A 57,671-nucleotide genomic window follows, 5' to 3' on the forward strand; every position below is an offset into this window, starting at 1 on the left:
ACGATTCCCGCCGCTGCACACCCGGTATGAAACCAGTCTCCAACTTCCAAGCCATGATGATATGCCCCATACCAGTTCTGCTCGGTAACGGCCGCCGCCTTTTGCCAACTCATCGCAAAATAACCAAATACAAACTGCGCTTCGGCTTTTTGCAAAGTATTACCGTAACGCTCCAATAGAGCCATCGACAGCTGGCCATATTCATAACCGATATTATGCTTTCCTAAGACCCCACCCTGAAAAATAATGCCAAACACAACATAGCCAATCACCGCCTCTCGACTGTTTCCGTGCTTGAGGCACAAAGCGACGACTTTAAGGGAAATGGCAACGCACAACTCAGGTTTAATCTGGTAGGCGGCTTTTAAAATCGAAGACAGCAAGCGTATCGCCATCCTGATATGTTCATCCTCCACTTCCGGCAAATCAAGAAGCGCGGTGATATCTAACCTTCTTAACTTTACCTGCAAAGCTAAAAAGTCCTTGGCAAACCAAGCGGGGTTAAAGCTGGCGGGCAAACTGACGTCCAATAGCCGCATGGCGCTGCGTCCCACCTCATAGGCCTGATTGAACTCCGAGATATCGGTATAGAATTTGATGATTAATTCATAGATACGGGTCTTTTCCAGAACATCATCGCTAAGCGCCAACGCCTGATTATAAAAAGTGATGGCTTGATCGGCCCGATTGCAAAGATGTTCACATTCCGCGCGGTTCCTGAATATTAACGCCGCTTGGGGATGCCCGGACAGATCCGGCATCCACTCCATCGTGTTTTGAATGTAACGCAACGCCAACTCAAAATCACCGCTTGCCTTTGCCTCCTGTGAAGCCTGATGATTGAGTTCTGCGAGCGTCTGCCTCTCATGGGGTTTGGTCAACTGGGCGCACGCCTCATTCAAATGATAAACGCACTCAAACAAAGCCTCTTTTTCGGGATTCGTATGGGCATCAAGCAGATAACGTCCGATCAATTCATGTACTTTTTGACGTTCAGAAGAGGAGAATAACGACCATACAGCCTGCTGGATTCTGTCGTGCGTGAACAGGTAGTGAGAAGGGGGTTCTTGCGGTCCGCTCATCTCGGGTTTTATCCAGCCTTCAGTCAATGCAATTTGCAACGAGTCCTCAAAGTTTTCCCGATTCGCCACGTCCGTATAGATTTCTCTGACGGTTCGACAATCAAAACGATTGCCAATGCACGATGCAATTTTCAGCAACGACCTGACGTTTTCCGGGAACCTCACAATTCGCTGCGATAGAAACTCCACCACATTGTCACTGACAGGCAGGCGACTCATGTGTTGCAAATCACACTCCCAACGGGATTCGTCGGCATTGTAAACAAGCACGCCATCTTTATGCAGCTGCTTCAAATATTCGGTAACAAAAAAAGCGTTTCCACGGGTCTTCTCAAAAATAATCTCGCAAACCCGGTCAACTTCAGGAATAGGCAAATAATCCAAAACCAGCTGGCGCACCGCATCTTGTGAAATTTCCGCCAGCTCTATGTTCTCAACCCCGATGCCTAAAGCGCTTATTTTTTGCAACAACTGAGAAAGCGCATGTGATGAATCGACCTCATTATCACGATAGATTCCAATGACCAGCAAATGCGAAATGTCCTGCAAAGCAATTTCAAGCCATTCTAAAGTCGAATCATCGGCCCATTGCAAATCGTCCAATACCAAAACAAATGGACGCTCGGGAGTGGCAAAAGCCTGCACAAGGCGGCACAGAAGAGCATTAAAACGGGCTTTTTCATCACTGGGAGGCAAAGCTTCAATATTAGGCTGCCCACCCAAAACCCACTGCAATTCGGGAAGCGCCTCAACCACAATGCCGGCCTGATCACCCAAAGCGTCCTGGAGCCTCTTTTTCCAGAATTGCAACGCCTCTTCTTCATCGGCCACCACCTGGCGGATTAAGTCACGCAAGGCCGCATACAACATTTCAAAAGGCGTGTTCTGCCGATACTGGTCAAATTTCGCGATTATTCGATAACCACCATCATCACCAAACTCATCCAAGGCACTCGTCACCAAACTGGACTTACCCACTCCGGAAGCACCACTTACGGCCACCATAGACGCATGGCCACGGTGCAACTGCTCATGCAGAGCCTTCACCAGCCTCTCCAATTCATACTCGCGGCCATAAAGCTGATCACTAAAACCTCGAGGAGAGAAGCCTCCCATGCCATCGGGACTGAAATCAGCTATGTGACCTTCCTTTTTGAAAGCTTTGAAACAGCGTGTCAGATCCGCCTTGAGCGACGAGGCGCTTGAGTAACGGTCGCCCGGCATCTTCTCAAGCAACTTGCTGACAATGTGCGAGACGGCAGGTGGAATATTCGCTACAAACTCGACAAGTTCCGGGGCGGTCTTGGCAATGTGGCTATGTAAAAGACTCGCGGCATCTTTAGACACGAAAGGAAGCCGACCACTCAGCATCTGAAAGAAAATCACCCCTAACGAATAAAGATCGGCTGAAAGTCCTATCCGCTGATTCAGTCTGTCGCTCTGCTCCGGCGCACGATAAGGCTGAACAGCCTGTGGAACCGACCAAGACTCTTCTGCCTCAAGATGAAAACGCCTTGAAGCGGCACCAAAGCCAGTCAACATGATTTGTGTACCGGAAGGTTTAACAAGAATGCAGGAGGATGACAGGTTCCCGTGCAACACGCCCTGCTGGTGCATCGAGTCCACGGCATCGGTCAATTGAATGGCCAATACAAAAAACTTTTCAAGCGGACACGGATTTTGTTGCAGAAAATGCTCCAAGGGAATGCCTTCAAAATACTCCCGCACCAAAATATTCTGACCTTGGATAGATTCCAAACCATGGGCTTTTATAATCGCCGGATGGTCAAAACGTTGCAGCAGCTGATATTCTTGATTCAGGTTCTCGGAACTAAGATTGCTCGAATAAGCCGCTTTAGTTTTTTTACACACCAAACTCCCAGCATAGCTGGAATGAGTCGCTAAAAAAAGTTCCGAATTCTGGGTTTTGGCAAGGTTTTTATCTATCTTGTAGCCGATTGTTTCCAACGTTGAAACCTTTAGACAATGTGATGCGTAATTAGGAAATGAATCTTAAGATTCTACCTAAATGTATCTAATACGTAAACGTAAATCCCCTATTAACATCCTGTAAAATCAAGAGCTTCGAATATCTTAAGTGTCCATTAAATAACTTTGGTACGCCGCCATCTCCATAAAAATTTTGAGCTTTCTCAAAGTTTAAGACTGGCCATTACCGCCTGCAGTTCTTTCGCACTGATGGACATAGCGCCACTCAACTGGGCTGACTGATCGGCCAAAGCCGCATTTTCCTGGGTGAACTGGTCAAGCTGGGACACCGCTTGGTTCACCTGTTCTGTGGCGCTCATTTCCTGATCGGCCGCCGAACTTATCTGCTTAACAATCACAACCAGACTATCGATATTCTCATTGATTTGCTGCAAGGCACGAGCGGAATCACTGGAAAGGCTCTGTCCATGATCGACCATCGACAGGTTTTGCTCCACCAGATCCTTGATTTCATTGGATGCCTGCGAAGCACGCAGCGCCAAATTGCGCACTTCTCCGGCCACCACTGCAAATCCGCGACCATGCTCACCTGCTCGCGCCGCTTCCACCGCGGCATTCAGTGCCAATAAATTGGTCTGGAAAGAGATGCCGTCGATCATTTTCACGATATCCGCAATCTTTTGACTGGCCTGATGGATCTGCCCCATTGATTCCTGAGTCTGGTTGACCACCATGGCCCCCTGCTGTACGTGCTTTCTGACCTCACCGACCAGTTCAGAGGCATTGCCGGATTCTTGGGCGGTATTGCGAATGGTTTGAGTCAGTTCTTCCATGCTGGCGGCCGTCTCTTCCAACGAAGCGGCTTGCTGTTGCGTACGCGCATTGAGGTTTTGATTGTCTTTTTCCAGAGAGCGGGTGTTTGCCACCACCGTTTCGGCGGTAGCGGCCGTTTGAGCAAGAATGGAATGCAGGTTTTCAATGGCGCTGTTAATGCCTGACTTCAACCGTTTCAGATTGCCCTGGTAGTCCCCCTCAATCTGTTTACTCAGGTCGCCCTTGGAAAAGTCCAGCATCACGCCATTGATTTCCAGCATCGCCGATTCCAAGGCCGAAACCGAATCATTCACCGCTTGCTTAAGTCCCTGCAAATCGCCTGGCAAGGGTTTATCGATTCGCTGAGTGAACTCACCGTTCGCCATAAAAAACATGACACGGGTCACTTCGGCAATGGCACTTTTCAAATTCAGCATCGCCTCCACACTGCTTTGCACCGTCAACCGGTTTCTGGGAAGCAGATTTTCCGATAAGGCATTCAAATGACGTGATAGCGAAATATCGATTCCGGCCACTCCCAGCACCTTGCCGTTATCAATGATTGGCATCACCACACTGGTAATTAGGAACTCCTCATCCCCCACCGGATACATATAAGGATCCACCACCTGCGGCTGTTTGGTGTGCAACGGCTTTAAATAAAAATCCCCCAATCCCGGCACGTCATAATCCACTAAAGGCTCCAAGCCAAGCTGGTTACCGGAACGCCCCCAAAAAGGCATAAATCGCCCGGTTTGGTCATACCAATCAAGGTCACGACACTGATCATCCTGGGAATCATAAGCATTGGGTTCCCAGCCACTCCAACAAGCCAAAAAGTTTGGGTGTCCTTCAAGGTGTGCTTTAATCACCCCCAATGCCTTCTCTCTTGAAGCCCCATTACGTTGCAGCTCTAACAACTCCTGCGCCATGGCCTTAACCGTTTGCTGTGCCAAGGAGATGTCTTCTTGAGCCTTGCCAAGTGTCAACTGCCCGCCAAAATCGGCATTTTTTATCGATTCAATCACCTCACCCAATACTTCACCCGCTTGCTGATGTTGACTTAAAAAGGCGGTGAGACGCTCCAAGATTTCATCCGAAAATTTCGACTCCAAAGCTTTAACCGAATTCAGATCCCCACTTTCCACAATAGACATCAACTCATCGAGTGGTTCAGCGGGCTTCTCGGTTTGCTGCGGCACCGCAGCCGAAGTAACTTGAGCCGTTAAGCGTTTATACAACAGGCCTGCTGAAATCAATCCGCCAAACACCATAAATGGCAAGGCTAGCCACTTGGCATGCGGCCATTCCAAAGGCTCCATAATCGCGATAAACAGTCCACCCAACGCCAAATTCAACAGAATAATCAGTGACCAAGTCAACGGCATGTCTTACTTCCTTTAAGTTAATTTATTTTATTAAAAAGAAACAAAGCAAACCATGTTCTTTTCAGGAAAAAATCTTAGAAATTAATTAGATAGTACCGTATCGACACAAGAGATTAACGTCGAAAAAGGCGACTGCACCACAATGAAACGAATCGTGTGACTCATCTGGAAAAATGCAGGAACAAACGAATCTTAAAAATGAGCAGGCCTGCTCATTTTTGGGTAATCAAATATCCGCCCAATAAGATTGGTGCCATGCCCAGAAGCTGATAAAGGCTGGGCACATCATTAAGAATCCAATAAGACCATCCCATGGTCATCATCGGAGCCAAAGCAAACAGCGCGTTGACCTTGGCGATGGGCAAGAGGTGAATCGCTTCCACCCACAGCATCTTGGCGACAAAAAACACCAAAAATCCGGTCAATCCCAACCACAGCCACTGCTGCTGAATGGCTTGCCAACTCGGTGTGGCTTCAAATGTCCAAGCCAAAAGGTAAATGAAAGGCAAGGCAATCACGCTTCTGACCAGAAGAATGGTTTCACTGGAAACCTGAGAACGGGCTCTTTTCTGATAAAGGTTGGCAATCGGAGCGATCATCGCCGCCATCAGAACCAGCGCATCGCCCAAATTGAGGTTGAATTCACCGGGAAACAATACCAGCAAAGCTCCCACCGTCATCAACAGCGCACCCAATGTATGACGCGCACTGAGCTTCTCTTCATGACGTCGCCCCAAAAACAGATAGGTGAACAGAATTTGCAAAAACAGAATAATCGCCACATTGGTGGCCGAAGTGTACTGCAAACCCAGAAACGTCAGTCCGAAAAGCGCGGTGATAAAAAAGCTGGTGAGCCCCAAATCCTTGTAAGCCGACGTTTTCAGAATTTCAGCAGGCCTGTTACGCAGCCACCACCAGCCGCTCAAAAACACCACGGACACCAACAGACTGAAAAAATAAGCGTGCAATCCGCCCAAAGCGGCGACACTGAAAAAGGCAAAAATCGGAAACCAGGATTCGATGAGCGTAAGAGAAACCGCAAACAGTTCGCCCTTACGGACTTCAGGTGTGTTTAATTTTTCTGGCATAAAGAGTGATAAATCTTTTTGTGAACTTCTATGAACTGATTGAACGAATCCACAATATTATACTGCTCTATATGCTGTCGGCTATTGTTTTTGAAATCTTGTCGGCTCTGCGGATTCGACAGAACCTGAAACAGCGCCTCAACCCATTCAGAAGGTTTCTCTTCCGGCAGAACCTGACCTGTTTGATTATCCACAATCAAACTTTGCGGCCCGCCTACATTCGACACCAGACAGCCCAATCCGCTGGCTTGCGCCTCCATGACCACCTGCCCCAAGGTATCGGTGGTGGATGGAAACACAAACAAATCGGCCGAAGCGTAAACTTCAGACAATCTTTCGCCTTCCAAGGGCCCAAGAAAATAAGCATGGTAAGGACGGACTTTATCGGCCCATTTTCGGTAACGCCCCTCTCCGACCATGACTAAATCGGCCTCGATTTCAGGGTGAGATTCGCGGAACGCTTTCCATATCTCAATCAGAAACGGAATGTTTTTCTCGACATTAATGCGTCCGACATAAAGCACTTTCAAACGCTCTTTTGACAAACCGTATTGTGACCAGGCCTGCTCATTCTTGTGTTTTGGATGAAACTTGCTCAAATCTGTGCCCGGAAACAGCACGGAAGCGCGTTGGTAATCAATGCCGATATCACTGGCCATGACCTCCAAATAGACCTGAGAGCGTGAAAATACATGCTCAAACGGTCGATAAAATCGACGCATCACCCTATCGGTTTCACGCTTGACCCATTGCGAACCGGTCAAATCATGAAGATAGGCCGGAAAGTCGGTGTGGTAAGTGCCCACCAACGGATAACCCATTTTTTCAGCAATGCGCTTGGCCCGCCAGCCAAACGGCCCTGGCGTGGAGATGTGGACGATGTCAGGTTTAAGTGCATTCAGTATGGAACGAATCTCTTTGGAACTCGGCCAGACCAGATCCATTTCCTGATAGAACGGCATCGGCATCTTGAATAGGCAAGATAGATTATGCACATAAGCATGCTGGGGCAATGGTTTGCCGGTGGAGGTAATGATCTGCAAATCAATCTGTTGATGCTGCGCCTGCTCGCCCATGTCCTGAATAAAGCGCGAAACTCCGTTCAAATCACCAAGCGTATCCGTAAAAAGACAAATTCTCATAACCAAGTCCATAATGGATTGCGAAACCGCTATCTTATACACCGGCTCATCATGCTTGATGACAACTGAATGAAGAATAGATGGCCTCTTAATGACAGTTTGGTCGTTTGGTCGTTTATTGAACAAGCCAACGCGCCGCAGTAATGTAGAGCGTTTAAGTAAGGTTCTTACTGCTCTCAAATAACCATTAATAATTTTTTTTGTAAATAAACATACATTGATGGCAGACTCTCTTTACTTTGCTATACTGACTTTATACACACTATTAACAGGGATAAGCATGGCGCAGTCGATCGGCTCTCTTTTTTCCACCGACACCTTAATTCAAGGCTTGACCAATGCCGGTTATGCCGTGAGCATCGCCGATGCCCAGCAGCCTGATCTTCCTCTGATTTTCGTGAATCAAGTTTTCTCAAACCTGACCGGCTATACCCCTGAAGAAGTCATTGGAAAAAACTGCCGATTCTTACAGGACGAAACCACCAGCCAAACCGCTCTGAAAACCATTCGCGAGGCAATCCAAAGCCATTCCACTTGTCAGGTTCAATTAACCAACACCACCAAATCCGGACGTCGTTATCTCAGTCAGCTGACCCTGTTTCCGGTATTTGATGACAACCATAAATTAACCTATTATTTGGGCTTTCAGCGCGACCTTTCGGCACAGGACAACCTATCCAGATCATTGGAGACCCTGCATGAAAACCTGCAGGCCATCTTTTCGAGCATGTCCGAAGGCGTGGTCATCCAAAACCACGCTGGCGAAATTATTGAAGCCAATGCCGCCGCACAAAGTATTCTCGGGCTCGATTTAGAGCAATTAATGGGTAAAACCTCCATCGACCCTTCATGGCGTACCGTTCATGAAGACGGTAGCCCTTACCCCGGTGAATTCCACCCTTCAATGCGGGTGCTTAAAACCGGTAAACCGATTTTAAAAGAGATTATGGGGGTCTATAAACCCGACGGCTCCATACGCTGGATTCAAATCAATTCACAACCGATTATCCACCACTCAGATTCCGACAATTCCAATGCGGTGGTGACCACCTTTTCCGACATCACCCACCTCCGAGAAATTGAATCCTCTTTACGACATGTCAACTTTGAACTGCTGCAAAAAATTGAATCGCTCAATGTTTTGTCCAAAAGCTTTGAACAAGCTCAGCAAATCGCCAGTCTGGGTCACTGGATTCTGGAATCCGCCAGTAACAGACTGGTCTGGTCAGATGAAGTCTATCGAATATTTGGCGTTGAACCACAAAGTTTTGAAGCCACTTTTGAAGGCTTCATGAAATATGTCCATCCAGAAGATAGAGACGCGCTGAATCATGAGTACCTCGAATCGATTGAACAAAAACGCACCTACAATCTGACCCACCGCATCATACGTGAAGATGGCCGTGTTGGTTTTGTGCAAGAACGCGGGTTCCATGATTTTGATGCAAAGGGTGAGATTGTGCGTTCGGTCGGCACCGTGACTGACATCACCGAACAACACCGTAAAGATTTTGAAATCGATAACTTCGTTAACCTGGTCAACAATCAGGTCATCATGTCCAGAACCGACTTGACCGGCAAGATTATCGAAGTCAGTGATTTCTTCTGCCAGGTATCCGGATACAGTCGGGAAGAACTGATCGGCCAAAACCAGAATATTGTGCGCCATCCCGACTCACCCAAAAGACTGTTTAAAGAGCTTTGGAACACCATCCAAAGTGGAAAAACCTGGCAAGGTGAAATTAAAAACCTACGCAAGGACGGAAGTTTTTACTGGGTTGAAAGTCGCGTTTCGCCGGATTATGACCACCTTGGAAACCATACTGGCTACATCTCATTGAGACTTGATATCACCGCGCAAAAGGCGCTTGAGGAAGTGGCGATTAAGGACGAAATGACCGGCCTATATAACCGACGCCACTATAATCACATGCTGCATAAAGAGATTCAACGAGCTAAACGTCAGGGCTTATGGCTCTGCTTTATCATGATTGATGCCGACAACTTCAAAAAATACAACGACACCTACGGCCACCAAGCCGGTGACGAGGTTCTAAAACAAATTGCCCACACCATGCAACGCACCTTCAAGCGAGCTGGTGATTTGTCTTTTAGGTTGGGCGGGGAAGAATTTGCCGTTTTGTTTGAAGTGGAACATAAAGAAGACGGGCTGAACATGTCTGAAAAGATTCGCCAAGCCATGTTTGACCTGAACATTGAACATTCAGGCAACTTACCTTGGCTGCGCGTTACCCTGTCAATTGGGGCGTTACTGATGAATCCAAAACAAACCTACGTGGAAGAAGAGATCTACAAGTATGCGGATGAGGCGCTTTACAAAGCCAAAGCCAATGGTCGCAATCGGGTCGAACTGGTGAACGAGCACGATGTGGAGCTGTTTTAGAACAGCCTCACCTCAAACATCCATCGCTAAAACCTTGCTTCAAAAAATCATTGGCTTTTCGCCATGAACAGGGCGCTTTCCAAACTTTTGCATACCGACATAAATCCGGATTTATGACAAAAGACCGCATCGGTCAATCCCGAAACGGCATTGAGATCTTCGCCGTTCAAGCCACGAAATCTCTGCGGAAGATGGTTTTGAGCACCATTACAAAACACCCCATAGCCTTCCGAGCCTTTAGGATAAACCACACGGGTGATTTCAGGGTGCGAACGAATGAAGTCTTTAAAAGGCAGGTTTTCTGCCAACACCAACACGCCCTCATCCACATTCTTGGCGCACTCCTCAAGCTGCACCACCACTTCAGCCTCTTTAATGGCTGTCTTGATGAAGTTGTTCAAAATACCGCTGGTGAATTCGATCGCTTGATTAAAGGCCGCTTGTTGCTGCTCCACGTCATCGGTTGACGACGCGTTCATCATGCCAATCAACATCGACACCGATGGCCTGGGATCTTCCGAGTAGACCCCGTTATCCACCGCATCGATATCCTTGATGATTTTCTGATCCACCCAATTCAAAGCAAACTGACGTTCATAGTCCCCTTCAAGCCCTTTGGCCGCCAGAACCTCAATGCCGTAATGCTCCCACACCAAACCTGCGGTGGCATAAGGTGTGCCATCGCTACGTTCACGGGTAAAGCTATTCTGATGATGGTCAAAGCGCAAACTCTGTGGATCATACTCACCGCCCACATCCAGAACAATTTCGGCCTGCTCGATTACCTGCTGATCTCTGGAACGGACAACTTCCTTCTCTCCAAGCATCAAAATCATCGCAATGGCAAAAACTTCATCGGCGTGAAAACGACCTGAGTGGGTGACTATCATTCAATTTCCTTAATTTAAAACTTTATAACATTCAAGTTGAGGAGGATATGTTAGTGCATTTTGTCTATGAATTGAGACGAATGACTAAAAAATAGAAATCTTGAAAATTGGGCAAAAAACGTTACTGAACCAAAGACCTTATCGTTACCAAGCCACAAATCTCGTGTGTTTATGACTCTTTTTCAGATTTAACATCTGACCATAAGTTGAAAAAATAAAATACCAAACCAACAGCCAACACCCACCAACCGGTTGAAACCAATGTATTTGAAAAATTTACAGCCATTTCTTTTTCAACAAAGTCATCAGCCCAATAGGGTGAATAGGCCATTACAATACCGATTAAGATCAATATGCGTGCTATACGCTTTCTTATCACTGGATTAATTTGCATCATAGATTCAATTAAACGTTTCCCTAAATGATCACTCACTCATTTCACCTCATACAAATTCTTCTTTAATGAAAAAGTATAAAAGACATTGACTCAATTGGTTGTTTTATTGCAAGTTATTAATGCCCTGTTTTTTCATACTGAATTTTTGACAGTAAATTTGGACAATAAAAAAGCCAGGCTTCAAAACACTGTAAGTGTATGAAATACCTGGCTTTCGAATGTGGTAGCGGGGGCTGGATTTGAACCAACGACCTTCGGGTTATGAGCCCGACGAGCTACCAAGCTGCTCCACCCCGCGACAATTTTTAAACCGTAACGTTTCCGTTTCGATGGGGCGTATTATAGGGGGTTACAGGAATATTACAACCCCCTTTTATAAATAAGTTTAAACAACCATTAATTTTTTTTGGTTTGTAAAAACTTTTTGAGGTTGTAACGGTATATAAAGCCGGGGAAAGCGAAGATTACGAACATAAAGAAGGTAATCGCATAAAACTCCCAGTCTTGCTCTTGTACATGCCCCATGCTCTTCTGTTCTAGCAGATAAGCGAGTATGCCGGTTAGGATGAAGTACAGTAGCCATTCAAGCAGATTGATCACAAAGGACTTATTAGGCACTTTGATGAACATAAACAATCGATTGGATAAAACCCAAGGAATATTGGCTAAGATGATAGCGGTTATTAACAATAACCATACGGATTGGTCTAAGGTCATAAATTATTCTCTTATTGACAAAAAAAGCCCGCTTAACGGGCTTTTATAATATTCCTGGTGAAGCCTATTGCATACCGATGCTTTGGTAACACAGCTCAATCAAGGATGAAGGCATTAGCCCTAACACTAATAAAGCAATTGAAACAAAACTTACTGCCCAATTCAACTGAGAACTAATAGGGTTAAGTGGAGATTCATCATTCGGTTTATCAAAGTAAATGGCTTTCAATACACGCAAGTAATAGAAGGCACTGATTACCGCAGTAATGACCGCAATCACGGCAATCCAGGTAAATCCGGCCTTGACAACCTCTTCAATGACCAGAATCTTGGCGAAGAACCCGATGAACGGAGGAATACCCGCCATTGAGAACATGATAATCAACATCATCAGAGCCAACCATGGATTACGCGCATTCAGCCCTTTGAAATCGGCGATTTTATCGAACTCATGCCCGGTTCTGGACAGTGCAATAATCATCCCAAACCCGGCAACCCCCGTCAGTGCATAAACAATGACATAGAACATCGCACTGGCGTATCCGTCCGGGTTAGCGGCCAAAATACCTAAGAGTAGGAAACCGACATGCCCGATACCAGAATAAGCCAGCATGCGCTTGAGGTTTTCTTGCACGATGGCAACAATCGCCCCAACAATCATCGACAGAATAGACATAATGATGATCAATGTTTGCCAGTCGGCAACCAAGCCTGGCATACCTTCTACCAGAAGACGGTATAGGATCGCAAATGCGGCGATCTTAGGAGCCGTACCCAAATATAAGGTCACAGCAGTCGGTGCACCGTGGTAGACATCAGGAGCCCACATATGGAAAGGCACTGCACCAAGTTTAAAGGCCAGACCGATAACCACAAACACTACACCAAAAGAAAGCACGACTGCATCGGCTTTACCGCTTTCTATAATCTGCGCCACTTCTGGAAGCGTAATCGAACCGGTGGCACCGTATAGCATTGAGAAACCATACAACAACATACCCGTGGCCAAAGCACCCAACACGAAGTACTTCATACTGGATTCAACCGCATCGGATGAGTCACGACGTAAGGCGATCATGGCATACATGGCCAAAGACATAATTTCCAGCCCTAGATATAGGGTAATGAAATTATGCGCCGAAACCATGACAAACATCCCCAAGACCCCAAACAAACCGAGGACGAAGTATTCTCCGCTGTAGAATTTATGCTGTAGCAGGTATTCTTTTGAAAACAGGAAAATACCCAGTGAAACTAAGATGATAAACAACTTGAGGATATCGGCGAAACTATCACGCACAAAGCTGCCATCAAAGGTGATGACTTGAGTGGTAGCAAAGCTTGTCATAATGAAATAAGCCGCAACAATCAAAGCAATTTGTGTCGCGTAGTAAGTCGCAAACTGATAACGCTTAGACCAGAAGGTATCCGCGACCAAAATGAACGACGCCATTGCCAATAGAACCATTTCTGGGATGGCGGGTGCAAAAGCAGGTATTACAAAATTCATACTGTTAATTCACCTATATCCAATTAAAGTTTTGAAGTTGTTGCTTGAACAAGCAAGTTTTCCACAGAAGTGTGCATCACTTCCATCAGTGGACCTGGATAAACCCCAAGAACAACAACTGCAACGGCCAAGGTTGCCATAATGGCAAACTCGCGCTTGTTAAGATCCGTTAGATTTTCTACGTTTTCATTGGTAATCGGACCAAAGAACACACGCTTAACCATCCATAAGGTATAAGCCGCACCAATTATGAGGGTCAGAGCGGCAATCGTACCAAACCATAAATTGGCTTTGAAGGCGCTCAAGATAACCATGAATTCACCTACGAACCCTGAGGTACCCGGAAGACCGACATTCGCCATGGAAAACAATACGGCAAACATGACAAACCAAGGCATTTTGTTGACCACACCACTGTAGGCGGAAATTTCACGGGTATGCATGCGATCATAAAGCACACCGATGGCCAGGAACATGGCTCCAGAAATGAACCCGTGAGAGATCATTTGCACCATCGCACCTTCCATACCTAACTGAGCACCTTGCAGTGAACCGGTATTTTGGACGATGTCGTACAAGACAAACATACCTAAAGTCACAAAGCCCATATGTGAAATGGAGGAGTAAGCCACCAGTTTTTTCATATCACTTTGCACCAGAGCGACAATCCCGATATAGACAATCGCAATCAGTGACAGACCAATGACCAACCAATCCAATGCCATGGACGCATCCGGCGTGATTGGCAAACTGAAACGCACAAAACCATAGCCCCCCATCTTAAGCATGATGGCGGCTAGCACGACAGAACCTGCCGTAGGCGCTTCAACGTGAGCATCCGGCAACCAGGTATGTACCGGGAACATTGGAATCTTGACAGCAAAGGCGATCAGGAAGGCCAGGAAAATCAAAGTTTGAGCCGTCATTCCCAACTGCATGGTGTGCATATCCAGAATTGAGAAACTGCCTGACAGATAGAACATGTACAGGAAGCTGACCAGCATGAAGACCGAACCAAAGAAAGTATAAAGGAAGAACTTCAAGGTCGCATAAACTCGACGTGGACCACCCCATTTACCGATGACGATAAACATTGGGATCAACAAGGCTTCCCAGAATACATAAAACAGAATCGAATCCAATGCAACGAAAACACCGGTCATCAAACCGCCCATGATCAGGAAAGCCCCCATATACTGCTCGACTCGATCCTTAATCACATCCCAAGCGGAAGCAATCACTAACACTTGGGTAAAGGTGGTCAAGAGTACAAGAGGCATGGAAAGACCATCAACACCCAGATGATAATAGATATTGAAAGCTGGGATCCATTCAACCTTTTCTACAAACTGCATAGAAGCCGTGGTCGTGTCAAAACCGGCCCACAACGGCAAAGACAAAATAAAGGTTGCCATAGCCGTTGCTAAAGACAGCCATTTAGCAGCAGCATCGTTGTTACGGCCCGCAAAAAGAACTAACAAGCCACCGATAATCGGCAGCCAAATTAGAGTACTTAATATAGGATAGCTTGATAACATGTAGTCTATTCCCTTCTCTTCTTATTCTTCTAAATTACCAAAGTACCCAAACCAGCATCGCTAGCAGGCCAAAAATCATTACAAACGCATAGTGATACAAGTACCCCGTTTGCGTTTCACGCAGGCTGGTTGCCGAATGCAAAATGGTTTTGCAGGTGTTCATAACCATGCCGGTATCAATCAGCTTGTTATCGACAGACTTGCTGAAGAACTGACCTAACTTGCGAGTACCGTCAACGAATACAATTTCATTTAAGCGATCGAAACCATAAGCGTTATCCAACACATAGAAACCGCGAGGGCAAAGTGCCTTGAGTTTTCCAGGGATATTAGGCTGCTTGATGTACATAAACCAAGCAAGCAGAACACCCGACAAGGCAAGGATAACCGGCAAGGTCACAAACGAATGCAGAATCATATCCAGCACACCGTTATAGTAATTATTGTAAACCGCCAGCATGGTATCGTTCTGGGCCGAGATAAATACAGAGCTACCGAAGTAGGTACCGTCCAGCATGGATTCGATCATCGGCAGACCCATCAACACGGCTGGGATTGACAACAAAATCAAGGGAAGCGTCACCACCCAAGGCGACTCTTTCATCTCATGCGTGCGGACATATTCACTCTCTTCTCCATGGAAGACCAAGAAGAACATACGGAAGCTGTAGAAAGCGGTAACAAACACACCCGCCATCAGAAGCACATAGGCAAAGGTCGCACCATAACGCTCACTTTCGTTTAGAGAAAGCAGGATACTGTCTTTGGAGAAGAATCCTGAGAATCCTGGGAAACCAATCAAGGCAAGTGATCCGACCAACATGGCCACATAGGTAATCGGCATGTACTTCTTAAGCCCACCCATATCACGGATGTCTTGTTTGTGATGCATGGCGATAATGACTGAACCTGCCGCCAAGAACAACAAGGCTTTGAAAAAAGCGTGCGTCAATACGTGGAACATACCGGCAGCATAGGCTGATGCCCCCAAAGCAGCCGTCATGTAACCCAATTGGGAAAGCGTGGAATAGGCTACCACTCGTTTAATATCGTTTTGGATCAAGCCCAACAGCCCCATCATGAAGGCGGTCAAAGCCCCGACAATCAAGACAAAGCTTAATGCCGCTTCAGACAACTCGAACGCAGGAGATAGACGCGCCACCATAAAGATACCCGCTGTAACCATGGTAGCCGCGTGAATCAAAGCGGAAATCGGAGTTGGACCTTCCATGGATTCCGGTAACCAAACATGCAATGGCATCTGTGCCGATTTACCCATAGCCCCGATAAACAACAAGATCAGCATCAAGGTGATCATTGACCATTCCACACCCGGAATGATTTCAATCATCACATCACGTTGAGTGGTTAACTGTGCAAAAAACTCTTTGTAATCCATAGTATTGAAATAAACGAATACCATGGCGATACCGAGGATAAAACCGAAATCACCAACACGGTTAACCAAGAAGGCTTTCAAGTTAGCCTGAATTGCCGATTCACGTTTCATATAGAAACCGATCAACAGGTACGAGACCAGACCCACTGCTTCCCAACCGAAGAAAAGCTGCAGGAAGTTGTTGGCCATAACCAGTGACAACATAGAAAAAGTGAATAACGAAATATAGCTGAAGAATCGCTGATAGTAAGGATTATGGTGGTCGTAATCTTCATCGTGATCCATATAGCCAATGGTATAGATATGCACCATCAACGAAACAAAGGTTACCACCAACATCATCGTTGCAGACAGTTCATCGATCATAAAGCCGATTTCAAAACGAATGCCGTCACTCACCATCCAAGTATACAAACTGGCGTTATACGCTTCGTGCCCGTTCAATACGAACAAGCTAAATACATAGGCTGACAGGACAGTTGAAATGGCTACGCCGATAATGGTTACAGTATGCGCACCTTTGCGCCCTACTTGTCGCCCGAATAAACCAGCAATCATTGAGCCCAAAAGAGGCGACAATAAAATTACGGTAAGAATAAAGTGTAACATCAACAACTACCCCTTAAGTGATCCAAGATCATCGACATTGATGCTCTTACGGTTACGGAACACAAGTACAATAATGGCCAAACCTATGGCTGCTTCAGCGGCGGCCACCGTTAAAATAAAGAAAACGAAAATCTGTCCGGTCACATCGTTTAAATAATGTGAAAAGGCAACCAGATTCGTGTTGACCGCTAAAAGTAGTAATTCAATCGACATCAATAAGACAATGATATTTTTCCGGTTGAGGAAAATACCCGCCATACTGATCGTAAACAGAACAGCACCAAAAATAAGATAATCCGATAAAGCAATCACTTGCTGTCCTCCTCGTTAACCGGCAGCGATTTCTCGACCACCGAATCCATTTTCACCATTCTCAAACGATCCGCAGCTTGGGTCTTCACCTGCTTATCAATATTCTGATAGAGCACTTCTTTCGGTGCACGTCGGCGCAAAGTCAATGCAATGGCTGCCACGATTCCCACTAAAAGCAGTACCGCAGCTAAAACAAAGGCATAGGCATGAGTGGTGTAGAGAGGAACACCGATAGACTTGGTGTTGCTATAGTCGGCATCATGCACCACTGGCGCTCCAGTAACTTCTAACCCGAAATGGTCCGGTCCAAGCACCATGTACATCATGCCAAACGTGGCGGCGGCTGCAATCGCTCCCAAAGGCAGATAACGTGTAAAGCCCTCTTTAAGCTGAGCCAGGTTGATATCCAGCATCATGACCACAAACAGGAACAACACCATGACGGCTCCCACATATACCAATATGAGCACCAGTCCTAAAAATTCAGCTTGGGCAATGATCCAAATCGCTGCGGTCGTAATAAAGGTTAAAACCAACCACAAAGCCGCCTTAACCGGGTTTTTTACTGTAATCACCATCAAACCAGAGACGACGGCCATTGCAGCAAGTAGATAAAAAATAAATTGCTCGAATGTCATGTTGAAATCTCTTTAATTAACGATATTTAGCATCTGCGGCGCGGTCTGCAGCAATTTGCTCTTCATGTTTATCCCCAAAAGCCAATAATTTGTCTTTGGTCATAATATGAGGGCCACGCTCATGGAATTCATATTCAAATACTCGGGTTTCAACAATCGCATCAACCGGACAGGCCTCTTCACAAAAACCACAGTAGATGCACTTGAACATATCAATGTCATACTGCGTGGTTCTTCTCGAGCCATCATCACGTTCTTCAGATTCGATGGTAATCGCATTAGCCGGACAAACCGCTTCACACAACTTACAAGCGATGCAACGCTCTTCTCCATTCTCATAACGACGTAAGGCGTGATGCCCCCTGAAACGAGGTGATAATGGTGTTTTTTCCTCTGGATAACGAACGGTGATCTTCTTTTTAAAAAGGTACTTACCGGTTAATGCAAGCCCCTTAAAGAGTTCGAGTAAACCAAAGGTCTTAACTTGATGTTTAATAAATTTAACCATGTCTACCTCTAATTAATTAAACCAAGGACCAAATTGGAAATATTGCATGGCACCCACAACAAATACCCAAACAATGGTCACAGGAATTAACACTTTCCAACCTAAACGCATCAGCTGGTCATAACGGTATCTTGGGAAAGTCGCACGAAGCCAAAGGAATACAAACAGTAAGAAACTGACTTTAAATGCCAACCAGCCAAATGCTGGCACCCATGCAAATAGAGTTTCCAAAACTGGCACGCCTTCAAATGGCGATAACCAGCCACCCAAGAACATGATAGCCGTCATGAAAGAGATCAAAATCATCATCGCGTACTCGGCCAGCATAAAGACACCAAACGTCATACCAGAGTACTCAACATGGAAACCAGCGACGATTTCAGCTTCACCCTCAATGATATCGAACGGGGTTCGGTTGGTTTCGGCCAAACCGGAAAGCAAGTAGACCACAAACATGGGCAATAACGGCAACAAATACCAGTTAAGAATGCCACCTTGCTGACCTTCAACAATTTCCTGCAGGTTCATACTACCGGCAATCATCAAGACCGTCACCAAAGCGAATCCCATGGCGATCTCATAAGAAATCTTTTGGGCGGAGCCACGCAAGGCTCCTAAAAACGCATACTTGGAGTTAGAAGCCCAACCGGCAATGATGGTTCCGTACACCAAAATCGAAGATACGGCCAAGACATACAAAATACCGGCGTTGATATCCGACACCACCACTTCCGGTGAAAATGGAATCACGGCCCAGACAGCAACCGCAGGAGCAATGGCCAGTACCGGCGCAATGATGAATAAGAACTTATTGGACTGCTGAGGGAAAATAACCTCTTTGGTCATCAACTTCAAAGCATCGGCAATCGGCTGCAACCAACCACCCGGCCCTACTCGGTTTGGTCCCATTCGAACCTGCATATAACCGATCACTTTACGTTCAGCATAGGTCAACCAGGCAACAGTCAGCATAATAGGCAATATCACCATAACCGCCTGAATGACTAAAGTAATGACTATTGCCAGCCAATCATATAAAAAGCTAGATAAAAAGGCTTGGATCGCATCAAACATCTAAATTATCCTCTTAATGTCAGCTGAGCGTTGGCATCTGGGGTAGCCTGTAGAGACGGAGAACGTCTGACTATTCCATCAATCGCATAAGGTGAAATCATGTGATAAGACTCATCGGCATTATCAAGTTCGACTTGCACGGCGTTAAAGTCGATTTGAGGCTGATCATTATCCAACACCTCTGCTAGAACCTCATTGGAGTGAGTCTGTTCGAATCCTTGTAAATCGAACAGATTTCCAAGCACACGCAACACCTTCCATCCGGCTTTAGCCTCACCCTTAGGTTCAACCGCCATCTTAAAAGATTGCTTGAGCCCATTGGCATTCACATAAGTTCCAGCTGTTTCTGCAAAACTAGCAATCGGGAGCAAGACATCGGCATACTCACGTTGACTTGCACTATCGAAAAGCGCAAAGTTGACCACAAAGTCGGCTTGTTTCATAGCATTCAGTGCGGCCTGTGATTCAACGCAATCAAATTCAGGTTCAATGCCATAATTGATGAAAACGGAGAGTTTGTCATTCAACATTTGTGACACGTTTTTACCTTTTTGAGGCAAACAATTCACCACATGAGCACCTAAATCATTGGCGGCCATAGGTAGGATATTCAAAGTAGCACCGGTTTCTTGGGCGATGACCGAAGCGATTTTTTGCAATCTGGCAAAACTCGCGTGGCTTTGGGCAATTTGTCCGAGCATAATTTCAGCTTTATCTGCCGCTTTCAAAGATTGTACGATTTGACGGTGTACATCACTGACTTCGATATCGTCTAACCAGGCCTGCTCATTTTCACTGGTAATTTCAACCGCCGCTTTTGCAACCGCCGCCAGCTGTGAAACCAGGTTGTCTTGATCGGCAATGATCTCATTAGCCAACTTATAGTTGAAATCAAACGACATCGGGTTAACAACATGAACCTGAGCGTTATCTAATGCTGCTTTACGGATACGGTGGTTCAAAATGGGTAATTCTTTGCGTAGATAAGAGCCAATCAATAAAACTGAATCGGATTTTTCGATGGCGTCAATTGAAGTTTGCAGGCTCGGAGTTTGATACCCGTTTACATCCATCGAAAAATCGGTTTGACGAAGTCGATGATCGATATTTTCAACACCCAAACCACGCGCGAGTTTTTGCAACAGATGTAACTCTTCCAACGTAGCGCTCGGTGAAGCCAGAACGCCCACTTTTTCGGAATTAGTGAGCTTGGCTTTAAGGCCATCCACAACGAATTGCAATGCAGTTTCCCAGTCAACCGTGATCCAGTGTCCATTCTGCTTGATTTGCGGGGCAGTCAAACGCTCCGAAGAGTTAATGCCTTCGTAGGCAAAACGATCACGATCGGACAGCCATACTTCGTTGATTGATTCATTTTCTCGAGGAACAACTCGTTTTACTTCATCGTCCTTAGAATGAACGATAATATTGGAACCCATGCTGTCGTGTGGGGCGATGCCATTATGAGACTTCAATTCCCAGGCACGCGCGGAATAGCGGAAAGGTTTTGATGTCAAAGCACCCACCGGGCACAAATCGATCATGTTCCCTGACATTTCGGAGGTGATGGATTTTTCAATATAGGTACCGATCTCCATCCACTCACTGCGACCGGTCGCGCCCAACTCCATCATTCCGGCCACTTCTTGGCCAAAACGCACACAACGTGTACAGTGGATGCAGCGTGTCATATCCGTTTGGATCAAGGAGCCGGCATCACGATCGCCGACGATGCGTTTGGCTTCTGTGTATCGCGATACGTCGTCACCATAATCCATGGCCACGTCTTGCAATTCACACTCACCACCTTGGTCACAAATTGGGCAGTCCAACGGGTGGTTGATCAGCAAGAACTCCATCACCGACTTTTGCGCTGCAATGGCTTTAGCTGATTTAGTATGGACTTTCATGCCATCGGTAACTGGGGTGGCACAAGCAGGCAGTGGTTTCCACGCACCTTCCACTTCAACCAAACACATACGGCAGTTGGCAGCAATTGAAAGCTTCTTGTGGTAACAAAAACGGGGAATTGAAATCTGCGCTTCATCAGCGACATCTATCAACATGTCCCCCTCACGCGCTTCGACAATTTGTCCGTTAATTTCTACTTTTACCATAATTCTTTAACCTAATTAAACTTAGCTGAGATCTATAGATTCTCTAAGAGATTCGATTATTGACGGTCGTAAATGCTGCAACCGTGCTCAATGTAATGTCTGAATTCATGTTCATAATGCTCAAGAGCACTGGTCATCGCGATAGTAGCGGCATCCCCAAGACCACAGATAACATTCCCCATGATCTTGCCAGACACATTTTTCAAGCTTTCAATATCTTCTGGACGGCCCTTGCCTTCACGAATACGTTTGACAACTCGGTACAGCCAGCCTGTTCCTTCACGACAAGGAGTGCACTGACCGCAAGATTCATCCCAGTAGAAATGGCTCAGGTTTTCAATCACCTTAACGATATCGGTTTGATCATCCATAATGATGACCGAGCCTGCCCCAAGAAAAGAACCCGCCTTAGCAATGGAATCGTAATCCATATTCATCGCCATGGCTTTTTCAGCCGGCAAGATAGCCGTAGATGCACCACCAGGGATCACGCACTTCAATTCACGACCTTTCCAGATACCGCCTGCGGCATCCAAAAGGTCTTTAAACGGCGTCCCCATGCGAACCTCAAAGTTGCCAGGTTTTTCAACATGGCCAGAAACGGCATAACACTTTGTTCCGCCGGCATTTTCAACACCCAAGTCGGCAAACCATTTACCGCCTTTAGCCAAAATCATAGGAATGGAAGCCAGGGTTTCCGTGTTGTTGATGGTAGTGGGCTTACCATAAAGACCGTAACTGGCAGGAAACGGCGGCTTGAAACGTGGCTGACCTTTTTTACCTTCAATCGACTCGACTAAAGCGGTTTCTTCACCACAAATATAAGCCCCTGCACCTAAATGCGTATATAAATCAAAGTCAAAGCCAGATCCTAGAATGTTCTTTCCTAACAGGCCTGCTTCACGTGCTTGATTGATGGCGTTGTCAAAACGCTTGTATGGTTCCCAGAACTCACCGCGAATGTAGTTGTACCCTGCGGTTGCACCAATCACGTAACCGGCGATCATCATACCCTCAACCAACTGATGCGGGTTATAGCGCATGATATCGCGATCTTTAAAGGTACCGGGTTCGCCTTCATCAGAATTACAGAGTATGTACTTATCGCCTGGAGCCAAACGATTCATAAAACTCCACTTAAGACCAGTCGGGAATCCGGCACCACCACGGCCACGGATACCTGACGTTTTCACTTCTTCGATGATCTCTTGCGGGTCCAGTTCTCCGGCAAGGACTTTTTTCCAAATTTCATAACCACCGTTGGCCATGTAGACATCAATGTCCCATGAACGGTCCAAGTGGTTTAAACGGTAACAGCATTCATTTTGCGGCATCATAACGTTTACTCCAACTCAGTAATCAGTTTATCTAGATATTCTTCAGTCAGGTTTTCGTGGTAATCCTTACCTAACTGCATCATTGGAGCTCCGCCACACGCGCCCAAACACTCGACTTTCTTGATGGAGAATTTACCATCCGGCGTGACTTCACCTACTTTGACGCCCAAGCGCTTTTCAAGATAGGCGATGATGTCGTCCTTACCGCGTAACATGCAAGAGATGCTGTTACAAACACAGAACTTAAACTCGCCGACAGGCTGATGTTCATAGTTACCGTAAAAGGTCGCCACTTCATAAACCGCAATCGGAGGCATTTCAAGATAATCTGCTATCTCGTCCATCAACTCCGTTGTCAAGTAACCGCCACTGACTTCCTGCACAATGCGTAAAGCCGGCATAACGGCAGACTGTCTTTGATCGGCAGGATAATTGGAAATCCAACGGTCAATACGAGACTTAACGTCTCCAGTGATTATTTTGGTGTTTTTAGCGGTTGAACTCATCGGTCAACTTCTCCAAATACAATATCTTGCGTTCCAATTATGGAAACAACATCGGCGATCATATGCCCTTTTGTCATCTCCTCTAACGACGCTAAATGCGCAAATCCTGGTGCTCTGACTTTCATGCGGTAGGGTTTGTTCGCACCATCAGATACCATATAAATGCCAAATTCACCTTTTGGGTGTTCAACGGCAGAGTAAGCTTCATTCGTAGGAATCGTGTAACCCTCAGTAAACAGCTTGAAGTGATGAATCAACGCTTCCATGTTGGACTTTGCATCTTCACGTGATGGCGGTGTCACCTTATGGTCATCCGCAATCACCGGCCCCGGGTTTTCCTTAAGCCACTTGACACACTGCTTAATAATTTTGTTGGACTCGCGCATCTCTGCGACACGTACCAGATAGCGGTCATAAGTATCCCCAGTTGAACCAACCGGAATATCGAAATCCAGTTTGTCATACACTTCATAAGGTTGCTTTTTACGCAAATCCCACTCGATGCCGGAACCGCGCAACATCGGCCCAGTAAAGCCAAGCTGCAAGGCTCTTTCAGGAGAGACAATACCGATATCAACGGTACGCTGCTTCCAGATTCGGTTGTCTGTCAACAGGGTCTCATATTCATCGACATAACCTGGAAAACGCTCAGTGAAGGCTTCAATGAAATCCAACAAAGAACCTTCACGGGTCTCATTCAACTTGTCTAGTTTCTTACCTGAGTGCCACTTTGATTCTGAGTACTTAGCCATGGTTTCCGGCAAATCACGGTAAACCCCACCTGGACGGTAATAAGTGGCGTGCATACGTGCGCCGGATACGGCTTCATAACAATCCATTAAATCTTCACGTTCACGGAATGCATACAAAAAGACTGTCATAGCACCAATATCGAGCGCGTGAGCACCTAGCCACATCAAGTGGTTCAGAATTCGCGTGATTTCGTCAAACATCACACGAATATACTGGGCACGTTCAGGCACTTCTAGATCCAACATTTTTTCGATCGCCATGACATAAGCGTGCTCGTTGGCCATCATGGAGACGTAATCCAAGCGATCCATATAACCAATAGACTGGTTGTAGGGCTTGAATTCAGCCAATTTTTCAGTACCGCGATGCAATAACCCTATGTGCGGATCGGCACGGACAATCGTTTCACCGTCCAGTTCCAGCACCAGACGAAGTACACCATGTGCGGAAGGATGCTGAGGTCCAAAGTTAAGCGTATAGTTACGAATTTCAGGCATAATAATTCTCCTACTTAAACCTTGGGGGAAGCATCTTCACGGATCACGCGAGGAACATTCACACGGTTCTCGATTGATACAGGTTCATAGACAACACGACCTTTTTCAGCGTCATAACGCATTTCAACATGGCCGGTCAGCGGAAAATCTTTTCTTAAAGGATGACCAACGAAACCGTAATCGGTCAAAATTCTGCGTAAGTCCGGATGGTTGTTAAACAAAATCCCAAATAGGTCAAAAGCTTCACGCTCAAACCAGTTGGCACAACTCCAGATTTGAATCACGGAATCTACCGTTGGAAGTTGTGTTGATTCGGGAAAAACCTTAACGCGTAGTCTTATATTGTTCTGAATGGAAAGCAAGTGATAGACAACAGCAAAACGACGTTCTTGATTTTTTGCTTCCTCATCCTCTTCAACGGCAAAATCAAAAACTCCTCGACTGAAACCAGTATTGGCGGCTTTCATGGTTTCCCAGTTTGCCTGCCCAAAATCCAGGTAGTCGATACCACACAGGTCAATCAACTGTTCAAATCCAAGATCATCTCTGAGCATGGTGAAGGCGTCGATTGCATCATCCGGTTTGAGTTCGATAGTCAGTTCATCCAAAGCAATGTTGGAGCTGACAACCCGACCACCTAAGACATCGTTAATTTTGTTTTGTAAATCTAATACAGACTGTTTCATAACTTACTTCTTATCGTGATTAACGTGCAATCGTATTGGTACGTTTGATTTTATTCTGAAGCTGGATAATACCGTACAGCAAAGCTTCTGCAGTCGGGGGACAACCTGGAACATAAACATCCACGGGAACGATGCGATCACACCCTCTGACAACGGAATAAGAATAATGGTAGTAGCCGCCGCCGTTAGCGCAGGAACCCATGGAGATAACCCAACGAGGCTCTGCCATCTGGTCATAGACTTTACGCAATGCCGGAGCCATTTTATTGACTAAGGTGCCTGCAACGATCATCACATCGGATTGACGCGGACTCGGTCTGAAAATAATCCCAAAGCGATCCAAGTCATAACGTGACGCACCGGCGTGCATCATTTCAACAGCACAACAAGCCAAACCGAAAGTCATAGGCCATAATGAACCGGTACGCGCCCAGTTAATTAATTTATCCGCGGAAGTGGTGACCACCCCTTCTTTCAAAACGCCTTCTATTCCCATTCTAATGCACCTTTTTTCCACTCATAGATAAACCCAACCACAAGCAGTGACAGGAAAACACCCATAGCAAGCAAACCAAACGTTCCTACCTCATCAAGCACGACAGCCCAAGGAAACAGGAATGCGATTTCCAGATCGAAAATAATGAAAAGAATAGCTACCAGATAGAAGCGCACGTCGAACTTCATACGCGCATCTTCAAAGGCTTCAAAACCACACTCGTAAGGAGAGTTTTTTTCTGAATCTGGTTTTTGGGGACCCAACAAGTACCCGACCAAAATAGGACCGACTCCGAAGAGCACTCCCAGTATTACAAAGACCAGGACAGGAAGATAACTTTCTAGCATTGGTTCTAAACCTCTTCTAGCGTTTTTAATAAAAGGCCTTTGCAACCCTGCAAAGGCTTGTTAAATGGTGCCGATGGCCGGACTCGAACCGGCACAGCTTGCGCTACCACCCCCTCAAGATGGCGTGTCTACCAATTTCACCACATCGGCTTTGTTTGTTTTAATTTGGAACAACCGGTGCATCTGTAGCAGGCTGTTCTTCAGCCGCTTTTTCTACCTGTTGTTTGGCCACACTTTGATATCCCTTAGCCTGCTGACTGCCGATATAGGCTAGCGTCAAACTGGTCACAAAGAACAAGGTGGCGACAATCGCCGTCAATCTTGACAAAAAGGTTGCAGAACCACCACTGCCAAATACGGACTGGGACGAACTCCCTCCCCCGAAATTAGCACCGGCATCTGCACCCTTTCCTTGCTGCAAAAGCACCAAGACGATCAAGATGACTGCGATGAGAATATGAATACCTAAAATAATTTGAAACATAATTAGCCTGCTGCTTTACAAATAGCAATAAAATCATTCGCATTCAGTGAGGCACCGCCAATTAGTCCGCCGTCGATATCAGGCTGACCAAACAGTTCAACTGCATTATCTGGCTTAACGCTCCCACCATACTGAATAACAACCTTTGACGCCACATCCGCATTCAAACCTGACAGCTTGCCGCGAATAAAAGCGTGTACTTCTTGTGCTTGTTGTGGAGAGGCCGTCTTACCGGTGCCAATGGCCCATACCGGCTCATATGCAATCACGACCTTGTCAAACGATTCAATCCCAACAACATCAAGCACCGCATCCAACTGAGTTGCAATGACAGATTCCATCACACCCGATTCACGCTCTTCCAGAGTCTCACCCACACATAGAATTGGAGTCACACCTGCTTTTAAGGCCACATCCACTTTTGTGGCAATTTGCGAATCGGTTTCACCATAAAGTGCGCGTCTCTCGGAATGACCTAAAATCACATAATTACAATCCATGTCTTTTAACATGGCTACAGACTGCTCACCGGTAAAAGCCCCTTGATTAGCTTCTTCGGCCATATTTTGAGCGCCTACGGCAATCCGGTTTCCAGCTAAAACACGATTGACATAATCGATGTAAATAGCAGGCGGACAGATAGCAACATCAACGTCTCCAATCTCTGCTATCTTTGAATTCAAATCCGACACCAATGTCAGAATGGATGCCTTAGATCCGTGCATTTTCCAGTTACCTGCAACAAACGGCTTTCTCATCTGCTATTCTCCAACACAAAATTTCAACAATATTAGCGTTTTCTTTTGGGAATTACAATATTGCAATTTCATGAAAATTCTGATTCAACGGCCTCTGCAAGCTGATTAGCGCACGCTTCCACCAAGCTCAAATCTTTACCTTCCACCATCACCCGAATCAAAGGCTCAGTCCCCGACGGGCGAATCAGAACTCGTCCATCTTCGCCCAGCTTTGCCTCTACTTTTTCAATTTCGGCTTGAATGGTTAAATTGGCCTGCAGGTCTTTTACCTGATTTTCAATTTTGATATTTTTAAGCACGTTTGGAAACTTAGTCATTCCGCGCTTCATTTCGTGGAGGTTGCGCCCAGAATCAACCAAAACTCTCATCACCTGTAATGCGGCTACAATACCATCACCCGTTGTAGTCTTATCCAGGCACAATACATGCCCAGACGCCTCGGCTCCCAAACTCCAGCCAGCTTTAGTGAGCTTTTCCATTACATAACGATCACCAACGGCTGCCCGCTGCAACTGGATTCCCTGATTTTTCAAAGCCAACTCCAACCCCAAGTTGGACATAACCGTTCCAACCACTCCCGCTACGGGAGTTTTTGAACCCACCGCAAGGATATAGAGAATTTCATCACCGTCAACCACCTCTCCTTTGTGGTCAACCATCATGACGCGGTCACCATCACCATCAAAGGCAATACCCAGATCAGCGCCCAACTCTAAAACCTTAAGCTGCAGCGCTTTGAGAGAAGTCGCACCACACGCCTGATTGATATTAATACCGTCCGGCTTGTCACCTATGGTTGAAACATTCGCTCCCAATTCCTCAAACACACTGGGAGCAATATGATAGGTCGCGCCATTTGCGCAATCCAACACAATATTAAGCCCATCCAGTTTTTGTTTTGCATCATAGGTACTTTTACAAAACTCAATATAACGACCCGCCGCATCCTCAATTCGTTTCGCTTTGCCCAATAATTCAGAAGGCGCTACCTCGAGATCACCTTCGAATAGCGCCTCTATTTCAAGCTCCACCTCATCGGAAATTTTCCTTCCCTTGGAAGAAAAAAACTTAATCCCATTATCATGATGTGGGTTATGTGAGGCACTGATCACAATCCCGGCATCCGCATGAAATGTCTGAGTCAGATAAGCAATGGCGGGGGTCGGCATCGGACCCAGCAGCATCACATCCACTCCCGCTGAAATAAATCCAGCCTCAAGAGCGGATTCAAACATATAGCCGGAAATGCGGGTATCCTTGCCAATCATGACTTTGGACTCACCGCGCGCCTTCAAAACTTTTCCAGTCGCCCAGCCAAGCTTTAAAATTTGATCCGGACGAATCATGCCACTTCCAACACGATTACGAATCCCGTCGGTACCGAAATATTTTTTTTGCATTCTATTTTAACGCCTTTAACACACTAGCTATCCTTACCCCAAAGGTTTTGAGCCACCAACAAAGCCTGTTTTGTTTCGAGAACATCATGAACACGCAATATCGATGCGCCCTTTTTGGCCGCAACAATCGCGGCGGCCACACTGCCCACCATGCGCTGCTCAACCGCTACATCGCCAGCCAAACTGCCAATCATTCCTTTTCGAGAAACTCCGACAAGCAGTGGGTAAGACAGAGCAACAATCTGCTCCAATTGATGAAACAGGCCAACATTATCCTTTAAACTCTTACCAAAGCCAAACCCTGGATCCAGGATAATTCTATCTTCGGTCATCCCGACAGCTTTACAGGCGGCCACTCTGCGCTGCAAAAATGTCAAAACAGAAGGCACAACCCCCTCTTCATAAACAGGATTCTCCTGCATGGTCCGAGGCTCGCCTTGTTTATGCATTAAACAGACACTGACGTCTGAATTCGCGACCACTTCCAGCGCACCCGGGCATTGTAACGCATTAACGTCATTGATTAGGTCGACATTTTTTGCGATTGCCGCGGACATGACCTCCGGCTTATAGGTATCAACCGAAATGGCAACATCGGATTCCGACCTTACCCAGTCAATAGCCGGCAGAACCCGGCTTAATTCCTCATCAAGTGAGACCGGCAAGGCTCCAGGCCTAGTCGATTCACCTCCGATATCAATAATATCGACTCCAGCCTTAACCATTTCTCTGACCTGATTCCTAACCGCTTCATCGGTTTGCAAACGCCCCCCGTCAGAGAATGAATCCGGCGTCACATTAAGAATCCCCATCACCAATGGAACAGGAATTTGCTGACCTGCCTGAGCCAGCATTAAAGCCCGCAACTTATTCATTATTTACCTCATTGCATAAAAAAACCCCATTAAAGGGGCTTTAAAGGGTGATTAAGAAACTTAATGCAACTTAGGCTCACCATCATCCGGCGCGGCAACTTCGCCGCTCAGATCATCTGAAACCTCATCGGTTTTGTCACCAGATTGGCTTTGAGCGGAAACATCGCCAGAAGAACTGTCGGCTCCATCATCACTCGAAGTCCAACCCTTCGGTTCGCCCGGTGGCAAACCTTCCATGATGTTTTTGATTTGATCGGAATCGATGGTCTCATACTGCATCAATGCCTCAGTCATCACTTCAAGCTTATCGGCATTATCTTTCAATATCTGCTCAGCACGCTGATAGTTTCGGTCAATGATGGCACGAATCTCCATATCAATCTCTTTCGATATCTCACCTGACACATTGGCGTTTCGAGACGTACCCATAAAACTGCCATTATCGTCCTCTTCATACATAAGAGGCCCCAGCTTGTCGGACAAGCCCCACTTGGTGACCATATTACGAGCCAACATAGTCGCTCTTTCAATATCGTTACTCGCCCCTGTCGTTACAGAGTCAGGACCATATATCTGCTCTTCGGCGATACGCCCACCGTATAAACTGGACAGCTGGCTTTCTAATTTACGCTTGCTGTAGCTGTAACTGTCCTCTTCTGGCAGATACATAGTCACACCCAATGCACGTCCGCGCGGCATAATGCTGACCTTATAAACAGGGTCGTGCTCAGGTACCAAATAGCCGACAATGGCATGTCCAGCTTCATGGTAGGCCGTCATTCTGCGCTCTTTTTCGCTCATGACCATGCTTTTACGCTCAACACCCATAATGATTTTGTCTTTGGCTTTCTCGAAATCCGCCTGGGTAACCAGCTTCTCGTTATTACGAGCCGCAAACAATGCTGCTTCGTTTACCAGATTGGCCAAGTCGGCACCTGAAAAACCAGGCGTACCGCGGGCAATCACAGCAGGATTGACATCATCCGCAACGGGCACTTTACGGATATGCACCTTTAAAATCTGCTCGCGGCCACGAATATCAGGCAAACCAACCGTCACCTGACGGTCAAATCGACCCGGACGCAACAACGCAGGGTCCAAGACATCCGCACGGTTTGTCGCGGCAATGACAATCACCCCTTCATTGCCCTCAAAGCCGTCCATCTCGACCAACATCTGGTTAAGTGTCTGTTCACGCTCGTCGTTTCCGCCACCCATACCAGCACCACGACTGCGACCGACCGCATCAATCTCATCGATAAAGATAATGCAGGGTGCATGCGCTTTAGCTTGCTCGAACATATCTCGTACTCGGGAAGCCCCGACCCCGACAAACATCTCTACAAAGTCTGAACCGGAAATAGTGAAGAACGGAACTTGAGCTTCACCGGCAATCGCCTTCGCCAAGAGGGTTTTACCCGTACCCGGAGGACCGACCATCAACACACCGCGCGGAATATTTCCTCCCAGGTTTTGATATTTTGTCGGATCTTTCAGGAAATCGACAATCTCACCCACTTCTTGCTTGGCTTCATCAGCACCAGCGACATCATCCAAAGTCACTTTAACTTGGTCACTGGTGAGCATTCGGGCCTTGCTTTTACCGAATGACATAGGGCCACCTTTGCCGCCCATGCCACCGCCGACAGAGCGCATAAAGAAAATCCACACCGCGATCAACAACAACATCGGGAACCAGGAGATGAAAATTTGCATCAATACACTTTGCTCTTCCGGCGGTTGAGCGGTGATTTTAACCTGGTTATCCAACAGGTCTCCCATCAAACCTGGGTCGCCCGGATTATAGGTGGTAAAGCTGTCACCGCTGACGTAGACACCACGAATCGTAGAGCCTTCGATAGAAACCTTACTGATCTGTCCTTGGTGTACCTGATTAATGAAATCCGAATAATCCAAACGCGTTGCACTGGATTGTGACTTACCACCAAAGTGATTAAATACGGACATCATGATCATGGCCACAACCGTCCATATCAATACATTTTTTAACATATCATTCTTCATGGGTTACCCTTGGTACTCATAAAATTTACAGTTTTGTTACTTTAACACAAATCTTCATAAACCATATTTATGAATGATTGATTTAATTAATCAAGATGATTACTTTTTCCCTCTGGCAAGCAGATAAATTTCCTTGCTTCTGGGTCTGGATGCCTTGGGTTTTCGGGTGATCACTTTCTGGTACTTTTGTCGCAGCGTTTGCAATAACTGATCATAACCTTCACCCTGGAAAACCTTCATCAACAAATCCCCTCCGGGCTTTAAAACCTGATCGGCCAGCTCCACACTTAGCTCTACCAAGTACATGGATCGCGGGATGTCCATCGCCTTGTTGCCACTCATATTCGGAGCCATGTCGGACATCACCACATCCACTTCACGTCCACCTAAGGCATTCAACAATGCCTCATAAACGGCCTCTTCCTGAAAATCACCCTGTATAAAGGTGACGCCGGCAAAAGGTTCGACAGGAAGAATATCAAGCGCAAACACTTCTCCTGTTGCCCCGACCTTATGGGTAGTCCATTGCGACCAACCACCCGGAGCGGCCCCCAAATCGACCACACACATACCCGGCTTGAAAAGCTGATCTTTATCATCAATTTCTTGCAGCTTATAAACTGCACGGGAACGCCAGCCTTCCTGCTTCGCTTTGAGCACATAATGGTCATCAAAATGTTCTTTTAACCAGCCGGAACTCGATTTACTTCTCGCCATCTATTAATTTCTACTACAATACGTGAATAATTTAAATAATAACAAATCTTGGAACTTTCAATGAGCCAACCAGAAAAACTATCCGTCAACCAAAAAAAATACCTGCGCGGAATCGCCCACGGATTAAACCCGATGATCATTATCGGTGCCAATGGGGTGACCGAAAGCCTTATGGCTGAACTGGACAGCACCTTAAGTCACCATGAGATCCTGAAAATCAAAATCGCCAGTGCCGAAAGAGAAGATCGAAAAACCATTATCGACCATGTGATTCAAGAGACAGGAGCCTTACTGGTTCAAAGTATCGGTAAAATATTTGTCATTTACCGACAAAATGAAGAAACCCAACTGCCTTTACCTAAAAAGTAAAAATCAGACCAGGTCACTCCCTAACAGGCCTGCTGATTTTGCCCGTTCGACTCTTTAGCGAACGGGCAAACGTCAAATCAACCTATCCAAGCCTCTTGCCAAGTCTTTTTTAATATCTTCAATCGATTCCAATCCAACCGAAATGCGAATCAGATTATCGGTAATGCCGGCTTGCAATCGTTCCTGAGGGTCGACACGACTATGGGTTGTGGTGGCCGGATGGGTGATACTGGTTTTCACATCCCCCAAGTTAGCGGTAATGGAAAGCATTTTCGTACTGTCGATCACACTCCATGCCTGATCTTGAAAGCCTTTAACCCGGAAACTCACCAGACCTCCTCCCGCACTTTGCTGCTTGGCAGCGAGTTCATACTGAGGATGACTCTCCAACCCGGGATAAAACACCTGCTCAACGGCGGGATGATCAGTCAGCCAGCTAGCCAACTCAAACGCTCTTTGGCAATGCGCTTCCATCCTTACGGACAAGGTTTCCAATCCCTTTAAAAATATCCACGCATTGAAAGGACTCATCGTCGGGCCGGCAGTGCGCATGAAACCGCGTACCGGCTCCTCTATCAATTCGCTTGAACCGATTACCGCCCCGCCTATGGCGCGCCCCTGCCCGTCCAAAAACTTGGTGGCGGAATGAATGACAATGTCAGCCCCTTGTTCCAGCGGTCTTTGTAAAATCGGAGTGCAAAAACAGTTATCCACAATTAATACACAGTCGTTGTCTTTGGCAATTTTTGAAATCGCTTCCAAGTCAGCCACCTCGGTCAAAGGATTTGACGGAGTTTCCAAAAACAACGCTTTGGTATTCGGCTGAATGGCCTCGGCCCATTCAGAAGATTGGGTTTGCGAAACAAAGGTCACTTCAACGCCAAATTTGGATAGGTACTTGTTGAAAAGGACTTTGGTAGTGCCAAAAATACTCTGCGATGAAACGACATGATCACCGGACTGCAACAGCCCCATAAAGGTGGACAGAATAGCCGACATGCCGGAAGCGGTGGCGACACAAGCTTCTCCACCTTCCATCAGCGCCAAGCGATTTTCGAAAGCGCGCACGGTTGGATTAGTGAAGCGAGAATAGACATTACCTTTCTCTTCTCCACTGAATCGTGCCGCAGCTTGTGCAGCAGAGTGATAACGGAAACTGGAAGTAGGGAAAATCGCCTCGCTGTTCTCCTGCTCACCGGTCTGATCGTAGCCGGCTCTTACTGCCAGGGTTTCAATGTCAAATTCTTGCATGTAAATTCTCTAATTCAATAATAAACCGGTTTAACTTCCGTTGTAGATTCCAACCGGTTCTTGCCCCGTCGCTTGTTTGGCTGACTGGGCGGAGTCATTGCGGGCACTATCAATCGAGGCCAAATATTCAGGTGTGATGTCCCCGGTGACGTACTCGCCACTGAAACAGGAAGTATCAAACAACTTGATCTGTTCATTCCCGGCACCCACCGCTTCAATCAAGTCTTCCAGGTCTTGATAAATCAATCTGTCCGCGCCGATAAATTCGCAAATCTCTTCTGTGGTACGGTTATTGGCCACCAATTCAGAAGCGGATGGCATGTCGATCCCGTAAACATACGGAAAACGCACTGCGGGAGCGGCGGAGGCAAAATAGACTTTTTTGGCTCCCGCTTCACGCGCCATTTCAACAATCTGTCCGGAGGTGGTGCCTCGAACAATGGAGTCATCCACCAACAACACATTCTTGCCTTCAAACTCCAGGTCAATCGGGTTCAATTTCTGACGAACCGATTTCTTACGTTTCTGTTGTCCCGGCATAATAAAGGTGCGACCAATATAACGGTTTTTAATAAAGCCTTCGCGATAGGGTTTACCCAATTTAGCTGCCAACTCTATAGCGGAAGTACGGCTGGTGTCCGGAATCGGCATAACCACATCGATGTCATGATCCGTCCACTCTCTTAAAATTTTATCCGCCAACTTCTCACCCATGCGCAAACGCGACTTATAAACCGAGACATCATCGATCATGGAATCCGGACGGGCAAAATACACAAACTCGAAAATACAGGGAGAATACTGTGGATTTTCAGCACATTGCTCGTAAAAAATCTGACCATCTTCCGTGATGACCACGGCTTCCCCAGGTGCCAAATCTTTTTCCAAGGTAAAGCCAGAACCGTCTAGCGCAACCGATTCCGAAGCGATCATGTAATCTGTACCAAATTCCGTTACGCGCTTACCGACGACCACCGGACGCAATGCAAACGGATCCCTGAAAGCGAACACACCAATTGTCGAAATCATACCTACCGCAGCATAGCCTCCGCGTGCACGTTTATGGACGTTGCGAATCGCATTGAAGATATCGTTCTGGTCGATGAAGAGTTTCTTCTGCTGCATCAATTCGTGAGCAAATACATTCAGCAGCACTTCGGAGTCGGAATTGGTATTCAAATGACGCAGGTCTTGACGGTAAATTTCCTGACCCAGCTGTTCGGCATTGGTCAGATTGCCGTTGTGGCCCATTGCAATACCATAAGGAGAGTTTACATAAAAAGGCTGGGCTTCAGCACTTGAAGAAGACCCCGCGGTTGGATAACGTACGTGCCCGATTCCCATTTTTCCATGCAGGTCGCGCATGTGTCGAGTGCGGAACACATCCTTAACCATTCCGTTGTCTTTTCGCTGGTAAAAACGCCCGTTTTCACAGGTCACAATACCGGCGGCATCCTGTCCACGATGCTGCAAAATGGTTAAGGCGTCATATATCTCTTGGCAAACGGCGCTGTCACCAACAGAAACTATCCCAACAATACCACACATAGGGTCACTCTCTTTATAATCAATTAAACGTTCAAAACTTAAATAATCGCGGTTTGAGACGACTATTTTACCTGTACTATTTGCGATTGGGTATGCAAAGCCCGATCTATTTTCTGTTTATCTCTTAATGCGGCCTCTCTGGAGTCATAGGGCCCGGTTCGAACCGAAAAGGTTTTGCTCACCGGAAATTCCTTTATCCAAACCTCATAGTCGCGATCCAGCATCCCCAGTACCTTATTGGCGTTGCTGAGTTTTTTATAAGCCGCCACCTTAAGCAGCCATTGCGATTTTGGCTCGGATTCACCGGATTGAACCGCAGCGGCCTGCTGACCCTTCTCAATCGTGGCCATTCCCTCTGCCTGCTCCGATTCCGTCTTCACAGCCGGGGCAACAGCCGAGGCTTGTGGCGACTGGATTGGCTCGGCTGCTTTTTCTTCCCGGCCCTTGCCTGGAAGCACATACGCCTGCTGCACAAGCGGCACCGACTGTTCTACCGTATCTGAGCGAGCCCCTTCCGGCTGAAAATTGACCGGATTGCTGTACCACCCGGGCACAATTAAAATCAATAAAGACAACCAGATCGCCGCACCAATTAATCGAAACTTGCTTACTTCGTCCATAGTCTCTCTAACAATCTAAGTCCTGTTGAACCTTAAGTGCCTCCATGGCTTGGGACACCGTGAAAAACGACCCCCAAACCAGAGCAGGCATAGAATCCATTCCGCTCGCTTCAGAAACCGCCTCCGCAATGGATGACATTTTTTTGATGTGCGACTCTGCAACCCCACATTCCATCAGCAACGCGTGTAAATCCGACAGCGAGCTCGATCTGGGAATATTCAGGTCGGCAATCAACCACGTCTCAATCCAGGGGGCCATCAACTGTATCATCGGCTTGCTGTCTTTATCATTCAATACCGAAAACACCGCGCAAAATTTTGATCTGTCGGGAGAAGAGGCCAAATAGTCGGCCAAAGCCTTAGCCGACTGAGGATTGTGCGCCACATCCACCAGCCAGGACTGCGCTCCACAAAAGAACGCCTGCAAACGTCCGGGATTAGACACTTGGGTCAAACCCTGCTCGACCGAACTTCGGCTGACGGGTAAACGATCATACACCTCAGACAATAAGGCGAGCACCCCAGAGGCGTTCTGCAACTGGAAGCCGCCTTTTAAAGCCGGTAAAGGCCATGTAGCGGATAGAACATCATTGCCTGCAAACGAAAATGACCAGGCCTGCTCATTTTGGGAAAAGACAAAATCGACTCCCAAACACTTCAAAGGCACTTGATGTTTTTTGGCGTAATCGAACAAACTGGCAGGCGCTAGCGGGTCAGAACACACCGCCGGGCAATTCGGCCGAGTGATTCCGGCTTTCTCGATGGCGATTTGCTCGCGATCATCGCCTAGCCACTCTATATGATCCACGTCAATCGCCGTAATCAGCGCGGCATCGGCATCCACCAGATTGACCGCATCCAAACGCCCGCCCAAGCCCACTTCAAGCACCGCCACGCCAACATCAGCCTGTTTGAAAATCAACAGCGCGGCCAGTGTGGAAAACTCAAAATAGGTCAATTTGGTCTGACCACGAGCCGCTTCTATTTCAACAAAGGCATCCACAATCTGCTGATCCGACACCATTTCGCCATTCACTTGAATACGCTCATTAAAACGTAAAATATGAGGCGAAGTGTAGGTGCCGACCCGATACCCCTGTTGCTTGAGTATGGCTGACAACATGGCCACACTTGAACCCTTGCCATTGGTACCGGCCACACTGATAACAAAAGGGGCAGGCCTGTCCACTTTGAGCTGGCGTGCGACCTGTGAAACACGTTCAAGCCCGAGATCGATCTCCTGAGCATGCAAAGCCAACAGCCAGTCGATCCAAGTCTGCAAAGTGTCCTGTCGGGACGGGGTTTTCATACGAAAAATTTTCCGGTAGACAACAACATCAAGCGGATTTATTCATCAGCATCTTACAGATGCTCGACAACTCGTCTCTTAAGTCATGTCGGTGGATGATTCGATCGATGGCACCATGTTCCAATAAGAATTCACTGCGCTGGAAGCCTTCCGGCAATTTTTCACCTACCGTCTGTGCAATGACGCGCGGGCCGGCGAAACCGATCAAAGCCTTGGGTTCAGCCACATTGAGGTCACCCAGCATGGCAAAACTCGCCGAAACGCCCCCCATAGTCGGATCGGTCAGCACCGAAATATAAGGCAGACCTTTGGCACGCAACCGACCCAAAGCGGCACTGGTTTTTGCCATCTGCATTAAAGAAAACAAGGCTTCCTGCATGCGTGCGCCGCCACTGGCGGAGAAACAGATAAACGGACATTCACGCTCAATCGCCTCATTGACGGCACGTACAAACTTCTCACCCACAACCGAGCCCATAGAGCCCCCCATGAATTTAAATTCAAACGCCGCTGTCACCACTTCCAAACCATTGATGGTACCGACTTCGGTAATCAGGGCATCCTTTTCACCCGTGGCTTTCTGGGCCTGAGAAATTCGATCCTTATATTTCTTGATATCGCGGAACTTGAGCGCATCCACCGGTGAAATAGAGGCCGAAATCTCTTGATTTGAACCTTCGTCCAAAAAAACGTGCAGGCGGTCACGGCCACCCAGTCTCATGTGATGGTTGCACTTTGGACAAACCTCTTGATTACGTTTCACTTCAGAACGATACAAGGTGCTTTCACACTTGGGACATTTGGTCCAAAGCCCTTCTGGAACTGAACTCTTACGTTCGGTAACCTGCTTAATACTCGGTAGGATTTTTTCAAACCAGTTCATGCTTCACTCCTGAACTTATTGTGCATCTGCGCGATCGATCGCGGCACGGAATTCTGTCATTTTCTTGCCTAAAGCAAGTTCAACTTCATATAAATCTTCATGGGCGTTCGCTTCAATCAAACTCACCAGAGCAGAGCCGACAATGACGGCATCGCCCAACTGCGCCATTTCAAAGGCCGCTTCACCATTACGAATACCAAAACCGATGCCGATTGGAAGAGACAAACGCCCTCTCAAACGGTTCACTTGCTCGGCCACATCACCCGCATTCAGTTCACTTGATCCGGTCACGCCTTTTAGCGAAACGTAATAAACGAAACCGCTGCCTTTTTCATTCACCGCCGCCAAGCGGGATTCCGGCGTGGTTGGCGAAACCAGATACACGCGATCCAAACCTGCCCCTTGCAAGGCTTCCAGATAGCCCATGCTCTCCTCGGGCGGCATGTCCACGGTCAAGACCGCATCTACACCAACCGATTGAGCCGCCGCGGAAAACGCCTCATAACCTTCCGCTTCAATCGGATTGAGATAACCCATTAATATCACCGGGGTGTGCTCATCCTGCTCGCGAAACACACGCACATACTCCAACACGTCATCCAAACTCACATTGTGTTTCAGAGCTCGTTCAACCGCCTTTTGAATGACCGGACCATCCGCCATCGGATCGGAAAACGGCACACCCAACTCGATCATGTCTGCGCCTTTTGACACCAACAGATGCATCAACGAAACTGTCGCATTCGGATTAGGATCACCCGCAGTAATATAAGGGATTAAAGCGGTTTTACCTTGGGCTTTCAAAGCCTCAAACTTTTTTTGAATTCTACTCATTATTGCATCCTAAAACTCGAAACCTTCAATCTGCGCGATGGTGTTCATATCTTTATCGCCGCGCCCTGAAAGGTTCACGATAATCACTTGATCCTTGTCCATGGTCGGTGCCAACTTGGTCGCGTAAGCGATCGCATGACTGGTCTCCAGGGCGGGGATAATGCCTTCATACTTGGTCAAATCTCTGAATCCCTGCAAGGCTTCTTCGTCATCGATCGCCACATAATTGGCTCGTCCAATGTCTTTCAACCAAGCGTGCTCCGGCCCTACTCCGGGATAATCCAGGCCTGCCGAAATGGAATGGGTTCCAATAATCTGACCGTTTTTATCCTGCATCAGATAGGTACGGTTACCATGTAAAACCCCTGGAGTTCCTGCGCACAATGGTGCCGCATGCTGCCCAGTCTCAAGACCGTGTCCGGCCGCTTCGACACCGTAAATGGCCACGCCTTCATCCGGCAAAAACTCATGGAACAGTCCAATAGCGTTCGAGCCACCGCCGACACAGGCAATCAAGGCATCCGGCAGTTTACCTTCCTTTTCTAGCACTTGCTGTCGCGCTTCGCGGCCGATTACGGCTTGAAAGTCACGTACCATTGCCGGATAAGGGTGTGGCCCGGCAACCGTGCCAATAATGTAAAAAGTATCGTCCACGTTCGTCACCCAGTCACGCATGGCTTCATTCAACGCGTCCTTGAGTGTACGGGTGCCGGACTCTACCGCCACGACTTTGGCTCCCAGCATCTTCATACGAGCCACATTCGGAGCCTGTCGAACCACGTCATCCGCACCCATATAAACCACACATTCCAACCCCAAGCGAGCGGCCACCGTCGCACTGGCTACGCCATGTTGACCGGCACCGGTTTCGGCAATGATGCGGGTTTTACCCAAACGTTTGGCAAGCAAAGCCTGACCAATGGTGTTATTGACCTTATGGGCACCGGTATGGTTCAAATCTTCACGTTTCAGGTAGATTTTTGCTCCGCCCAAACTTTCCGACCATCGCTGAGCATAATAAAGGGGGGTAGGACGTCCGACGTAATCACGCAAGTCGTCACTTAATTCGCTCAAAAAGGCTGAATCATTTTTAAGGCTTTGATATTCCTGATTCAGTTGCTCCAAGGCAGCCATCAGAGTTTCAGGAGCGAAAATCCCCCCATAAGGCCCAAAATGACCGTGTTCGTTAGGAAACTTTGAAAAATCTACTGTCATTCAACTGTACTCATCACTTGTTGCATAAATAATTTCACCGTGTCGGGAGCTTTCACTCCCTTAGTCGCTTCCACACCTCCGGAAACATCCACGGCCCAAGGTCCAACTTTACGAATCGCCTGTGCGACATTTTCCGCTGTCAATCCACCCGCCAAGATAATCGGCAAAGCGCAGTCAGACGGCACCCAGCCCCAATTAAACTGTTCTCCTGTCCCCCCCGGAACACCCGGTTTATAGGCATCCAACAACAATCCAGCGGCAGAAGCATAACATTTGCTCAGCTCTTCCAGATCGGTCTCTTCGCGCATGCGTACCGCTTTCATGTAAGCCACACCAAACTGCTCGCAAAACTCAGGGGACTCTTCACCATGAAACTGCAGAAGATCAATCTGGACGTTTTCCAAAACCGAACGCACATACTGCTCGCCCGGGTTCACAAACAGGGCGGTCTTGCTGACAAACGCCGGCATGGCTTTAGCAATAAGACAGGCCTGCTCAATTTCCACATGACGCGGACTGGGGTCATAAAACACCAAACCGATGGCATCGACTCCGGCTTTTGACACCATTAAGCCATCCTCCACCGAGGTGATGCCACAGATCTTGACTCGTGTTCTCATTGCTGAACTCATTGCTGAACTCATTGCCACAGTACCTCATCCACCTTTACTAGCGGAATGTCATACTCATCCGGGTAGAGCGCATTCACAAAATACAAACCTGAAGCCGGCGCAGTGGCCGCCGCCTGGGTTCGGTCCTCAAGCTGTAAAAGTTCGTCCACCCATTCAATCGGCTTTTCGCCCCGACCAATTTTCATCAAGGTGCCGCTGATATTGCGGACCATGTGATGTAAAAAAGCATTGGCCTGAATATCTATAAAAACGAAATCGCCTCGGCGACTGACCTCCACGGACTGAACATTACGCCTGGCATGGGATGCTTGACAGGCCGCGGCTCGAAAAGAAGAGAAATCCTGTTCACCAATCAGTGCCTGAGCGGCTAAATGCATATTTCGTTCATCCAAGGGACGCTCTTCCCACGTGACTCTGTCCGCCAATACCGCAGAATGCACCTTACGATTGAAAATCACATAACGATACTGGCGGGCAACCGCTGAAAACCGAGCATGAAAGTCATGCGCAACCACTTTAGACCAGGCCACCCGAATATTTCCAGGCAAGTTAGTATTCACTCCCTGTACCCAGGCTTTAAGCGGCCGTTGAACGCTGGTTTCAAAGTGCACCACCTGACCGACTGCATGAACCCCAGTATCGGTTCGACCGGCACAGTGCACATCCACGGGCTCGGCAGCAATTCGAGCCAAGGCCTGCTCTACCAGACCTTGAACCGACTCACAATGCGACTGTCGCTGCCAGCCACAATAATGTGTTCCCTGGTATTCAACACCCAAAGCAATTCGATTATGCAATTGTCATCGCCTAAAAATCATCAACCTCGCCAAAGCGCCAACTGGCTTACAGATACTTTTCAATCAGCAACTCGGCAATCTGTACTGTATTGGTGGCAGCGCCTTTACGGACATTGTCCGCGACCACCCACAAGTTCAGTCCATTTTCGACAGTGATGTCTTCACGAATACGTCCGATATAAACCGGATTGGTATCGGCCGCATCAGTTACTGCGGTTGGATAGCCCCCGTCAACATGTTCATCGATCAGCACCACGCCTTCCATTTCTGAATAAAGCGTCTTGGCCTGTTCAGCAGTAATTTTTTTGTCGGTTTCAATATGCACCGCTTCACTGTGGCCGTAAAAAACCGGAACTCGAACAGCGGTTGGATTCACTAAGATGCTCTCATCCTGCATGATTTTTTTGGTCTCCCAGACCATTTTCATCTCTTCTTTGGTGTATCCGTTTTCCATGAATACATCAATTTGCGGAATGCAGTTAAAGGCAATCTGCTTAGGATAGACTTTCGCCTGAACCGGCTTCATGTTCAACAAATCTGCTGTCTGCTGTGCCAACTCTTCAATGGCGTCCTTTCCAGTTCCGGAAACCGCTTGATAGGTGGCCACGTTGATGCGTTTGATGCCGACCGTATCGTAAATCGGCTTCAAGGCGACCAGCATTTGGATGGTTGAGCAGTTAGGATTCGCAATGATTCCGCGAGTCTTATAATCGGCGACCGCTTCCGGGTTAACTTCAGGCACAACCAGTGGAATGTCATCGTCGTAACGGAATTGTGAGGTGTTATCAACCACCACACAACCGGCTTCCGCAGCTTTTGGCGCATAGACGGCCGACACGCTCGCACCCGGAGAAAACAGGCCAATCTGTACTTGAGAGAAATCAAATGTTTCCAGATCCTGTACTTCGACCCAACCCCCGTTGAATTGCAGTTTTTTTCCGGCTGAGCGACTGCTCGCCAAAGGATACAATTTACCTACCGGAAAGTTGCGTTCCTCCAATACCTTTAAAATGGTTTCGCCCACTGCTCCAGTGGCACCTACGACTGCAATATCGTACAACTTAGTCATGACCTTCTCTTCCTTATTGCTGGACGATTTACTCACAATCGCCTCAATACTAAAATTATCTCACTGCCCGTCTTAGCGGACAGCGCTCAGCTTGACACCTTATTCGTTTTCACTGTTCTCTTTTTCAGAGAAATCATTCAGTGTGGCTTTTGAATTAACGTGCTTGCGCTCTTCAGGCAAACTGACTATCAGCCCCCCTTCCGTTAACTCGCGACTTTCACCAATAAACTTGCCGCCGGCTTCAATGGTAACCTCACCACAAATCAATTCACCGATCAGTTTCCCAGAGGCCAAAATATCAATGCGTTCGCAGGCTACCTTGCCTTCCAGAACGCCACTCAACACGATGGAGCGTGCTTTGACGAAGCCGGTGACTTCACCCTGTTTACCGATGGATACGTCATAGTCACTGTCAATAATGCCATCCAAACGTCCATCCACATGCAAGGCTCCGCCTAATTCGCTGAATTCGCCGCTAAAGACACACCCCGGCGCAATAATTGTTTTTCCACTCTCTTCACGCGCTCGTTGACGGCTTGACTTAAAGATCCCCATGGTACCCCTTCCACCTCTTGGAAAATGCTGTCGTAATTCTGCAAACTCCACTCGACAAATGGAGCCGGGTTAAGTTTACGTTGCACAAATGACACCTCGTAATGCAAATGGTTACCGGATGAAAGGCCGGTTGAACCGATCCCACCAATCACATCCCCTTGGCTTACAAGCTGTCCGGTCTTAACATCCAAACGGCTCAAATGGCCGTAATGGGTTTTAAACCCATTGGAATGGGAAAGAATGATCAGATTGCCAAAACCACTGTTCTTGTGATAACCGGCATATTCAACCACGCCATCTGCTGTGGCAATCACGGAGGCACCTTTCTCCCCCCGATAATCAATACCTCGATGAAACTGTTTGCTTCCACGAACCGGATGCGTTCGCCAACCATATGAGCTGCTGACCCCCACAAAATTGGCGACAGGACGCCCATTTGGGGTCATTTCCATCATCAGGCTCTTACCCAAGGTGTTTAGCTGAACCAGCTTCACCCGTTCTTCAACGGGTCTTTCCGGTTCTTCTGCACTGGTGCTGGTACCAATCAACTCTTCCAGCCCCTGAAGCGTCTGATCGAGCAACTCGGCTTGTCGAGTCTTTTCCGCTAACTCATCTTCAAGCAATCGTTTTTCGGAAGCTACATGAATAAAGTCATTCTTTTTTTCGTTTAACACCTGCTCGTAGCTTTTGACCGCTTGCAAATGCTGACTCTCTATCTGACTGGCCTGATGGCTGAGCCACCAAATCGTTAGAGCGCCTCCTCCCCAAATAAGAAGAAAACCAAACAACAAAATCCACGCAAATCGTTTAAACACCTGTTTAAACGAATAATCCCGTGCACCATGCACATCGCTAATGGTGATAGTGAAATGATTTCTCATTCAAACGGCTCAGTCGTATACAGCTTAAAGCGCTGCAACCACCGCATCCCCCATTTCACTGCAGGTGACTAACTGGCTGCCATCAGAATGAATATCGCCGGTACGCAAACCTTGATCCAATACTTTCCCAACTGCAGTTTCAATCTTCTCGGCAAGATCTTCGCGCCCCAAAGAGTAACGCAACATCATCGCGGCCGACAAGATTGTCGCCAATGGGTTGGCTTTGTTTTGACCAGCGATATCCGGTGCGGAACCGTGACTCGGTTCATACATACCTTTATTATTGGCATCCAGTGATGCCGAAGCCAGCATGCCGATAGACCCCGTCAACATAGAGGCCTCATCGGATAAAATATCACCAAACATATTACCCGTGACCATAACGTCAAACTGCTTTGGATTCAACACCAACTGCATGGCTGCATTATCGACATACATGTGCTTCACTTCCACTTCCGGGTATTCTTTGGCGACATCATCCACGATTTCACGCCACAACTCAGTCACTTCCAAAACATTGGCTTTGTCGACCGAAGTCAGTTTCTTATTGCGTTTCATCGCCGCCTGAAAAGCCACATGCGCGATGCGCTTGATTTCAGACTCGGAGTAGACATAAGTATTAAACCCTTGGCGCTCACCATTATCCAAGGTACGAATGCCGCGAGGCTGGCCAAAATAGATGCCGCCGGTCAACTCACGCACAATCAGAATATCCAACCCAGCAACCACTTCCGGCTTAAGCGTGGAGGCCGAAGCCAATTGAGGATAAAGGAAAGCCGGGCGCAGATTGGCGAACAACTCCATCTCGGAACGCAAGCGCAACAAACCCTTCTCGGGTCGCACCGAAATATCAAGCGACTCCCATTTATAGCCCCCTACAGCCCCTAAAAGAACCGCATCAGACGCCTTGGCCGCCGCCATGGTTTCATCCGCAAGAGGCACGCCGTGAACGTCATAAGCGGCACCGCCCACCAAATCTTCAGTCATATTAATATCCAGACCATCGGAAACCTTTAAAGCCTCCAATACCTTAATCGCTTCGGCCGTAATTTCAGGACCAATTCCATCACCTGGTAATACCAATACTTCTTGTGTCATCTCACTCTCTCAACTGTTAATCTGCAAAAATTTTAAATTCGGTTTTCTGCCTAGGGCACAACGCTAAGCGTTAAACATCCAAGGTGAAGTCTGTCTGCGTTTTTCTTCATAACTGCGAATCTCGTCCGCATGCTGCAACGTCAGACCAATATCATCCAGCCCGTTCAACAAACAATGGCGGCGGAAGCTGTCAACTTCAAATTCTATGGCTTCGCCATTCGGCTTGACAAGCTTCTGGGCTTCCAAGTCGACGGTCAATTCATACCCCTCTTGAGCAAAAACCTCTTCAAACAGCTTGTCGACAACCTGTTCATCCAGCACAATCGGTAAGATTCCGTTTTTGAATGAGTTATTGAAGAAAATATCCGCAAAACTAGGCGCGATCACCACATCAAAACCATAGTCTTTCAATGCCCATGGCGCGTGTTCGCGACTTGAACCACAACCGAAGTTTTCACGCGCCAATAAAATTTTGGCACCCTGATAACGCGGCTGATTCAAAACAAAGTCTTTTCTCAACGGACGGTTACTGCAATCCTGGCCAGGTTCACCGACATCTTCATAACGCCACTCATCAAATAGGTTAGGGCCAAAACCACTGCGTTTAATTGACTTCAAAAACTGCTTCGGAATGATTGCATCCGTGTCCACATTAGCGCGATCCATCGGCGCAACGATTGCGCTAAACTTGATAAACTTATCCATCTTTATTCTCCACTCCCACGCTTACAAATAATCACGCACATCGACAAAATGACCCGCCACTGCCGCCGCCGCGGCCATTTGAGGACTTACCAGGTGAGTTCGACCACCCGCACCCTGGCGTCCTTCGAAATTGCGATTTGAAGTGGAGGCACAATGTTTACCGGTCGGAAGCTTATCGGCATTCATCGCCAAGCACATTGAACATCCCGGGTTGCGCCATTCAAAACCAGCCTCAATAAAAATTTTATCCAGCCCCTCTTTCTCAGCCTGCAACTTAACCAGTCCAGAACCCGGAACGGCTAACGCCTGCTCAACCGTCGCAGCGACTTTTTTACCTTTCAACACTTCGGCGGCGGCTCGAAAGTCCTCGATACGCGAATTGGTACAAGAACCGATAAACACATAATCCACCGGAATTTCAGATATCGCCATATCGGCCTGTAAGCCCATATAATCCAAAGCGCGCTGAATGCCTCCGGCCTTCACCGAATCCGCTTCTTTCGCCGGATCCGGAATTCTGCCATTTACATCCAACACCATCTCCGGGGACGTGCCCCAAGAAACCTGCGGCTGAATTTTAGAACCGTCGATTTCAACGACTTTGTCGAACACGGCATCGTCGTCAGACTTCAAGTCCTGCCAAGCCTCTACCGCTGCATCCCATTGCTCTGCGGTAGGCGCAAAAGGACGACCTTTCACGTATTCAATCGTCTTCTCATCCACTGCCACTAGGCCGACACGTGCGCCGGCTTCGATGGCCATGTTGCAAACCGTCATACGGCCTTCAACCGACATGTCACGGAACACCTGCCCGCCAAACTCGATTGCGCAACCGTTGCCGCCCGCCGTGCCGATGGCTCCGATGATCGCCAAAACGACATCCTTAGGGCCAACCCCAGCCTGCAATTCACCGTCCACTTTGACCAGCATGTTTTTCATTTTTTTCTGAATCAGGCATTGGGTAGCCATAACGTGCTCGACTTCAGAGGTACCGATACCGTGCGCCAAAGCCCCCAAAGCCCCATGAGTCGCGGTATGGGAATCGCCACACACCACAGTCATACCCGGCAAAGTCGCCCCTTCTTCCGGACCGACAACGTGAACAATGCCTTGACGCGGATCACCCATGCCAAATTCGGTGATTCCAAACTCTTTGGTATTCATACCCAAGGTTTGTACCTGAATGCGTGAAACAGGATCCACAATCGAATCCACGCCGCCACTCAAATCGGTGGTTGGCACATTATGATCCGGTGTCGCCAGGTTCGCGTCCACTCTCCAGGGTTTGCGACTGGCCAAACGCAGCCCTTCAAACGCCTGAGGAGAAGTCACTTCATGCAACAATTGACGATCAATATAAATCAACGCGGTGCCGTCTTCTTCCTGACGCACCACATGAGCATCCCACAACTTGTCATATAAAGTCTTTCCTGGCATCGCTTTCAACCTAACTCACGTAAAATTTAAAAAATAGTCATGAATTATATCATTTCATCCAGCCGACTAAAGAGTAAAATACACCCAAGATTCATCAATCAAGCTAGAGTTTTATGAGCTATTCAGTCAAAGAGGTTTTTTATTCCCTGCAAGGTGAAGGGTTTCACAGCGGACGTCCCGCCATATTCTGCAGAATGAGCAAATGCAATCTCTGGAGCGGGCGCGAAGCCGATCGTTCGGAGGCGGTTTGCCAATTCTGCGACACCGATTTCATCGGCACCGACGGACAAAATGGCGGACGCTTTGCAGACGCCGAAGCCCTGAGTCAGCACCTATTGCAATTTTGGCCCCAAGAGACCCAAACCACACCCTTTGTCGTACTGACCGGCGGTGAACCGCTGCTGCAAGTTGACCAAGCCTTGATAGACAAGCTTCATCAGCACGGTTTTGAAGTTGCCGTGGAAACCAACGGTACCAAATTAGCGCCCGACGGCATCGATTGGATCTGCGTCAGCCCCAAAGCCAACGCTCCTTTGCTTCTTGACCATGGCAAGGAACTCAAACTGGTTTACCCTCAAACCGACCTGCCGCCTGAAAAAGTCGCGCACCTGGCGTTCGATTTTTTCTTTTTGCAACCTATGGACGACGCCGACCCGACTGTCAGCGCAAACAATATTAAAATGGCGGTTCAATACTGCCTATTGCATCCACAATGGAAACTCAGCCTGCAAACCCATAAACTGCTTGGAATAGATTGATTGCACATTCATAACAAACTACCAGGCCTGCTCAAATTCAAACGAGACCTATGAAAAACCCATCTACCCATTCATCCACGTCCTTAACCGTTGAAGGCTTAACTCATGACGGCCGCGGGGTGGCCAAAATCGACGGTAAAGCCGTGTTTGTCGATCAAGCCATCCCCGGCGACCGAATTGAGGCCAGAATCACACGCCAGCACAGCAAATACGATGAGGCAACTCTACTGGAAATCACCACTCCGTCAAAAGATCGGGTCGAGCCCTTTTGCCCTCATTACCAAACCTGCGGCGGTTGCCAACTGCAACACATGTCGGTAGCCGCCCAGCAATTCTGGAAAACCGAAAACTTCTTAACACGACTGACCCAGTCTGTGAACTCTGAAAACTGCACAATCTGCGAGCCCATTAGCGCGTCCGACCGAGGCTATCGTCGGCGGGCACGTCTTGGCCTGGCCATTGGTAAAAAGGATAAGGTCGCCAAACTCGGATTTCGCCAAAAGGAATCCAACGAGCTGGTGGATATCGAATCCTGCCCCATACTGAGCGCCCCACTCAACCAAGCCATCCAAAAGCATCGCCCAATTTTATTGGAACAAGCCAGCCGCAACTACAAAGAACTCACACTTGTGGAAGCCGACAATGGCGTATTTGGGCTTAACGAGCCAAGCGGTAGCCAACCTTTTTATAAGCTCAATGGACTCAAACTCAACTTCCCTCAAGACGGCTTCATTCAGGTCAACCGTCAAGTCAATGTGCAAATGGTCGAACAAGCTCTGGAGTGGCTTGAATTGCAACCCGAACACCGGGTATTGGATCTCTTCTGCGGGGTCGGCAACTTCACCTTGCCGATCGCCCAGCACGTCCACCAAGTCACCGGCATTGAAGGCGTTGCCGAGCTGGTTGAGTACGCCAGCGACAATGCTGACCAAAATGGCTTAGAGAACGCCAACTTCCACAAAGCCGATCTGTTTGACGACTTCCGTTCAAAGCCTTGGTTCAAAAAACAGAGTTACCAACGCATCCTGCTTGATCCAGGCCGACAAGGCGCTTTTGAAATTTGCAAACAATTGTCACACCTCAAAGCCGAGATCATTGTGTACGTTTCCTGCAATGCTGCGACCTTGATCCGTGACATCAAGGAGCTGGAAGCCTACGGCTATCAACTCAGCCAAGCCTGCATGATCGACATGTTCCCGCATACCACCCACACCGAAGTCATGGTGCAGCTCAGAAAAACCAAAAAAGCCAAAATCCGCAAACCCAAACGCGACATCTTCAAGTTTTAAACTTTCAAACACCTCTATTGAATTCAAAGTGAGAGGCGGTCAATTTTGAGCCTCTTTTTTTGCAAACTCACCCCCCCACTATTTCAAAACAACTTAATCAGTGATATAGTTTTATCTAAAATATTAATTAGCTTAAACTAACTTTTTAGTTAGTCGCGACTTTTAAAAAGATAAGCTTTCGCTTTTTTGCCGTTAGCCAATCAATAAAGAACTGAACACCAATATGTTAAAAACAACACTGAATAAACAAATCACCCTTATTTCACTTTGCCTTGCCATGCTGTTTGCAAGCATCAACGCCCAAGCGAAACTCAATATCGTGACCACCACAGGCATGATTGCAGACCTGACCCAGAACATCGGCGGAGATGAAGTGGAGGTGACCGCCTTAATGAACACCGGAGTCGACCCCCACCTTTACAAAGCCACACAAGGGGATCTGCGCAAACTGATGAAAGCCGATATCATTTTCTATAACGGCTTGCATCTGGAAGGCAAGATGCAGGATATTTTTGAAAAAATGGCACGTAAAAAACCAGTTTATGCCATATCCGAGAAGTTGCCGAAAAACCGCATTCTGCATCACGGCCAATATCCCGACCCGCACATCTGGTTTGACGTATTACTATGGAAACAAGCGGGAGAACGTGTTCTGGAGTTGCTTAACAAACATGAACCGGACAAAAGTGTGCTTTTCACGGCGAATGCCAATCTCTATTTTGACAAACTGGAAGCCTTGAACTTATGGGCGGCCCAGCAAGTTGCGAGCATTCCCGAAGCACAACGCATTCTGATTACCGCCCATGACGCGTTCGGCTATTTTGGGCAGGCCTATCAAATCAAGGTCATGGGCTTGCAAGGAATCAGCACCGCTTCGGAATTTGGTTTGCAGGACATCAAACAACTTAAAGAGGTGATTGTTGCCAATCAGGTGAAGGCGGTATTTGTTGAATCCTCCGTCTCGCCGCGTTTCATCAACTCTTTGGTTGAAGGAGTCGAAGCTGAAGGGCATCAGCTCAAAATCGGAGGAGAACTGTTTTCTGACGCCATGGGCCTTCCCGACACCGAGGAAGGTACCTATTTAGGCATGGTAAAACACAACGTCAACACCATCGTCAGTGCCTTGAAAGGCCAATCAAAACCAACCCCTTAGGAGCCTGACCTGAATGACGCAAACCACTCGACCCTCCCCGATTTCAGTCAACAACCTCAATATGCGGTACCAATACAAGCCGGTATTGACGGATGTGAGTTTTGAGATTCCCGAAGGCAAAACCATCGCCATCGTTGGCCCTAACGGTGCGGGCAAATCTACCCTGCTCAAAGGCATCATGGGACTGGAACCGCTAATGGAAGGCGAAGTCAAATTCTTTGGCGAACCGCTGGCGCAAAAACGCCTGGCCACGGCCTACGTGCCGCAACGCGAGGAAATTGACTGGGATTTCCCGATCAAAGTCATGGACGTCGTTCTGATGGGTCGCCACGGTCAGCTCAAACTCTGGCAAAGGCCTTCAAAACTCGACCATGAAATTGCCGAACAGGCGCTTAAAGACCTGCAAATGTGGGAGTTTAAAGACCGTCAAATCAGCCAGCTTTCTGGCGGGCAACAACAAAGGGTTTTCTTGGCGCGCGCTCTGGCGCAACAAGCCAGCCTCTACCTGATGGATGAGCCTTTTGCTGGCGTCGATGTGGCCACGGAAAAAGCCATCATCGAACTGTTCAAGAACCTAAAAGCGCAAGGAAAAACCATTGTCTGCGTGCACCACGACCTGAACACGGTCGGAGAGTATTTTGACTGGATCATTTTCATCAATGCCCGACTGGTGGCCGCCGGCCCGGTGGAGAGTGTCCTTACCAAGGAAAATCTCAACAAAACCTATGGCGGACGTTTATCCCTGCTCAACGACCTCACCGAGCAGATGTATCGCACACGCCTCAACCAAGCTCACAAACACGATTAGAGGCCGTTATCCGCTATGCAAGAATGGAATCTGATCCAACAACCAGGCACTTGGGAGCTGCTCATTGAGTTCTGGTCCTTTGAAGACATGAACGCTTTGTGGGTGCTGATGGGCAGTATCCTGCTGGGCATGAGTGCTTCGGTCATCGGCGGCTTTGCCTTTTTAAGAAAACGCTCATTGATTGGAGATGCCCTGGCTCACGCCGCCCTTCCAGGGGTGATGATGGCCTTTCTGCTGTTTCAAACCCGCGATCCTTTAGTCATGTTTCTGGGAGCCCTAACCAGCAGTTTCATAGGCTTCTTTCTAATCGACTGGCTGCCCAAAAATACCAAAATCAAACCGGACACCGCACTGGCGATCACCCTGTCCTTCTTCTTCGCGTTGGGTCTGATGCTACTCTCCCACATTCAAGGCCTGCAAGTAGAAAACAAAAGCGGGCTGGATAAAATCCTCTTTGGGCAAGCCGCCGCCATGACCCAGCAAGACATCACCTTACTGGCTTATGTAACGGTGTTTATATTGGTGGCGGTCACGGCCTTTTTCCAGAAGTTCCGATTAATTGCTTTCAGTGCCATTTATGCCCGCAGTCTGGGTGTGCCTGTGGCCTTATATGAGCTTTTACTGGCCTTGCTGATTGTCATGTCTGTGGTGGTGGGACTGCAATTGGTCGGCGTGGTTCTGATGGCGGCCGTCTTGCTCACACCCATAGCGGCCGCGCGTTTCTGGAGTGATCAACTCACGACCATTCTCTTTCTGTCTGCTTTTTTTGGTGCCTTAAGCGCCTTGATCAGCACGCAAATTTCTTATTTAGCGCCAGCCATGCCAACCGGACCGTGGATGGTTGTCAGCTTGGCCAGTCTCTTTCTGCTCTCTTTACTGTTTGCGCCAAGTCGAGGCCTGATCAAACGCTATTGGCAACAACGCCAACTGCGTCAAAAAGTCTCCGAGGAAAACGTCTTAAGAACCCTTTACAAACTCTATGAGCGACGACAGTTTGAGCAAAATGATTTCAATATCGCCGATATACAAGCCTTGCGCAGCATGCCGACCGACATGCTCAAAGATACTCTAAAGCATTTATGCAAAAAACAGATGATTCGGGAATCCATGCGCGGCTTTTGCCTGAGCAAAGAGGGGTTGGAAATCGCCACTCAGCTCACGCGTCGCCACCGCCTGTGGGAAAATTACCTGAATCAATATATGGACTTGCCTGCCGACCAGGTGCATTCTCAGGCGGAACGGATCGAGCACATCCTCACCCAGGAACAGGAATGGCAACTTGAAGCCGAACTGAAAAACCGGAAATCCGACCCACACGGCAATCCGATACCTGAAAACACGGAGGGCATGAGTCGTGATAAATGATGTGTGGATTTTAGCCACCGCCTCTTTGGTCGCGATCTCCTGCGCCCTAGTCGGGGTATTTTTAATTTTACGTCGTCAGGCACTGATGGGCGACGCCATCAGCCATTCGGTATTACTGGGCATTGTGCTCGCCTTCCTGATTTCGGAAAGCCGCTCCCTGCCGGTCATGCTCGCCGGCGCAGTGATCATCGGCCTAATAACGGCCTGGTTGAGCGATACCTTACACAAGGTCGGCAAACTGCAAAGTGACGCCAGTATCGGCATCGTCTTCACTTTGTTTTTTGCCATTGGGGTTATTTTGATATCCCTCTATGCTGGCCAAGTGGACTTGGATCAGGAATGCGTGCTCTATGGGGAAATCGCCTTTGTGCCATTTGACACCATCATCTGGGGCTCGTCCGAACAGGGACTGGATATCGGTCCCAGGGCCTTCTGGATGATCAGCGTGGTTTTTGTGATTGTTCTGGCCAGCATTCTGGTGGCTTTCAACCGCCTGCAGACCGTCGCCTTTCATCCCAGCTTGGCACTCTCGCTCGGAATCAATGTGGTCTTCTGGCACTATTTCCTGATGACCCTGGTCTCTTTGACAACCGTCGCCTCTTTTGACGCCGTCGGTGCCATATTGGTGGTCGCGTTATTGGTCATACCGGCAAGCAGTGCCTACTTGCTGGCTTCAACCCTTAAAAACATGCTCTGGCTCGCCGTGATTTATGCACAATCTGCCGTCTTGATCGGCTATGCACTGGCCTATGCATTGGACAGTGCGATTTCGGCATCGATCGCCGTCACCTCCGGCGTGTTATTGGGCCTTACCATCCTCGGTTTGCAGGTTCATAAAATACGTCTTCGCAGACAAGGAAAGGCGACGCTATTGGAAAAAGCCTAGGCATTCCAATACAAAAGATGTAAACGAGATAAAAGACATCAAAGAAGACATAAGACTAGAAACAAACCTTAAAACGCGATTTTAAAAACCAGCAGGCCTGGTTAAGGAAGCTCTGATTCAATCAGAGGCTCCTAAAAAAGTCTCAAGGTTCCAGTTGAGGCAGCAAAACCTGCTCTATATACTGCGCCACCCCTTCTTCGGAGTTGGATGGTGCATAATTGGCCTGGTCAAACAGCGCCTTGACCGAATCGGCGGCGTTTTCCATAATCACGCGATGCCCGACCAACTGCAACATCTCCTTGTCATTCATGCCATCCCCCAAAGCCACCGTCTCCTCGGGTAGAATGCCGTTTTGCGTCAACAGCATCTGCAACGCCCGGCCTTTAGAGACCCCAAGGTTCATGATTTCCAAATACTCGGGCGAAGTGAAAGTGATGCTCAATTGCCCATGAAAGGCCTCTTTGAGGGCTTTTTCAAGCGGCAACAGCACCTCATGATCCGCTGTAAAATAAATCTTGTCGATATGCTTGAGCTCCAAATCCGCAAAGTCGGTCATCTCATACTCAAAGCCAGATTGGTCATGAATCGCCAGCAAAGCTTCATGGGGCTCCTCCACCAGCCATAAATCCTGCTGATAGAGATTGCGATGAATCTCAAAACCCTCTGACAACGCCAGGACCTGCGCCACCAATTCATCAGGAATATGATTTTCGTAAAGGATTTGCCCATGTGCATCATGCACTCTGGCTCCGTTTGAGGTAATCAGGCTCATCTCGACCCCAAGTTTCTGGGCAATCAAATACACATCCTGATAATGCCGCCCGGTCGCAAACATAAATTGCACTCCCCGTTCAACCAGCTTGTTGACGGCGGAAATGGTTCTGGCGGTCAGTTTATGATCCTGATTCAACAAGGTACCGTCCAAATCCGAGACCACCAACTTGATGGGATGGGTTTTATCAAAGGTGGAATTTTGCTGATTAGAGAGTTGACTCATAGATTCAATCGGTTAGCGCTTATGCCGTTAAAGGAAAATCAACAGGCCTGTCCAAATTAAACAAAGGTCCTATCATGGTTTTTGAATTCTAACGGTTTCGGCCTGGGCTATCAAACCTTCTATCAAAGGACGGCAGCCGCCGCAGCCTTGGCATGCATAGGTCAAATCGCTGACCTGTTCGACGCTCTTTACCCCTTCTTGAATCGCTGTAAGGACTTCGGCACGAGACACATCGTAACAGCTGCATACCTGCACTAGAGTTTGATCCAGAGACTTGGAATTTGAGGCATTTTGAGTCATCATTAATTTTTCACCTTCACTTTTGATGCGGATGCGCCAAAGCCAATTCCTGAGCCGTGACAAAACGGGTAATGGAAGCCGCATCCTCTTCACTCAAACCTTCAAACTGGAACGCAACCCGCTGATTTTCATCTTGAACTGAAAGGCTCTGGAGCGGCTCGGAAGTTGGGGAATTGACATAGACGACCTGGGCATACACCAGCAATACACGCCCCTCAATCTCCATCAAAATGCACACCTTCTGATGCAATTTGAAATGACTTGATGAATCAAAAGCCATGCCGCCCCGACTCAAATCCACCGATTGCACCGGCCAGTTTTGTGGCATCGGAATGATTGGACTGACTTTTTTGAGATTATGATAAGCAACTTCATAGACATTGAGCTTGCTGATCAGGTGTGTCAACACCTGCGACAACCAGTTTCCCTGACTCGCCAATACCGACAGATTATGCAAATAATCCTCTCCGGAAAAAAGCGGAAAATCCGATTCGGCATAAAACACCGTTTCGCCCTCCAGATTCCGATCAATCAGACTTAACAAGCTTTCAACCAACTGGTCGATGCGTTGGTGCAGAGCTTCAATCAGTGGAAAAACCTTAGAAGCTCGTCCGCTTTGTGGTGCGACAATCTCACGGTCTTGATGCAAACGGGTTAAAAATTCAGGGTGTGCTTTGGGGGATTTCTTTTCAATCAGCTGGGTCAAGAGCCAGGCCATAAAGTCGATTCGCTGATTGAACTCATCAAACAGTGCAACCGCACCATTGGCGATGTGACGTTCATCGGTGAACAACACTCTAAGCGCCGCAGCCGCTTGCTCAAACTGTTGCATGTGCTGTTCAGGCAGAATCGACTGTTTGAAATTCTCTGAACCGACTCCCGACTGCGGCAATGAAAGCACATACAAGGGCAAAGAGACATCCACTCGAAAGAACCGACGTTTTTCCTGCTTCAACCTTCATTCCCCGTTTTCAATAAACTGGCTCTACTATACGAAAAACTCGGAATCTTAGCAAAACATAATCGGCCTGACGCCAATCACAATGGGCACACATCCGTCAATCAAGATGCAAATGAACAGTGAAGGCTGTCAAAGCCAGGGATTAATCCTCGTTAAAGAATAAGAAGTTGCTCTGTTCACGCTCGCCTAGCAGACTCACCAGAATGTGGTGTTGCTGGCAATATCGCGCCACTGCACGGTTAATGCTCGCATTCTCGGCCACACTGACCACAAAACAAGGCCTTGGAACATGCGACATCGCCTCGGCGGAAAACTGCTCGATATCCCAAACAATATGTCCCGCAGAAAGGTGCTTGCGCATGGCTTCACTCATGTGCGGCGCAATCACGGTCAAAATCGCCCCCGCCCGGATGAGCAAATCCGCTTTATTTGCGGCCTCCTCTCCACCGCCTACGACCAAACAGTGTTTTCCTTTGAGGTTAACAAGAATGGGTAAATGCTCCATAACAACTCTCCCGAAGCGAGGTGCTTCTAATCGGTATAAGGTGCCCACAAAGCCGACACATCGTCCACGGTTTCCGGCATCAACCAAACCGACTGATAAGGCTGGAGCACATAATTGGTCTCCGATGAGGCCACCCCACTGTTATCCAGCAGGTTGGTCCAGTAGGAGAAACGTTCCATACCTTCAATACCAGTCAAGTCCAGCATTTTGATTTCACTGGTCAAATTATGTACCGCCAGCAACGGGAACCTCAAACCCTCACCGTCACGCCACAAAGCAAAAAACCCCCCACCCAAATCAAGCACGGTCTGCGGCGTATCCGGGTGGAAAGCTTTGTGTTTTTTGCGGCGTTGCAGAATATTGGTGAGGCGTTTGATGACCTCGGCGTTAGAAGTTCGTCCACTTTCAATTAAAGCCTTCAGGTACTCGAAATCCCAGCTTTTGCGGTTAATTGAACGGGTTCTTCCGGTTTTCTCCACCCCATCACGGTCACTTGGTGTGGCCACCAGACTGTGGATGTAAAAAGCAGGAATGCCCTGCAAAGTCATCATGATGTTCTGAGAACAGATAAAACGCTCCACCTGCCATTGATCAGGACCGTTGGAGTGGTAGGTTTCACGGAAAGCGCTGAACAGCGCGATGTTAATTTCATAAGGGCTTTCCGTTCCATCCGGGTTGGACTTCATGGTCACAAAGCCACCCAAACGATGCATGCTGGTAATCAGATCCTCAACTTCACGTTCCGGCAAAATGCCTTCCACTGGGCGCACACCGATACCATCATGGGAGGCGGTGAAGTTCAAGAAGGTACACCCCTCAGGAGGCGCTTCCAACTCCTGCGCCCACTGCGTCAAATAAGACCCGTCTCCACGATGGAGGGCGTGAAGCACTAGTGGTGCCAGCGAAAACTGATAGACCATGTGCGCTTCATCCTGTTCGCCGAAATAGGAAAGGTTCTCTTGATGGGGAACATTCGTTTCAGTGAGCAG

55 protein-coding genes and 2 tRNA genes (2 of these 57 cut by a window edge) are annotated in these 57,671 nt (G+C 47.8%); 8 read left to right on the forward strand and 49 right to left on the reverse strand.

Annotated elements, in window-relative coordinates; translation table 11 throughout:
* From B076_RS0108155 to B076_RS12510, 4 genes are all read right to left on the reverse strand, one after another.
* Window positions 1-3,050, reverse strand: the 5' portion of a protein-coding gene (locus B076_RS0108155) for a diguanylate cyclase domain-containing protein (RefSeq protein ID WP_028486869.1). The gene continues 1,987 nt to the left of window position 1, outside the view; the window shows 3,050 of its 5,037 coding nt (coding positions 1-3,050); it begins with the start codon at window positions 3,048-3,050; the stop codon falls past the left edge of the window.
* A gap of 185 nt (window positions 3,051-3,235) precedes the next feature.
* Window positions 3,236-5,233 carry a methyl-accepting chemotaxis protein gene (locus tag B076_RS13050; protein ID WP_051347260.1) on the reverse strand — a complete coding sequence of 666 codons (1,998 nt, stop codon included), beginning with the start codon at window positions 5,231-5,233 and terminating at the stop codon, window positions 3,236-3,238.
* Between the two features lie 212 nt (window positions 5,234-5,445).
* Window positions 5,446-6,321 (reverse strand): DMT family transporter, encoded by an 876-nt coding sequence (locus tag B076_RS0108165; RefSeq protein WP_028486870.1) that lies wholly within the window; start codon window positions 6,319-6,321, stop codon window positions 5,446-5,448.
* Window positions 6,306-7,463: a glycosyltransferase family 4 protein gene (locus B076_RS12510; RefSeq protein ID WP_051347376.1), complete on the reverse strand. Its 1,158-nt coding sequence runs from the start codon at window positions 7,461-7,463 to the stop codon at window positions 6,306-6,308. Before B076_RS12510 ends, B076_RS0108165 begins: the two co-directional genes overlap by 16 nt.
* A 280-nt stretch (window positions 7,464-7,743) precedes the next feature.
* Between B076_RS12510 and B076_RS13055 the strand changes: the two genes are divergently transcribed.
* Window positions 7,744-9,867 carry a sensor domain-containing diguanylate cyclase gene (locus B076_RS13055; RefSeq protein ID WP_028486871.1) on the forward strand — a complete coding sequence of 708 codons (2,124 nt, stop codon included), beginning with the start codon at window positions 7,744-7,746 and terminating at the stop codon, window positions 9,865-9,867.
* Between the two features lie 47 nt (window positions 9,868-9,914).
* On the opposite strand, the gene B076_RS0108180 is transcribed toward B076_RS13055, so the two are convergent.
* From B076_RS0108180 to rlmE, 25 genes are all read right to left on the reverse strand, one after another.
* On the reverse strand, window positions 9,915-10,757 hold the full coding sequence (locus B076_RS0108180; protein WP_028486872.1) for an MYG1 family protein: 843 nt from the start codon (window positions 10,755-10,757) through the stop codon (window positions 9,915-9,917).
* Window positions 10,758-10,926: 169 nt separating this feature from the next.
* The gene (locus B076_RS13300; protein ID WP_157753541.1) at window positions 10,927-11,190 is read right to left on the reverse strand and encodes a hypothetical protein; all 264 of its coding nucleotides are present in this window, start codon (window positions 11,188-11,190) and stop codon (window positions 10,927-10,929) included.
* Between the two features lie 185 nt (window positions 11,191-11,375).
* Window positions 11,376-11,452, reverse strand: a tRNA-Met gene (locus B076_RS0108190).
* 98 nt (window positions 11,453-11,550) lie between these two features.
* Complete coding sequence (locus B076_RS0108195) at window positions 11,551-11,871, reverse strand: DUF2818 family protein (protein ID WP_028486873.1); 321 nt, start codon at window positions 11,869-11,871, stop codon at window positions 11,551-11,553.
* Between the two features lie 64 nt (window positions 11,872-11,935).
* Complete coding sequence (nuoN, locus tag B076_RS0108200) at window positions 11,936-13,381, reverse strand: NADH-quinone oxidoreductase subunit NuoN (protein ID WP_028486874.1); 1,446 nt, start codon at window positions 13,379-13,381, stop codon at window positions 11,936-11,938.
* A gap of 23 nt (window positions 13,382-13,404) precedes the next feature.
* Entirely contained in the window at window positions 13,405-14,919 is a 1,515-nt protein-coding gene (locus B076_RS0108205) for an NADH-quinone oxidoreductase subunit M (RefSeq protein WP_028486875.1), read from the reverse strand.
* Between the two features lie 34 nt (window positions 14,920-14,953).
* Window positions 14,954-16,927, reverse strand: a complete 1,974-nt coding sequence (nuoL, locus tag B076_RS0108210) for an NADH-quinone oxidoreductase subunit L (RefSeq protein ID WP_028486876.1) — start codon at window positions 16,925-16,927, stop codon at window positions 14,954-14,956.
* Window positions 16,928-16,933: 6 nt separating this feature from the next.
* Window positions 16,934-17,239, reverse strand: a complete 306-nt coding sequence (gene nuoK / locus B076_RS0108215) for an NADH-quinone oxidoreductase subunit NuoK (RefSeq protein WP_028486877.1) — start codon at window positions 17,237-17,239, stop codon at window positions 16,934-16,936.
* Window positions 17,236-17,877 carry an NADH-quinone oxidoreductase subunit J gene (locus B076_RS0108220; protein ID WP_028486878.1) on the reverse strand — a complete coding sequence of 214 codons (642 nt, stop codon included), beginning with the start codon at window positions 17,875-17,877 and terminating at the stop codon, window positions 17,236-17,238. Before B076_RS0108220 ends, nuoK begins: the two co-directional genes overlap by 4 nt.
* Before the next feature lie 16 nt (window positions 17,878-17,893).
* Window positions 17,894-18,385, reverse strand: a complete 492-nt coding sequence (nuoI, locus tag B076_RS0108225; RefSeq protein ID WP_028486879.1) for an NADH-quinone oxidoreductase subunit NuoI — start codon at window positions 18,383-18,385, stop codon at window positions 17,894-17,896.
* A 12-nt stretch (window positions 18,386-18,397) separates the two neighbouring features.
* Complete coding sequence (gene nuoH, locus B076_RS0108230) at window positions 18,398-19,459, reverse strand: NADH-quinone oxidoreductase subunit NuoH (RefSeq protein WP_028486880.1); 1,062 nt, start codon at window positions 19,457-19,459, stop codon at window positions 18,398-18,400.
* 5 nt (window positions 19,460-19,464) lie between these two features.
* Window positions 19,465-21,576 (reverse strand): NADH-quinone oxidoreductase subunit NuoG, encoded by a 2,112-nt coding sequence (nuoG, locus tag B076_RS0108235; protein WP_028486881.1) that lies wholly within the window; start codon window positions 21,574-21,576, stop codon window positions 19,465-19,467.
* 56 nt (window positions 21,577-21,632) lie between these two features.
* Window positions 21,633-22,913 carry an NADH-quinone oxidoreductase subunit NuoF gene (gene nuoF, locus B076_RS0108240; protein ID WP_028486882.1) on the reverse strand — a complete coding sequence of 427 codons (1,281 nt, stop codon included), beginning with the start codon at window positions 22,911-22,913 and terminating at the stop codon, window positions 21,633-21,635.
* A 5-nt stretch (window positions 22,914-22,918) separates the two neighbouring features.
* The gene (nuoE, locus tag B076_RS0108245; protein WP_028486883.1) at window positions 22,919-23,419 is read right to left on the reverse strand and encodes an NADH-quinone oxidoreductase subunit NuoE; all 501 of its coding nucleotides are present in this window, start codon (window positions 23,417-23,419) and stop codon (window positions 22,919-22,921) included.
* The gene (locus B076_RS0108250) at window positions 23,416-24,669 is read right to left on the reverse strand and encodes an NADH-quinone oxidoreductase subunit D (protein WP_028486884.1); all 1,254 of its coding nucleotides are present in this window, start codon (window positions 24,667-24,669) and stop codon (window positions 23,416-23,418) included. Before B076_RS0108250 ends, nuoE begins: the two co-directional genes overlap by 4 nt.
* Window positions 24,670-24,683: 14 nt before the next feature.
* On the reverse strand, window positions 24,684-25,355 hold the full coding sequence (locus B076_RS0108255) for an NADH-quinone oxidoreductase subunit C (protein ID WP_028486885.1): 672 nt from the start codon (window positions 25,353-25,355) through the stop codon (window positions 24,684-24,686).
* Between the two features lie 19 nt (window positions 25,356-25,374).
* Window positions 25,375-25,851 (reverse strand): NuoB/complex I 20 kDa subunit family protein, encoded by a 477-nt coding sequence (locus tag B076_RS0108260; RefSeq protein ID WP_011370241.1) that lies wholly within the window; start codon window positions 25,849-25,851, stop codon window positions 25,375-25,377.
* The gene (locus B076_RS0108265) at window positions 25,842-26,198 is read right to left on the reverse strand and encodes an NADH-quinone oxidoreductase subunit A (RefSeq protein ID WP_028486886.1); all 357 of its coding nucleotides are present in this window, start codon (window positions 26,196-26,198) and stop codon (window positions 25,842-25,844) included. Before B076_RS0108265 ends, B076_RS0108260 begins: the two co-directional genes overlap by 10 nt.
* A gap of 65 nt (window positions 26,199-26,263) precedes the next feature.
* Window positions 26,264-26,348 (reverse strand) — tRNA-Leu (locus tag B076_RS0108270).
* Window positions 26,349-26,358: 10 nt separating this feature from the next.
* Window positions 26,359-26,682: a preprotein translocase subunit SecG gene (gene secG, locus B076_RS0108275; RefSeq protein WP_028486887.1), complete on the reverse strand. Its 324-nt coding sequence runs from the start codon at window positions 26,680-26,682 to the stop codon at window positions 26,359-26,361.
* 2 nt (window positions 26,683-26,684) lie between these two features.
* Window positions 26,685-27,440, reverse strand: coding sequence for a triose-phosphate isomerase (tpiA, locus tag B076_RS0108280; RefSeq protein WP_028486888.1), 756 nt, complete (start codon window positions 27,438-27,440; stop codon window positions 26,685-26,687).
* A gap of 68 nt (window positions 27,441-27,508) precedes the next feature.
* On the reverse strand, window positions 27,509-28,840 hold the full coding sequence (glmM, locus tag B076_RS0108285) for a phosphoglucosamine mutase (protein ID WP_028486889.1): 1,332 nt from the start codon (window positions 28,838-28,840) through the stop codon (window positions 27,509-27,511).
* 23 nt (window positions 28,841-28,863) lie between these two features.
* Complete coding sequence (gene folP, locus B076_RS0108290) at window positions 28,864-29,715, reverse strand: dihydropteroate synthase (RefSeq protein WP_084205738.1); 852 nt, start codon at window positions 29,713-29,715, stop codon at window positions 28,864-28,866.
* A gap of 60 nt (window positions 29,716-29,775) precedes the next feature.
* A complete protein-coding gene (gene ftsH / locus B076_RS0108295) occupies window positions 29,776-31,740 on the reverse strand; it encodes an ATP-dependent zinc metalloprotease FtsH (RefSeq protein ID WP_028486891.1) in 1,965 nt (654 codons plus the stop codon).
* Window positions 31,741-31,839: 99 nt separating this feature from the next.
* A complete protein-coding gene (gene rlmE, locus B076_RS0108300) occupies window positions 31,840-32,457 on the reverse strand; it encodes a 23S rRNA (uridine(2552)-2'-O)-methyltransferase RlmE (protein ID WP_028486892.1) in 618 nt (205 codons plus the stop codon).
* Window positions 32,458-32,517: 60 nt separating this feature from the next.
* Here rlmE and yhbY point away from each other — a divergent pair, with 60 nt between their 5' ends.
* Window positions 32,518-32,826 (forward strand): ribosome assembly RNA-binding protein YhbY, encoded by a 309-nt coding sequence (yhbY, locus tag B076_RS0108305; RefSeq protein ID WP_028486893.1) that lies wholly within the window; start codon window positions 32,518-32,520, stop codon window positions 32,824-32,826.
* A gap of 72 nt (window positions 32,827-32,898) precedes the next feature.
* On the opposite strand, the gene B076_RS0108310 is transcribed toward yhbY, so the two are convergent.
* The 15 genes from B076_RS0108310 to leuC all read right to left on the reverse strand — a co-directional run bounded on the left by B076_RS0108310 (window position 32,899) and on the right by leuC (window position 47,660).
* Window positions 32,899-34,077: an O-succinylhomoserine sulfhydrylase gene (locus B076_RS0108310; RefSeq protein WP_028486894.1), complete on the reverse strand. Its 1,179-nt coding sequence runs from the start codon at window positions 34,075-34,077 to the stop codon at window positions 32,899-32,901.
* Between the two features lie 30 nt (window positions 34,078-34,107).
* On the reverse strand, window positions 34,108-35,625 hold the full coding sequence (purF, locus tag B076_RS0108315) for an amidophosphoribosyltransferase (protein ID WP_028486895.1): 1,518 nt from the start codon (window positions 35,623-35,625) through the stop codon (window positions 34,108-34,110).
* Between the two features lie 62 nt (window positions 35,626-35,687).
* Entirely contained in the window at window positions 35,688-36,245 is a 558-nt protein-coding gene (locus B076_RS0108320; RefSeq protein ID WP_028486896.1) for an SPOR domain-containing protein, read from the reverse strand.
* Between the two features lie 7 nt (window positions 36,246-36,252).
* A complete protein-coding gene (gene folC, locus B076_RS0108325; protein WP_028486897.1) occupies window positions 36,253-37,554 on the reverse strand; it encodes a bifunctional tetrahydrofolate synthase/dihydrofolate synthase in 1,302 nt (433 codons plus the stop codon).
* A gap of 28 nt (window positions 37,555-37,582) precedes the next feature.
* Window positions 37,583-38,437, reverse strand: a complete 855-nt coding sequence (gene accD / locus B076_RS0108330; protein ID WP_028486898.1) for an acetyl-CoA carboxylase, carboxyltransferase subunit beta — start codon at window positions 38,435-38,437, stop codon at window positions 37,583-37,585.
* A 15-nt stretch (window positions 38,438-38,452) separates the two neighbouring features.
* Complete coding sequence (trpA, locus tag B076_RS0108335; protein WP_028486899.1) at window positions 38,453-39,271, reverse strand: tryptophan synthase subunit alpha; 819 nt, start codon at window positions 39,269-39,271, stop codon at window positions 38,453-38,455.
* Between the two features lie 9 nt (window positions 39,272-39,280).
* A complete protein-coding gene (trpB, locus tag B076_RS0108340) occupies window positions 39,281-40,486 on the reverse strand; it encodes a tryptophan synthase subunit beta (protein WP_028486900.1) in 1,206 nt (401 codons plus the stop codon).
* The gene (locus tag B076_RS0108345; protein WP_245566343.1) at window positions 40,483-41,118 is read right to left on the reverse strand and encodes a phosphoribosylanthranilate isomerase; all 636 of its coding nucleotides are present in this window, start codon (window positions 41,116-41,118) and stop codon (window positions 40,483-40,485) included. The genes trpB and B076_RS0108345 overlap by 4 nt, the downstream gene beginning before the upstream one ends.
* An 8-nt stretch (window positions 41,119-41,126) precedes the next feature.
* Window positions 41,127-41,915 carry a tRNA pseudouridine(38-40) synthase TruA gene (truA, locus tag B076_RS0108350; protein WP_028486902.1) on the reverse strand — a complete coding sequence of 263 codons (789 nt, stop codon included), beginning with the start codon at window positions 41,913-41,915 and terminating at the stop codon, window positions 41,127-41,129.
* Window positions 41,916-41,961: 46 nt separating this feature from the next.
* A complete protein-coding gene (locus B076_RS0108355; RefSeq protein ID WP_028486903.1) occupies window positions 41,962-42,984 on the reverse strand; it encodes an aspartate-semialdehyde dehydrogenase in 1,023 nt (340 codons plus the stop codon).
* A 99-nt stretch (window positions 42,985-43,083) separates the two neighbouring features.
* Complete coding sequence (locus B076_RS13190) at window positions 43,084-43,539, reverse strand: bactofilin family protein (RefSeq protein ID WP_084205739.1); 456 nt, start codon at window positions 43,537-43,539, stop codon at window positions 43,084-43,086.
* A complete protein-coding gene (locus tag B076_RS0108365) occupies window positions 43,440-44,420 on the reverse strand; it encodes a M23 family metallopeptidase (protein WP_028486904.1) in 981 nt (326 codons plus the stop codon). Before B076_RS0108365 ends, B076_RS13190 begins: the two co-directional genes overlap by 100 nt.
* Window positions 44,421-44,444: 24 nt before the next feature.
* A complete protein-coding gene (gene leuB, locus B076_RS0108370) occupies window positions 44,445-45,518 on the reverse strand; it encodes a 3-isopropylmalate dehydrogenase (protein ID WP_028486905.1) in 1,074 nt (357 codons plus the stop codon).
* Between the two features lie 63 nt (window positions 45,519-45,581).
* Complete coding sequence (leuD, locus tag B076_RS0108375; protein WP_028486906.1) at window positions 45,582-46,223, reverse strand: 3-isopropylmalate dehydratase small subunit; 642 nt, start codon at window positions 46,221-46,223, stop codon at window positions 45,582-45,584.
* 21 nt (window positions 46,224-46,244) lie between these two features.
* A complete protein-coding gene (gene leuC / locus B076_RS0108380) occupies window positions 46,245-47,660 on the reverse strand; it encodes a 3-isopropylmalate dehydratase large subunit (RefSeq protein WP_028486907.1) in 1,416 nt (471 codons plus the stop codon).
* A gap of 113 nt (window positions 47,661-47,773) precedes the next feature.
* On the opposite strand from leuC, the gene queE reads away from it, so the two are divergent.
* The 6 genes from queE (at window position 47,774) to B076_RS12525 (ending at window position 53,919) form a co-directional block, all read left to right on the forward strand.
* Window positions 47,774-48,418: a 7-carboxy-7-deazaguanine synthase gene (queE, locus tag B076_RS0108385; RefSeq protein ID WP_028486908.1), complete on the forward strand. Its 645-nt coding sequence runs from the start codon at window positions 47,774-47,776 to the stop codon at window positions 48,416-48,418.
* Window positions 48,419-48,468: 50 nt separating this feature from the next.
* Window positions 48,469-49,707 (forward strand): 23S rRNA (uracil(1939)-C(5))-methyltransferase RlmD, encoded by a 1,239-nt coding sequence (gene rlmD, locus B076_RS0108390; protein ID WP_028486909.1) that lies wholly within the window; start codon window positions 48,469-48,471, stop codon window positions 49,705-49,707.
* Window positions 49,708-49,930: 223 nt separating this feature from the next.
* Entirely contained in the window at window positions 49,931-50,860 is a 930-nt protein-coding gene (locus tag B076_RS0108395; RefSeq protein WP_028486910.1) for a metal ABC transporter solute-binding protein, Zn/Mn family, read from the forward strand.
* 13 nt (window positions 50,861-50,873) lie between these two features.
* On the forward strand, window positions 50,874-51,668 hold the full coding sequence (locus B076_RS0108400; RefSeq protein WP_028486911.1) for a metal ABC transporter ATP-binding protein: 795 nt from the start codon (window positions 50,874-50,876) through the stop codon (window positions 51,666-51,668).
* A 15-nt stretch (window positions 51,669-51,683) separates the two neighbouring features.
* Window positions 51,684-53,033 carry a metal ABC transporter permease gene (locus tag B076_RS0108405; protein WP_028486912.1) on the forward strand — a complete coding sequence of 450 codons (1,350 nt, stop codon included), beginning with the start codon at window positions 51,684-51,686 and terminating at the stop codon, window positions 53,031-53,033.
* Complete coding sequence (locus B076_RS12525) at window positions 53,023-53,919, forward strand: metal ABC transporter permease (RefSeq protein ID WP_051347261.1); 897 nt, start codon at window positions 53,023-53,025, stop codon at window positions 53,917-53,919. Before B076_RS0108405 ends, B076_RS12525 begins: the two co-directional genes overlap by 11 nt.
* 142 nt (window positions 53,920-54,061) lie before the next feature.
* On the opposite strand, the gene B076_RS0108415 is transcribed toward B076_RS12525, so the two are convergent.
* From B076_RS0108415 to B076_RS0108435, 5 genes are all read right to left on the reverse strand, one after another.
* Window positions 54,062-54,916 (reverse strand): HAD family hydrolase, encoded by an 855-nt coding sequence (locus tag B076_RS0108415; protein ID WP_051347262.1) that lies wholly within the window; start codon window positions 54,914-54,916, stop codon window positions 54,062-54,064.
* 72 nt (window positions 54,917-54,988) lie between these two features.
* Window positions 54,989-55,219, reverse strand: a complete 231-nt coding sequence (locus B076_RS0108420) for a (2Fe-2S)-binding protein (protein ID WP_038150498.1) — start codon at window positions 55,217-55,219, stop codon at window positions 54,989-54,991.
* A gap of 13 nt (window positions 55,220-55,232) precedes the next feature.
* Window positions 55,233-56,171, reverse strand: coding sequence for a PilZ domain-containing protein (locus B076_RS0108425; protein WP_157753542.1), 939 nt, complete (start codon window positions 56,169-56,171; stop codon window positions 55,233-55,235).
* 148 nt (window positions 56,172-56,319) lie between these two features.
* Entirely contained in the window at window positions 56,320-56,682 is a 363-nt protein-coding gene (locus B076_RS0108430) for a precorrin-2 dehydrogenase/sirohydrochlorin ferrochelatase family protein (RefSeq protein ID WP_028486916.1), read from the reverse strand.
* Between the two features lie 26 nt (window positions 56,683-56,708).
* Window positions 56,709-57,671 carry the 3' portion of a sugar phosphorylase gene (locus tag B076_RS0108435; RefSeq protein WP_028486917.1) on the reverse strand. The gene runs 813 nt beyond the window's last position, so the window shows 963 of its 1,776 coding nt (coding positions 814-1,776); its start codon lies off the right edge, out of view — the gene reads right to left on this strand; its stop codon occupies window positions 56,709-56,711.

Source organism: Thiomicrorhabdus chilensis DSM 12352, from assembly GCF_000483485.1.
Taxonomy (GTDB): Bacteria; Pseudomonadota; Gammaproteobacteria; order Thiomicrospirales; family Thiomicrospiraceae; genus Thiomicrorhabdus; species Thiomicrorhabdus chilensis.

Bases quoted from the DNA above. Each gene is read 5' to 3' on its own strand.
- B076_RS0108395 (WP_028486910.1), top strand. From the start codon at position 49,931: ATGTTAAAAACAACACTGAATAAACAAATCACCCTTATTTCACTTTGC.
- yhbY (WP_028486893.1), top strand. From the start codon at position 32,518: ATGAGCCAACCAGAAAAACTATCCGTCAACCAAAAAAAATACCTGCGC.
- B076_RS0108195 (WP_028486873.1), bottom strand. From the start codon at position 11,871: ATGACCTTAGACCAATCCGTATGGTTATTGTTAATAACCGCTATCATC.
- folC (WP_028486897.1), bottom strand. From the start codon at position 37,554: ATGAAAACCCCGTCCCGACAGGACACTTTGCAGACTTGGATCGACTGG.
- B076_RS0108365 (WP_028486904.1), bottom strand. From the start codon at position 44,420: ATGAGAAATCATTTCACTATCACCATTAGCGATGTGCATGGTGCACGG.
- rlmE (WP_028486892.1), bottom strand. From the start codon at position 32,457: ATGGCGAGAAGTAAATCGAGTTCCGGCTGGTTAAAAGAACATTTTGAT.
- B076_RS0108430 (WP_028486916.1), bottom strand. From the start codon at position 56,682: ATGGAGCATTTACCCATTCTTGTTAACCTCAAAGGAAAACACTGTTTG.
- ftsH (WP_028486891.1), bottom strand. From the start codon at position 31,740: ATGAAGAATGATATGTTAAAAAATGTATTGATATGGACGGTTGTGGCC.
- B076_RS13050 (WP_051347260.1), bottom strand. From the start codon at position 5,233: ATGCCGTTGACTTGGTCACTGATTATTCTGTTGAATTTGGCGTTGGGT.
- purF (WP_028486895.1), bottom strand. From the start codon at position 35,625: ATGTGTGGTATTGTTGGGATAGTTTCTGTTGGTGACAGCGCCGTTTGC.
- trpA (WP_028486899.1), bottom strand. From the start codon at position 39,271: ATGAGTAGAATTCAAAAAAAGTTTGAGGCTTTGAAAGCCCAAGGTAAA.
- B076_RS0108255 (WP_028486885.1), bottom strand. From the start codon at position 25,355: ATGAAACAGTCTGTATTAGATTTACAAAACAAAATTAACGATGTCTTA.
- folP (WP_084205738.1), bottom strand. From the start codon at position 29,715: ATGAATAAGTTGCGGGCTTTAATGCTGGCTCAGGCAGGTCAGCAAATT.
- nuoE (WP_028486883.1), bottom strand. From the start codon at position 23,419: ATGAGTTCAACCGCTAAAAACACCAAAATAATCACTGGAGACGTTAAG.
- B076_RS0108220 (WP_028486878.1), bottom strand. From the start codon at position 17,877: ATGACATTCGAGCAATTTATTTTTTATCTACTTGCTGCAATGGCCGTC.
- trpB (WP_028486900.1), bottom strand. From the start codon at position 40,486: ATGACAGTAGATTTTTCAAAGTTTCCTAACGAACACGGTCATTTTGGG.
- accD (WP_028486898.1), bottom strand. From the start codon at position 38,437: ATGAACTGGTTTGAAAAAATCCTACCGAGTATTAAGCAGGTTACCGAA.
- nuoH (WP_028486880.1), bottom strand. From the start codon at position 19,459: ATGTTTGATGCGATCCAAGCCTTTTTATCTAGCTTTTTATATGATTGG.
- glmM (WP_028486889.1), bottom strand. From the start codon at position 28,840: ATGCAAAAAAAATATTTCGGTACCGACGGGATTCGTAATCGTGTTGGA.
- B076_RS13055 (WP_028486871.1), top strand. From the start codon at position 7,744: ATGGCGCAGTCGATCGGCTCTCTTTTTTCCACCGACACCTTAATTCAA.
- leuC (WP_028486907.1), bottom strand. From the start codon at position 47,660: ATGCCAGGAAAGACTTTATATGACAAGTTGTGGGATGCTCATGTGGTG.
- B076_RS0108165 (WP_028486870.1), bottom strand. From the start codon at position 6,321: ATGCCAGAAAAATTAAACACACCTGAAGTCCGTAAGGGCGAACTGTTT.
- B076_RS0108205 (WP_028486875.1), bottom strand. From the start codon at position 14,919: ATGTTATCAAGCTATCCTATATTAAGTACTCTAATTTGGCTGCCGATT.
- B076_RS0108260 (WP_011370241.1), bottom strand. From the start codon at position 25,851: ATGGGAATAGAAGGCGTTTTGAAAGAAGGGGTGGTCACCACTTCCGCG.
- leuD (WP_028486906.1), bottom strand. From the start codon at position 46,223: ATGGATAAGTTTATCAAGTTTAGCGCAATCGTTGCGCCGATGGATCGC.
- secG (WP_028486887.1), bottom strand. From the start codon at position 26,682: ATGTTTCAAATTATTTTAGGTATTCATATTCTCATCGCAGTCATCTTG.
- rlmD (WP_028486909.1), top strand. From the start codon at position 48,469: ATGAAAAACCCATCTACCCATTCATCCACGTCCTTAACCGTTGAAGGC.
- B076_RS0108310 (WP_028486894.1), bottom strand. From the start codon at position 34,077: ATGCAAGAATTTGACATTGAAACCCTGGCAGTAAGAGCCGGCTACGAT.
- B076_RS0108420 (WP_038150498.1), bottom strand. From the start codon at position 55,219: ATGATGACTCAAAATGCCTCAAATTCCAAGTCTCTGGATCAAACTCTA.
- B076_RS0108250 (WP_028486884.1), bottom strand. From the start codon at position 24,669: ATGCCTGAAATTCGTAACTATACGCTTAACTTTGGACCTCAGCATCCT.
- nuoN (WP_028486874.1), bottom strand. From the start codon at position 13,381: ATGAATTTTGTAATACCTGCTTTTGCACCCGCCATCCCAGAAATGGTT.
- B076_RS13190 (WP_084205739.1), bottom strand. From the start codon at position 43,539: ATGGGGATCTTTAAGTCAAGCCGTCAACGAGCGCGTGAAGAGAGTGGA.
- B076_RS0108355 (WP_028486903.1), bottom strand. From the start codon at position 42,984: ATGACTAAGTTGTACGATATTGCAGTCGTAGGTGCCACTGGAGCAGTG.
- B076_RS0108320 (WP_028486896.1), bottom strand. From the start codon at position 36,245: ATGGACGAAGTAAGCAAGTTTCGATTAATTGGTGCGGCGATCTGGTTG.
- queE (WP_028486908.1), top strand. From the start codon at position 47,774: ATGAGCTATTCAGTCAAAGAGGTTTTTTATTCCCTGCAAGGTGAAGGG.
- B076_RS0108265 (WP_028486886.1), bottom strand. From the start codon at position 26,198: ATGCTAGAAAGTTATCTTCCTGTCCTGGTCTTTGTAATACTGGGAGTG.
- nuoL (WP_028486876.1), bottom strand. From the start codon at position 16,927: ATGTTACACTTTATTCTTACCGTAATTTTATTGTCGCCTCTTTTGGGC.
- B076_RS0108405 (WP_028486912.1), top strand. From the start codon at position 51,684: ATGCAAGAATGGAATCTGATCCAACAACCAGGCACTTGGGAGCTGCTC.
- B076_RS0108180 (WP_028486872.1), bottom strand. From the start codon at position 10,757: ATGATAGTCACCCACTCAGGTCGTTTTCACGCCGATGAAGTTTTTGCC.
- nuoF (WP_028486882.1), bottom strand. From the start codon at position 22,913: ATGATGCCGCAAAATGAATGCTGTTACCGTTTAAACCACTTGGACCGT.
- B076_RS0108345 (WP_245566343.1), bottom strand. From the start codon at position 41,118: ATGAGTTCAGCAATGAGAACACGAGTCAAGATCTGTGGCATCACCTCG.
- nuoI (WP_028486879.1), bottom strand. From the start codon at position 18,385: ATGGTTAAATTTATTAAACATCAAGTTAAGACCTTTGGTTTACTCGAA.
- tpiA (WP_028486888.1), bottom strand. From the start codon at position 27,440: ATGAGAAAGCCGTTTGTTGCAGGTAACTGGAAAATGCACGGATCTAAG.
- nuoG (WP_028486881.1), bottom strand. From the start codon at position 21,576: ATGGTAAAAGTAGAAATTAACGGACAAATTGTCGAAGCGCGTGAGGGG.
- B076_RS0108400 (WP_028486911.1), top strand. From the start codon at position 50,874: ATGACGCAAACCACTCGACCCTCCCCGATTTCAGTCAACAACCTCAAT.
- B076_RS0108415 (WP_051347262.1), bottom strand. From the start codon at position 54,916: ATGAGTCAACTCTCTAATCAGCAAAATTCCACCTTTGATAAAACCCAT.
- B076_RS12510 (WP_051347376.1), bottom strand. From the start codon at position 7,463: ATGAGAATTTGTCTTTTTACGGATACGCTTGGTGATTTGAACGGAGTT.
- leuB (WP_028486905.1), bottom strand. From the start codon at position 45,518: ATGACACAAGAAGTATTGGTATTACCAGGTGATGGAATTGGTCCTGAA.